The sequence below is a fragment of the Pseudomonas sp. UBA5706 genome (assembly GCF_002419965.1).
GTDB lineage: Bacteria > Pseudomonadota > Gammaproteobacteria > Pseudomonadales > Pseudomonadaceae > Aquipseudomonas.
On record NZ_DIHC01000041.1, the window covers coordinates 421 to 56,979 of the forward strand.

The 56,559-nt window shown below is 57.3% G+C and carries 54 protein-coding genes, 1 tRNA gene and 2 pseudogenes; 22 read left to right on the forward strand and 35 right to left on the reverse strand.

The window, feature by feature from the left end:
- Positions 1-141 precede the first annotated feature (141 nt).
- From B3I26_RS19535 to yrfG, 4 genes are all read right to left on the reverse strand, one after another.
- On the reverse strand, positions 142-2,472 hold the full coding sequence (locus B3I26_RS19535) for an FdhF/YdeP family oxidoreductase (protein ID WP_296260229.1): 2,331 nt from the start codon (positions 2,470-2,472) through the stop codon (positions 142-144).
- Positions 2,473-2,480: 8 nt separating this feature from the next.
- Positions 2,481-3,314 (reverse strand): formate dehydrogenase accessory sulfurtransferase FdhD, encoded by an 834-nt coding sequence (gene fdhD / locus B3I26_RS19540; protein WP_296260054.1) that lies wholly within the window; start codon positions 3,312-3,314, stop codon positions 2,481-2,483.
- Between the two features lie 95 nt (positions 3,315-3,409).
- Positions 3,410-4,297, reverse strand: a complete 888-nt coding sequence (locus B3I26_RS19545; RefSeq protein ID WP_296260055.1) for a LysR family transcriptional regulator — start codon at positions 4,295-4,297, stop codon at positions 3,410-3,412.
- Between the two features lie 175 nt (positions 4,298-4,472).
- Positions 4,473-5,135, reverse strand: a complete 663-nt coding sequence (yrfG, locus tag B3I26_RS19550; protein ID WP_296260057.1) for a GMP/IMP nucleotidase — start codon at positions 5,133-5,135, stop codon at positions 4,473-4,475.
- Positions 5,136-5,233: 98 nt separating this feature from the next.
- On the opposite strand from yrfG, the gene nudE reads away from it, so the two are divergent.
- Both nudE and cysQ read left to right on the forward strand, forming a co-directional pair.
- Positions 5,234-5,800 (forward strand): ADP compounds hydrolase NudE, encoded by a 567-nt coding sequence (nudE, locus tag B3I26_RS19555; RefSeq protein WP_296260059.1) that lies wholly within the window; start codon positions 5,234-5,236, stop codon positions 5,798-5,800.
- Complete coding sequence (cysQ, locus tag B3I26_RS19560) at positions 5,797-6,639, forward strand: 3'(2'),5'-bisphosphate nucleotidase CysQ (protein WP_296260060.1); 843 nt, start codon at positions 5,797-5,799, stop codon at positions 6,637-6,639. The genes nudE and cysQ overlap by 4 nt, the downstream gene beginning before the upstream one ends.
- A 190-nt stretch (positions 6,640-6,829) precedes the next feature.
- On the opposite strand, the gene B3I26_RS19565 is transcribed toward cysQ, so the two are convergent.
- From B3I26_RS19565 to rfbB, 7 genes are read right to left on the reverse strand one after another with little or no spacing between them, the layout of a single operon-like run.
- A complete protein-coding gene (locus tag B3I26_RS19565; protein WP_296260062.1) occupies positions 6,830-7,300 on the reverse strand; it encodes a YiiD C-terminal domain-containing protein in 471 nt (156 codons plus the stop codon).
- A complete protein-coding gene (locus tag B3I26_RS19570; RefSeq protein ID WP_296260064.1) occupies positions 7,287-8,666 on the reverse strand; it encodes a sigma-54-dependent transcriptional regulator in 1,380 nt (459 codons plus the stop codon). Before B3I26_RS19570 ends, B3I26_RS19565 begins: the two co-directional genes overlap by 14 nt.
- The gene (locus tag B3I26_RS19575; RefSeq protein ID WP_296260066.1) at positions 8,663-10,474 is read right to left on the reverse strand and encodes a sensor histidine kinase; all 1,812 of its coding nucleotides are present in this window, start codon (positions 10,472-10,474) and stop codon (positions 8,663-8,665) included. The genes B3I26_RS19570 and B3I26_RS19575 overlap by 4 nt, the downstream gene beginning before the upstream one ends.
- Before the next feature lie 45 nt (positions 10,475-10,519).
- Positions 10,520-11,401 (reverse strand): dTDP-4-dehydrorhamnose reductase, encoded by an 882-nt coding sequence (gene rfbD, locus B3I26_RS19580; protein WP_296260068.1) that lies wholly within the window; start codon positions 11,399-11,401, stop codon positions 10,520-10,522.
- Positions 11,398-11,943 (reverse strand): dTDP-4-dehydrorhamnose 3,5-epimerase, encoded by a 546-nt coding sequence (rfbC, locus tag B3I26_RS19585; RefSeq protein WP_296260070.1) that lies wholly within the window; start codon positions 11,941-11,943, stop codon positions 11,398-11,400. The genes rfbD and rfbC overlap by 4 nt, the downstream gene beginning before the upstream one ends.
- On the reverse strand, positions 11,940-12,815 hold the full coding sequence (gene rfbA / locus B3I26_RS19590) for a glucose-1-phosphate thymidylyltransferase RfbA (protein ID WP_296260072.1): 876 nt from the start codon (positions 12,813-12,815) through the stop codon (positions 11,940-11,942). The genes rfbC and rfbA overlap by 4 nt, the downstream gene beginning before the upstream one ends.
- Positions 12,812-13,891: a dTDP-glucose 4,6-dehydratase gene (gene rfbB / locus B3I26_RS19595; RefSeq protein WP_296260074.1), complete on the reverse strand. Its 1,080-nt coding sequence runs from the start codon at positions 13,889-13,891 to the stop codon at positions 12,812-12,814. Before rfbB ends, rfbA begins: the two co-directional genes overlap by 4 nt.
- Before the next feature lie 278 nt (positions 13,892-14,169).
- Between rfbB and B3I26_RS19600 the strand changes: the two genes are divergently transcribed.
- The 7 genes from B3I26_RS19600 to B3I26_RS19630 all read left to right on the forward strand — a co-directional run bounded on the left by B3I26_RS19600 (position 14,170) and on the right by B3I26_RS19630 (position 22,663).
- On the forward strand, positions 14,170-17,088 hold the full coding sequence (locus B3I26_RS19600; RefSeq protein ID WP_296260075.1) for an aminotransferase: 2,919 nt from the start codon (positions 14,170-14,172) through the stop codon (positions 17,086-17,088).
- A gap of 200 nt (positions 17,089-17,288) precedes the next feature.
- Positions 17,289-18,395, forward strand: a complete 1,107-nt coding sequence (gene aguA / locus B3I26_RS19605) for an agmatine deiminase (protein WP_296260077.1) — start codon at positions 17,289-17,291, stop codon at positions 18,393-18,395.
- Between the two features lie 177 nt (positions 18,396-18,572).
- Entirely contained in the window at positions 18,573-18,776 is a 204-nt protein-coding gene (locus B3I26_RS19610) for a hypothetical protein (RefSeq protein WP_296260079.1), read from the forward strand.
- A gap of 253 nt (positions 18,777-19,029) precedes the next feature.
- Positions 19,030-20,301, forward strand: a complete 1,272-nt coding sequence (locus tag B3I26_RS19615; RefSeq protein WP_296260081.1) for an OprD family porin — start codon at positions 19,030-19,032, stop codon at positions 20,299-20,301.
- Between the two features lie 213 nt (positions 20,302-20,514).
- On the forward strand, positions 20,515-21,291 hold the full coding sequence (locus tag B3I26_RS19620; RefSeq protein WP_296260083.1) for an AraC family transcriptional regulator: 777 nt from the start codon (positions 20,515-20,517) through the stop codon (positions 21,289-21,291).
- A gap of 199 nt (positions 21,292-21,490) precedes the next feature.
- Entirely contained in the window at positions 21,491-21,664 is a 174-nt protein-coding gene (locus B3I26_RS19625; protein ID WP_296260084.1) for a DUF1427 family protein, read from the forward strand.
- Positions 21,665-21,703: 39 nt separating this feature from the next.
- On the forward strand, positions 21,704-22,663 hold the full coding sequence (locus tag B3I26_RS19630) for a quinone oxidoreductase family protein (RefSeq protein WP_296260086.1): 960 nt from the start codon (positions 21,704-21,706) through the stop codon (positions 22,661-22,663).
- A gap of 78 nt (positions 22,664-22,741) precedes the next feature.
- Here B3I26_RS19630 and B3I26_RS19635 read toward each other — a convergent pair whose 3' ends face one another.
- Together B3I26_RS19635 and B3I26_RS19640 are read right to left on the reverse strand one after the other, a co-directional pair.
- The gene (locus B3I26_RS19635) at positions 22,742-23,062 is read right to left on the reverse strand and encodes a hypothetical protein (protein ID WP_296260087.1); all 321 of its coding nucleotides are present in this window, start codon (positions 23,060-23,062) and stop codon (positions 22,742-22,744) included.
- A 302-nt stretch (positions 23,063-23,364) separates the two neighbouring features.
- Positions 23,365-23,673, reverse strand: a complete 309-nt coding sequence (locus B3I26_RS19640; protein ID WP_296260088.1) for a hypothetical protein — start codon at positions 23,671-23,673, stop codon at positions 23,365-23,367.
- A gap of 175 nt (positions 23,674-23,848) precedes the next feature.
- On the opposite strand from B3I26_RS19640, the gene B3I26_RS19645 reads away from it, so the two are divergent.
- The 6 genes and pseudogenes from B3I26_RS19645 to B3I26_RS19670 all read left to right on the forward strand — a co-directional run.
- Entirely contained in the window at positions 23,849-24,184 is a 336-nt protein-coding gene (locus B3I26_RS19645) for a helix-turn-helix domain-containing protein (protein ID WP_296260090.1), read from the forward strand.
- A gap of 132 nt (positions 24,185-24,316) precedes the next feature.
- Positions 24,317-25,228: a LysR family transcriptional regulator gene (locus tag B3I26_RS19650; RefSeq protein WP_296260092.1), complete on the forward strand. Its 912-nt coding sequence runs from the start codon at positions 24,317-24,319 to the stop codon at positions 25,226-25,228.
- A gap of 105 nt (positions 25,229-25,333) precedes the next feature.
- Complete coding sequence (locus tag B3I26_RS19655) at positions 25,334-26,527, forward strand: CaiB/BaiF CoA transferase family protein (protein ID WP_296260094.1); 1,194 nt, start codon at positions 25,334-25,336, stop codon at positions 26,525-26,527.
- On the forward strand, positions 26,524-27,462 hold the full coding sequence (locus B3I26_RS19660; RefSeq protein ID WP_296260096.1) for a hydroxymethylglutaryl-CoA lyase: 939 nt from the start codon (positions 26,524-26,526) through the stop codon (positions 27,460-27,462). The genes B3I26_RS19655 and B3I26_RS19660 overlap by 4 nt, the downstream gene beginning before the upstream one ends.
- A gap of 188 nt (positions 27,463-27,650) precedes the next feature.
- A complete protein-coding gene (locus tag B3I26_RS19665) occupies positions 27,651-28,988 on the forward strand; it encodes an MFS transporter (RefSeq protein WP_296260098.1) in 1,338 nt (445 codons plus the stop codon).
- A gap of 142 nt (positions 28,989-29,130) precedes the next feature.
- A pseudogene (locus tag B3I26_RS19670) lies at positions 29,131-29,630 on the forward strand (DUF2625 family protein); the annotation flags it as partial.
- A 165-nt stretch (positions 29,631-29,795) separates the two neighbouring features.
- Here B3I26_RS19670 and B3I26_RS28940 read toward each other — a convergent pair.
- The 5 genes and pseudogenes from B3I26_RS28940 to B3I26_RS19690 form a co-directional block, all read right to left on the reverse strand.
- Positions 29,796-30,659, reverse strand: coding sequence for a methyl-accepting chemotaxis protein (locus B3I26_RS28940; protein WP_409521948.1), 864 nt, complete (start codon positions 30,657-30,659; stop codon positions 29,796-29,798).
- A pseudogene (locus B3I26_RS28945) lies at positions 30,654-31,493 on the reverse strand (MCP four helix bundle domain-containing protein); the annotation flags it as partial. The pseudogene B3I26_RS28945 and the gene B3I26_RS28940, both read right to left, overlap by 6 nt.
- 132 nt (positions 31,494-31,625) lie before the next feature.
- On the reverse strand, positions 31,626-32,642 hold the full coding sequence (locus B3I26_RS19680; RefSeq protein ID WP_296260100.1) for a TIGR04086 family membrane protein: 1,017 nt from the start codon (positions 32,640-32,642) through the stop codon (positions 31,626-31,628).
- Between the two features lie 97 nt (positions 32,643-32,739).
- Positions 32,740-33,144, reverse strand: a complete 405-nt coding sequence (locus B3I26_RS19685; RefSeq protein ID WP_296260101.1) for a DUF3597 family protein — start codon at positions 33,142-33,144, stop codon at positions 32,740-32,742.
- 515 nt (positions 33,145-33,659) lie between these two features.
- Positions 33,660-33,959, reverse strand: coding sequence for a DUF6124 family protein (locus B3I26_RS19690; protein WP_296260103.1), 300 nt, complete (start codon positions 33,957-33,959; stop codon positions 33,660-33,662).
- Between the two features lie 472 nt (positions 33,960-34,431).
- Between B3I26_RS19690 and B3I26_RS19695 the strand changes: the two genes are divergently transcribed.
- From B3I26_RS19695 to B3I26_RS19705, 3 genes are all read left to right on the forward strand, one after another.
- The gene (locus tag B3I26_RS19695) at positions 34,432-34,620 is read left to right on the forward strand and encodes a hypothetical protein (protein ID WP_296260105.1); all 189 of its coding nucleotides are present in this window, start codon (positions 34,432-34,434) and stop codon (positions 34,618-34,620) included.
- 105 nt (positions 34,621-34,725) lie between these two features.
- Positions 34,726-35,145, forward strand: coding sequence for a YybH family protein (locus tag B3I26_RS19700; protein WP_296260106.1), 420 nt, complete (start codon positions 34,726-34,728; stop codon positions 35,143-35,145).
- A gap of 51 nt (positions 35,146-35,196) precedes the next feature.
- Positions 35,197-35,703 (forward strand): AAA family ATPase, encoded by a 507-nt coding sequence (locus tag B3I26_RS19705; protein ID WP_296260108.1) that lies wholly within the window; start codon positions 35,197-35,199, stop codon positions 35,701-35,703.
- Positions 35,704-35,761: 58 nt separating this feature from the next.
- Here the strand turns inward: B3I26_RS19705 and B3I26_RS19710 are convergent, their stop codons facing one another.
- From B3I26_RS19710 to B3I26_RS19740, 7 genes are all read right to left on the reverse strand, one after another.
- Positions 35,762-36,199 carry a GNAT family N-acetyltransferase gene (locus B3I26_RS19710; RefSeq protein ID WP_296260111.1) on the reverse strand — a complete coding sequence of 146 codons (438 nt, stop codon included), beginning with the start codon at positions 36,197-36,199 and terminating at the stop codon, positions 35,762-35,764.
- Positions 36,200-36,330: 131 nt separating this feature from the next.
- On the reverse strand, positions 36,331-37,218 hold the full coding sequence (locus tag B3I26_RS19715; protein WP_296260112.1) for a DMT family transporter: 888 nt from the start codon (positions 37,216-37,218) through the stop codon (positions 36,331-36,333).
- A complete protein-coding gene (locus B3I26_RS19720; protein ID WP_296260114.1) occupies positions 37,218-37,400 on the reverse strand; it encodes a hypothetical protein in 183 nt (60 codons plus the stop codon). Before B3I26_RS19720 ends, B3I26_RS19715 begins: the two co-directional genes overlap by 1 nt.
- A gap of 778 nt (positions 37,401-38,178) precedes the next feature.
- On the reverse strand, positions 38,179-38,781 hold the full coding sequence (locus tag B3I26_RS19725; RefSeq protein WP_296260115.1) for a hypothetical protein: 603 nt from the start codon (positions 38,779-38,781) through the stop codon (positions 38,179-38,181).
- An 8-nt stretch (positions 38,782-38,789) separates the two neighbouring features.
- Positions 38,790-39,152, reverse strand: a complete 363-nt coding sequence (locus B3I26_RS19730) for a mCpol domain-containing protein (protein ID WP_296260116.1) — start codon at positions 39,150-39,152, stop codon at positions 38,790-38,792.
- A 218-nt stretch (positions 39,153-39,370) separates the two neighbouring features.
- Complete coding sequence (locus B3I26_RS19735) at positions 39,371-40,324, reverse strand: patatin-like phospholipase family protein (RefSeq protein WP_296260118.1); 954 nt, start codon at positions 40,322-40,324, stop codon at positions 39,371-39,373.
- A 30-nt stretch (positions 40,325-40,354) separates the two neighbouring features.
- A complete protein-coding gene (locus B3I26_RS19740) occupies positions 40,355-41,482 on the reverse strand; it encodes a hypothetical protein (protein ID WP_296260119.1) in 1,128 nt (375 codons plus the stop codon).
- Between the two features lie 1,024 nt (positions 41,483-42,506).
- On the opposite strand from B3I26_RS19740, the gene B3I26_RS19745 reads away from it, so the two are divergent.
- The 3 genes from B3I26_RS19745 (at position 42,507) to B3I26_RS19755 (ending at position 45,414) form a co-directional block, all read left to right on the forward strand.
- The gene (locus B3I26_RS19745; protein WP_296260120.1) at positions 42,507-44,144 is read left to right on the forward strand and encodes an SIR2 family protein; all 1,638 of its coding nucleotides are present in this window, start codon (positions 42,507-42,509) and stop codon (positions 44,142-44,144) included.
- Positions 44,137-44,646 carry a nucleoside 2-deoxyribosyltransferase gene (locus B3I26_RS19750; RefSeq protein ID WP_296260122.1) on the forward strand — a complete coding sequence of 170 codons (510 nt, stop codon included), beginning with the start codon at positions 44,137-44,139 and terminating at the stop codon, positions 44,644-44,646. The genes B3I26_RS19745 and B3I26_RS19750 overlap by 8 nt, the downstream gene beginning before the upstream one ends.
- Before the next feature lie 504 nt (positions 44,647-45,150).
- Entirely contained in the window at positions 45,151-45,414 is a 264-nt protein-coding gene (locus B3I26_RS19755; protein ID WP_296260124.1) for a hypothetical protein, read from the forward strand.
- A gap of 207 nt (positions 45,415-45,621) precedes the next feature.
- Here B3I26_RS19755 and B3I26_RS19760 read toward each other — a convergent pair whose 3' ends face one another.
- The 10 genes from B3I26_RS19760 to B3I26_RS19805 all read right to left on the reverse strand — a co-directional run bounded on the left by B3I26_RS19760 (position 45,622) and on the right by B3I26_RS19805 (position 54,487).
- A complete protein-coding gene (locus B3I26_RS19760) occupies positions 45,622-45,906 on the reverse strand; it encodes a DUF3892 domain-containing protein (RefSeq protein WP_296260127.1) in 285 nt (94 codons plus the stop codon).
- Between the two features lie 163 nt (positions 45,907-46,069).
- Positions 46,070-46,354, reverse strand: a complete 285-nt coding sequence (locus B3I26_RS19765) for a hypothetical protein (RefSeq protein WP_296260128.1) — start codon at positions 46,352-46,354, stop codon at positions 46,070-46,072.
- The gene (locus tag B3I26_RS19770; RefSeq protein WP_296260130.1) at positions 46,351-47,331 is read right to left on the reverse strand and encodes an integrase domain-containing protein; all 981 of its coding nucleotides are present in this window, start codon (positions 47,329-47,331) and stop codon (positions 46,351-46,353) included. Before B3I26_RS19770 ends, B3I26_RS19765 begins: the two co-directional genes overlap by 4 nt.
- Positions 47,332-48,260: 929 nt before the next feature.
- A complete protein-coding gene (locus B3I26_RS19775) occupies positions 48,261-49,580 on the reverse strand; it encodes a tyrosine-type recombinase/integrase (protein WP_296260132.1) in 1,320 nt (439 codons plus the stop codon).
- 173 nt (positions 49,581-49,753) lie between these two features.
- Positions 49,754-49,829, reverse strand: a tRNA-Thr gene (locus tag B3I26_RS19780).
- Between the two features lie 266 nt (positions 49,830-50,095).
- Positions 50,096-51,331, reverse strand: coding sequence for a methyltransferase (locus tag B3I26_RS19785; protein WP_296260133.1), 1,236 nt, complete (start codon positions 51,329-51,331; stop codon positions 50,096-50,098).
- Positions 51,332-51,499: 168 nt separating this feature from the next.
- A complete protein-coding gene (locus B3I26_RS19790; protein WP_296260135.1) occupies positions 51,500-52,189 on the reverse strand; it encodes an ABC transporter permease in 690 nt (229 codons plus the stop codon).
- Positions 52,186-52,881 (reverse strand): ABC transporter permease, encoded by a 696-nt coding sequence (locus B3I26_RS19795; protein WP_296260137.1) that lies wholly within the window; start codon positions 52,879-52,881, stop codon positions 52,186-52,188. The genes B3I26_RS19790 and B3I26_RS19795 overlap by 4 nt, the downstream gene beginning before the upstream one ends.
- A 54-nt stretch (positions 52,882-52,935) precedes the next feature.
- Entirely contained in the window at positions 52,936-53,700 is a 765-nt protein-coding gene (locus tag B3I26_RS19800) for an ABC transporter substrate-binding protein (protein ID WP_296260139.1), read from the reverse strand.
- Positions 53,701-53,713: 13 nt separating this feature from the next.
- Positions 53,714-54,487, reverse strand: a complete 774-nt coding sequence (locus tag B3I26_RS19805) for an ABC transporter ATP-binding protein (protein WP_296260141.1) — start codon at positions 54,485-54,487, stop codon at positions 53,714-53,716.
- A 420-nt stretch (positions 54,488-54,907) separates the two neighbouring features.
- On the opposite strand from B3I26_RS19805, the gene gabP reads away from it, so the two are divergent.
- A complete protein-coding gene (gene gabP, locus B3I26_RS19810) occupies positions 54,908-56,299 on the forward strand; it encodes a GABA permease (RefSeq protein ID WP_296260142.1) in 1,392 nt (463 codons plus the stop codon).
- Positions 56,300-56,559: the final 260 nt, after the last annotated feature.

A 56,559-nucleotide genomic window follows, 5' to 3' on the forward strand; every position in this document is an offset into this window, starting at 1 on the left:
ATCGCGAGCAAGCTGCGCTGCTACGGCCTTCGGCCAGAATCAAAAGCCAGCGTCTACGGATTTTGCGTTTGCCCGGAGGGCGCTGGCCTTACGGTCTCTGGCCAGAATCAGAGGCCAGAGACCCTATCGGGCTACCGCGTTTCAGATGATTCGCGCGACTTCGCTGTGTCGCTCAAGTTTGATGGCTACGAACTTTGAAGTGGGCGTGTGGCTGCCGTCGCCGAAGCTATCCAATGGCACCAGCGGGTTGACCTCGGGATAGTATGCGGCTGCTTGGCCGGCAGGGATATCGAACGGCAGGAGGGTAAAGCCCTTGACCCGACGCACGATGTCATCGCCCCAGATCGAGACGATGTCGGCCTTCTGACCCGGGACGAAGCCCAGGCGCACGATGTCCGCCTCGTTGAGGAACATCACGTCGCGTTGCCCCTTCACGCCGCGATAACGGTCGTCCAGGCCATAGATGGTGGTGTTGTACTGATCGTGGGAGCGCATCGATTGCATGATCAGGTCCGGCACGATACCTGTCCCGCGGACGCTCTCATGAACCAGATCCTTAGGCAGCAGGTTCGATTTGAAGGTGGCGCGTGCGCTAGGCGTGTTCCACTTGCGCGAACCGGCGGTGCTGCCCAGATAGAAGCCACCCGGATTCTTGATCTTCTCGTTGAAGTCCTTGAACGCCGGAATGGTATCGGCGATCAGGTCGCGAATGCGGCTGTAATCTTCTACCAGCCACAGCCAGTCCACGGGCTGCTTGCCGAGGGTAGCGTTGGCGATGCCCGCCAGGATCGCAGGTTCGGAACGCATGTGGCGCGACAGCGGCTTGAGCTGGCCGTTGGAGGCGTGAACCATGCTGAACGAGTCTTCCACGGTTACGGCTTGCGCGCCTTCGGCCTGGATGTCGATGTCGGTGCGACCAAAGCACGGCAGAATCAGTGCTTCCTTGCCGTGGGTCAGGTGACTGCGGTTGAGCTTGGTGCTGATCTGCACGGTCAGGTCGCAGCTGCGCAGCGCTTCGAAGGTGCGCGGGCTGTCCGGTGTCGCTTGAGCGAAGTTGCCGCCCAAGCCGATGAAGACCTTCGAGCGACCTTCAAGCATGGCGTGAATCGCTTCGACCACGTTGTGGCCGTTCTCGCGCGGCACTTTAAACTGGAAACGTTTTTCCAGCGCATCGAGGAAGAACGCCGGGGGACGCTCATTGATGCCCATGGTGCGGTCGCCCTGCACGTTACTGTGGCCGCGCACCGGACACAGACCGGCGCCTGGCTTACCGATGTTGCCGCGCAGCAGCATCAGGTTGGCGACTTCCTGGATGGTCGGCACCGAATGGCGATGTTGAGTGATGCCCATCGCCCAGCACATGATCACGTTCTTGCCCTTGGCGTACATCCGCGCAGCGCGTTCGATGTCGATCAGCGGCAAGCCTGATTGCTCAACAATGAACTCCCAGGTGGTGTCATCCACAACGGCCAGGTAATCCAGCACGCCGTGGGTGTGTTCGTTGAGAAACGCATGGTCGAACACTGCCGGTTCGCCTTTGGCCTGGGCCTCGCGCTCCCACTGCAGCAGAAACTTGGCCATGCCGCGCAGCAGCGCCATGTCGCCGCCCAGTGCGGGACGGAAGTAGGCAGTGTTGGTCGGCTCGGAACCGTTGCTGAGCATTTCGATCGGATGCTGCGGGTGCTGAAAGCGTTCCAGGCCGCGCTCCTTGAGCGGGTTGACGCACACCACCTGAGCGCCGCGCTTGACGGCCTCACGCAGCGGTTCGAGCATGCGCGGGTGGTTGGTGCCAGGGTTCTGACCCAGCACGAAAATCGCGTCGGCGTGCTCGAAGTCGTCGAAGGTTACGGTGCCTTTACCGACACCCACGCTTTGCGACAGTGCAACGCCACTGGCTTCGTGGCACATGTTCGAGCAATCGGGGAAATTGTTGGTGCCGTAAGCGCGAACGAACAGTTGATACAGGTACGCTGCTTCGTTGCTGGCTCGGCCCGAGGTGTAGAACTCGGCCATATTCGGGCTTGGCAGGTTATTCAGGTGCCTGGCGATCAGAGCGAAGGCGTCGTCCCAGGCGATCGGCTTATAACGATCGGATTGGGCGTCGTAGACCATCGGCTCGGTCAGACGGCCCTGATATTCGAGCCAGTAGTCACTCTGTTCTAGCAGCGAACTGACGCTGTAGCGGGCGAAGAACGAGGGATCGACGCGGCGCTTGGTAGCCTCCCAGTTGACCGCCTTGGCGCCGTTTTCGCAGAACTTGACCATGCCGCTTTCCGGCGAGTCGCCCCAGGCGCAGCCCGGGCAGTCGAAGCCGCCGTTCTGGTTGGTCTTGAGCATGGTGCGAATGTTTTTCAGCGCGTTGTCGCTGGTCAGCCAGAAATGGGCAACGCTGATCAGCGCACCCCACCCGCCGGCTGGACCTTTGTAGGGCTTATAGCGAGGGGTTGAGACCTTGTCGGCTTCTTTATGCATGCTCACGCTTAATTCTCCAACGCAGGACTGTAAACCCGCGGCGCACTGTGTTTTGGCAGATGAATGAGATTGAGGTTGTGTCGACGCGCCCATTGCAGCGCCAGGCCGGTAGGCGAGGACAGGCTGACAAGGGTCTGAATCCCGGCACGCAGGACTTTCTGAATCAATTCGAGGCTGCAGCGACTGGTCACGACCGCCAGACCGCCGGCAGTCGGAATGCGCTGACGAATCAGCGCACCGATCAGCTTGTCGAGCGCGTTGTGGCGGCCGATGTCCTCCCGACCCAGCAGCAATTGGCCCTGGTCGTTCATGAACATCGCCGCGTGCACAGCGCCGCAGTGTTGGCCCAGTGGCTGGAACTCCTCCAGACGCCCGCGAAGGCCTTTGAGCCATTCGGCTGGCGGCAGCGGGGCGCCGGGTAGTACGTTCAGTTCGGGGAGCGCCTGTTCCACTGCCTCAACACCGCACAGCCCGCACCCACTGGTGCCTGCCAGTTGCCGACGTTGAGTCTTGAGGTTCCAGAACGCACGACTGGCAATCTCGACGTCGGCCGCTTGCGCCGAGCCGCAACCGGCGAGCTTGATGTCATAGATTTCGTCCGGGGACGCGATGATGCCGCTGCCAATGCTGAAACCGACGATAAAGTCTTCCAGATCGGTAGGCGTCACCAGCATCACAGCCTGGCTGATGCCGTTATAGGCAATGGCCAATGCGACCTCTTCGGCCAGTACATTGGGCTCGCAGGTGTCATGCTCGAGGTTCGAGTAGCTGTAGGACTGACTTGCGGCAGGCGCGGGCAGTTGTTTTGCGGGCGCCGTGCTCTGCGTGAGCTTGGCATGCATCGGGACGTACCGGCAGCGTAGTAAGGTTCTAAGCCTAGGCTCCCGCTTGAGTAACGTCTAATCGCTAGTACTGATGTTCCGATAGATGACGTCGATCAAGGTGTCGTGATCATTTTCTGGTAAAGGCCGAAGCAGGCTTCAGCCAATGCCGAGCGGGGTGCCGAGCGACGCATGATCAGCCCCAGGCGGGCAAGGGTCTGTGCATGCTCGATAGGTTGCAGGCGCAGGTGCTCGGTCAGCGATTCCAGCCCGCCGTCCAGCGGCATGATCGCGCAGCAAAAACCGCCGTGAACCGCTTGTAGCAGTTGATGCACGGCATCAGTCTGGATCAGTGGCTGCGGTTGCAGGCCGCGACTGTGAAAGTTGTGATCGATGGATTGTCGAAAGTGCATGCCGTTGGTCAGCATCCCCAGTGGCAGTTCGATCAGGCTTTCCCAGCTCAGCGGTTCATCGGCGAAGCTGAAATGACGCTGATCGTACATCAGGCCCATACGCGTTTCGGCCAGCTCCAGTGAGTCGAAACGGTCGCTGTCCAGTCGTTCCAGGTACGACACGCCCAGGTCCAGCCGGTTGCTTGCCAATTGGTCGAGGATCTGTTCGGAGCTGAGGGAAGACAGCTCGAAGCGCATGTTCGGATGCACGCTGTGCAGGCGCTGCAAAAGCGGCAGTGGATCAAAGTTCGACAGCGGCACCACACCCAGGCGCAATGTGCCGACCAAATGCCCGCGGCACGCGGCGGCCTCTGCCTGCAAACCGTCATAGGCGGCCAGCACCGTACGCGCCCAAGCCAAAACACGTTCGCCCGGAGCCGTAAAGCCTTCAAAGCGCTGGCCGCGATTGACCAATGGCAGGTCCAGCTCTTCTTCCAGGTTGCGCAGGCGCATGGACAGGGTTGGCTGAGTGATATGGCAACGCGCTGCTGCCTGCCCGAAGTGACGTGTTTCGTCGAGGGCAATCAGGAATTTCAGCTGTTTGATGTCCATCTTCACTCCTTAAGGCGCTGGGCAGGCCCGGGAATTCTAACGCGGCAGGATGTCGCATGGGCGGATGATTGGCGCTGGGGCCGGTGCGTGAGCGTTGTAGCACGGCCTGCCCACGGTAACGATTCACGGGCGCCAGCGCCGACAAACCGGACCGCTGCAGGTGTTGCGGCGTAGCTTACAGACCCTTGATCAGCTCGCGATAATCCCCAACTGCCGCGAACTCTTCGGTGTCCTTTGGGCCTTTGCGGCTGTCCGGCTCGCGCACGGCCAGCAAATGCTTCACGCCATACTGCCCGGCGCTGCGCAGGATCGGCAATGTGTCGTCGATGAACACACTGCGGCCCGGATCGAAGCCAATATCGGCATGCAGCGCGTCCCAGAACTGAGCGTTCTCCTTGGGGTAGCCATAATCGTGGGAGCTGATCAGTCGTTCGAAGTACGGCGCCAGTTGCAGCCGCTCCATCTTCAACGACAGCGAATCGCGGTGGGCGTTGGTGATCATGATCACGCGTTTGCCCGCCTGTCTGATCGCGGCCAGAAAGGTTTCGGCATCGGGACGCAGCGCAATCAGATGGGCGACTTCAAGCTTCAGGTCGCTCACCGGCAGGTTCAGTTCCCTGCTCCAGAAATCGGTGCAGTACCAATTCAGCGTACCTGCGTTCTGTTCGAACAGCGGCGTCAGCTCCATCTGCGCCATCGCCAGGCTCACGCCGTGCAATTGGGCGTAGCGTCTTGGCAGATGCGTCAGCCAGAAGTGGTTGTCGAAGTGCAGATCGAGCAACGTTCCGTCCATGTCCAACAGAACGGTGTCGATGTCGCGCCAGGGTAAAGAAGGCATGTAAATCTCTCGGCGTTGAATGAGTCGCTGTGGTTTTTCAGGCACAGACAATCAGAAAAGCCACGGTATAGTAGCCCGTCTACGCCAAGGAGCTTGTCATGCGCCAGAAACCCACCGTACTTGCTCGTGAAATCGTCGCGAGCAGCCGTCTGTTCCGAGTCGAGCAAGTGCAGCTTCGCTTCTCCAATGGTGTGGAGCGCGTTTATGAGCGTCTGGTCGGGCGCGGCAGCGGGCACGGAGCGGTGATGATCGTGGCAATGTTCGACGCCGAGCACGCGGTGTTGGTGGAAGAGTATTGCGGGGGAACCGACGAATACGAGTTGTCCTTGCCCAAGGGCTTGATCGAGCCAGGCGAAGACGTGCTGGCCGCTGCCAATCGTGAGCTTAAGGAAGAGGCCGGTTTCGGCGCCCGCCATCTTGAACATCTGACCGAGCTGTCGCTGTCGCCGGGCTACATGAGCCAGAAAATCCAAGTGGTACTGGCCACCGATCTGTATGAAGAGCGCCTTGAGGGCGACGAACCGGAGCCAATGGGCGTGGATAAGATTAGCCTTCGCGAGTTGGCAAGCCTGGCGCAACACCCACAGTTCTCCGAAGGCCGCGCGCTGGCCGCGCTGTATCTGGCCCGCGATCTGCTGACCCAGCGTGGGGTGTTTCAGCCATGACCGATGCACTCGGCGCTTTGCCGCACCCTTTGCTTGCACCGGTGATCGACCTGTGCCGTCGAGCAGGCCACGCCATCCTGCCGTTCTGGCGCTCCGGTGTTGAGGTGACGGCCAAGTCCGATAATTCGCCGGTCACCGCGGCTGATCTGGCCGCTCATGAATTGTTGGTAGCGGGCCTGAAGGCGCTGGATCCGAGTATTCACATTCTTTCGGAAGAAGACGCCGATATCCCGCTGAGCGAGCGCAGCCAGTGGCAGCGCTGGTGGCTGGTCGATCCGCTGGACGGCACCAAGGAATTCATTTGCGGCAGCGAAGAATTCACGGTCAATGTCGCGCTGATCGAGAACGGGCGTGTGGTGTTTGGCGTGGTCTCTATTCCGACGAGTGATCGTTGCTATTTCGGGGGCGCGGGCCTGGGCGCGTGGCGCAGTGACAATGCCGATCACCTCGAGCCGATCACTGTGCGTCGCCAGCCCGCGCAGGGGAAGGCGTTTACCGTGGTTGCCAGCCGCTGTCACTCGAGCCCGGAACAGGAGAAACTGTTGGCTGGCTTATCGAAGGTGGTCGGCGAGTTGGAGTTGACCAATATCGGCAGCTCGCTGAAGTTTTGTCTGTTGGCGGAAGGTTCAGCTGATTGCTATCCGCGTTTGGCGCCGACCTCGCAGTGGGACACCGCTGCTGCCCAGGGCGTGCTGGAAGGCGCGGGCGGCGTGGTGCTGAATCTGGCGGGCGATACGTTTGATTACCCGCCAAGAGAGTCGTTGCTCAATACGTTCTTTCTAGCACTGCCAGCGCAGGCGTCTTGGCGCGAGGCGTTGATTGAGTTAGCGAAGGGTTGACCTTCATTAGCGCTTGATTCTGCCCGGAGGGCGCGGGAGCCCTGTTTGCAGGCGACCCGGTGCGAGGCGGCGGCACGACCAGAGGCCTGCGTCATAACACAATGCTGCATCTAACGGTTTTGCTGCCGCTTGGCCTCAGATCGCAGGCAAGCCAGCTCCCACGCCCTCTCGGGCAGAACCGAGCGAGCATTCAACGATGCAGCACGTACTGCCCGACAAACTCCACCGCCGACTCTTCCGAACCCTCGGCCACGATTTGCGTGTTCAATGCCAATCGCGCACGCCCACGCCGTTGATACATCTTCACGAACTTGTCCCAGATAGCGTCGTCCGGCGCCACGCAGATCGCTACACCGTCGCGTTTGACCGGTAGCGGATAGCTGATCTGGCCCTCTTGAATCACGATGTGCCCATCGGTGATCCCGACTTCTTTGAGCCGCAGATACAGCCATCCCCAACCGGCCAGCACTGCGCCGCAGTACAGACTGCCGCCAAACAGCGTGCTCGTGTGGTTGATGTTCTGCGCCAAGGGAAGGTGCAGGCGCAACTGGTGGTTTTGCCAGCTGATCACTTGCATGCCCATGTCGCGCGTCAACGGGATGTCCTGGTGCAGGACATCCTCCAGCTGTCTGGCTTTCGAATCCGGATCAATCGTTGTCATCAGAACCGCCACCGCTGAAATTCAGGCCATGTTTGCGCAGCTTGTCGTGCAAGGTTTTACGGGGAATACCGAGTGCCTCGGCCAGACTGCGCACCGAGCTGTGGGGGCGTGCAAGTTCGCCTGCGATCAGGGCTCGCTCGAAGGCTTCGACCTGTTCGCTCAGGCCGCTTGTGGACGCGGGCATATCCGGTTGCGCGGTGCCTTCGAGCTCAAGCTCCAGGCCCAATGCGAAACGTTCGGCGGCGTTCTGCAGTTCTCGCACATTACCCGGCCAGTTGTGGCGCAAAAGCAGCGCCCGATGCCCCGGCTGAAGTTCGTGTCGTGGCAAGCCATGGCGCAGACTGGCGGCATCGGCAAAATGCTGGAACAGCACCAGCGCATCTTCGCCTCGCTCGCGCAATGGCGGTATACGCAACGGTGCGACGTTCAACCGGTAATACAAGTCAGCGCGGAAACGGCCTTGGTCGGCAGCCTGGCGCAAATCCTCCTTGGTCGCAGCGATGACTCGAATATCCAGCGGTATCTGCTGATTACCGCCCAGTCGCTCGACGACCCGCTCTTGCAACAGCCGTAGCAACTTAACCTGCACGTCCATGCTCATGCTCTCGATCTCGTCGAGAAACAGAGTGCCGCCATTGGCGAATTCGAACTTGCCGATACGCCGCTTTTGCGCCCCGGTGAAGGCACCGGGCTCATGGCCGAACAGCTCGCTTTCGACGACCGACTCGGCCAGTGCTCCTGCGTTGATGGCGACGAACGGGCCGTTGCGGCGGCTGGACAGGTCATGCAGCGCACGGGCCACGACCTCTTTGCCGGCACCGGTTTCGCCCAGAATCAACACATCGGCTTTGGTCGCAGCCAGTGCGCCGATCTGATCACGCAGGCGCTGGATCGGTGCAGACAGCCCGACCAGTCTGGCGCTCAGCTGCTGACGGTCGCTCAGTTCCAGGCGCAGGCTGCGGTTGTCCAGCACCAACCGGCGCAGGGCCAAGGCACGGCGCACGCTGTCGAGCAGCGCGTCGCTGGCGAAAGGTTTTTCCAAAAAGTCGTAGGCGCCCGCGCGCATGGCCTGCACGGCAAGCGGCACATCGCCGTGACCGGTGATCAGCAACACCGGCAAGTCCGGGTCCTGAGCGTGAAGCTGGTTTAACAGCTCAAGACCGTCGATGCCTGGCATGCGGATATCGCTGACGATCACGCCTGGCCAGTCGCGACCCAGGCGCGCCTGAAGGCCGGTGGCATCGCTCAGCGGCAGGATTTTCAGGCCGGCCAGGTCCAGGGTTTGGTTCAAGGCTTGGCGCAGATGTGGGTCGTCGTCGATCAGCACCACCTGAATGCGGCTGTCGATGGCGGTGTCCGTGGTCATGCAGAAAGATCCTCCGGCGTTTGAAGGCTGACCCCTGAAGCCCCGGCGCGCATGCGCAGCGTCAGCAAGGCGCCGCCCTCGGGATGGTTGGCGAACAGCAACTCGCCGCCCAGGGCGCGCATCAGGGTATCGCAGATCGCAAGGCCCAGTCCCAAGCCCTGAGTGCGGGTCTTGGTGGTGAAAAACGGCTCGCGTGCGTGTTCAAGCGCCTCGCGGGAAAACCCCGGGCCGTTATCGCGAATGTAGAGGTTGACGCCCTCGCTACTGTGCTCGGCACTGATCCACAGTTTGCGCGGTTGGCCTTTTTCGGTCAGCGCGTCCAGAGCATTGGCCAACAGATTTCCCAACACCTGACGCAGGCGCGTTTCCCCGGCCTGCACCCACAACGTGGCATCCGGCAGGTCGCGGATTAGCTCGACATCCATTGCCCGACGGCGTTTGGCAAGCAGCGCCAACGCATCGTCGAGGGCCGGTTGCAGGGCAACGCTTTCCGGTGCGTGTCGGTCGCGGCGAGCGAAGGCGCGCAAATGGGCGATGATCGAAGCCATGCGTCCCGTCAGTTCGCTGATCAGCCTGAGATTACCGCGAGCCTCATCGGTGCGTTGATGGTCGAGCAGCACTTCGGCGTTTTCCGCGTAACTGCGGATTGCCGCCAACGGTTGATTGAGTTCGTGGCTGATACTCGCCGACATGGTCCCCAGCGCCGACAACTTGCCGGCCTGAACCAATTCGTCCTGCGCGCGGAATAGCTCCTGCTGCGCCTGCTCGCGCTCCAGCACTTCCTGACGCAGACGTCTGTTCAGGCCTTCCAGATCGCTGGTCCGTTCGCCTACCCGCACTTCCAGTTCACGCCGCGCCTTGCCCTCGAAGTTGATGCGATCCAGGTAGTGACGACGTCGCTGCATCATGATCCCCAGCAGCAACATCAGCACCAGCAGCGCCGCTCCGCCAATGCCCACGACCGTGCGCACCGGGCGCGAAACCAGCATTTTGGGCGCCAGGATGTTAACGCTCCAGCCGGTTTCGTCGATTTGCCGGGTCTGGGTCAGCCAGCCGTTTTCGTCCAGTTGCAGCGGGCGCGGATCGCGGGTCGGGTAGGGCTGGATGGCGATGATCGCCTGTTTCTCCTCCTCGCTGAGCGGGCGCGTTGCGCGAAAGCGCCAGGCGGGGTTAGAGGTCAGGATCACCACCCCGTTGTGGTCGGTGACCAGCAATTGCTCAGGGGTTTTGCCCCAGAGTGTTTCGGTCAGGTCCAGATCGACCTTGACCACCAGCACGCCGATCACGGTATTGCCGTTGCGCACAGCGGCGGCGAAGAAATATCCGCGTTTTGCCGAGGTGGTGCCCAGGCCGAAAAAGCGCCCGAGATTGCCCGCCATGGCGTTACTGAAATACGGACGAAACGCAAAATTGCGACCCACAAAACTGTCGTGTTTATCCCAGTTCGACGCGGCGAGGGTGTCGCCGTTGGGGGCCATCAGGTAAATGACTTCGGCGCCGGTCTGTCGGGCAGTGTTCATCAGCAGCAGGTTGGCCTGCTGCTGGGTGGGTTTGTCTTGCGGGTTGGCCAGCATGGCGCGCAAGCCTGGCAAGTCGCCGAGGATTTGCGGTAGCACTTCGTACCGGTGCAACGTGCCGAGCAGGTTGGCGACGTAGAGATCCAGCGTCTGGCGATTCTGGCTCAGCAACTCGGTGCGGTAGTAATGTTCGGCCAGGCGTTCGAGCGGCCACAGCAACGGCGCCAGAATCAGGGCCAGCAGCGCCAGGCTGCGCCAGCGAGGGCGACGTGGGAGAGAAGTGGAAGTCATCGGGTGGCGTACGCCGGTTGCTGTCGGATGTACGCCACATTATGCCTACCGCTGCTGCGCTAAGCACTCCAGCATTGCGGCGTGCCAGTGCGGTTGGCTCACGCCCCATTGCTGCTGCAAACGGCTGCAGTCCAGCCGCGAGTTGAGCGGGCGGGTCGCTGGCGTGGGATAAGCGCTCGAAGGGATCGGCTCAAGGGCCGCGCAGGGCTTGCCGGCCTTTATCAATTCTTGCCCGATGGCCTGGGCAAAACCAAACCATGAGGTCTCGCCGCTGGCCGTCAGATGATAAACGCCCCAAGCGCCAGGCGCGCCCTCGCGCCAGCGTTCGATCAACTCCCGAGTGCTTTGCGCAATGGTGCCGGACCAGGTTGGCGCGCCGATCTGGTCGGCAACGATGGTGAGCTTGTCACGCTCCTGCAGCAGGCGTTGCATGGTCAGCAGGAAGTTACGCCCGGTCAGGGAGTAAACCCAACTGGTGCGCAGAATCAGGTATTGGCCACCGACCGCTTCGATCGCCTGTTCGCCTGCCAGTTTGCTGCTGCCATACACACCGAGCGGGTTCGGTTTGTCAGCCTCGTTCCACGGTCCATTCTTGCTTCCATCGAACACGTAGTCGGTGGAGTAATGAATGAACGGGATTCCCAGCGCCGCGGCTTCTTCGGCAAAAACGCCAGGCGCTGTGGCGTTGATTGCAAAGGCCAGCTCAGGCTCATTTTCAGCCTGATCCACCGCCGTGTGCGCAGCGGCGTTGACGATCAGGTCCGGTTTCAAGCTACGGACCACCTCACGAATCGAAGCCGGCTGGCTCAGATCCAGTCGATCGCGCCCTAGCACGATCAGTTCGCCCAGGTCCTTGAGGCTCTGCTGAAGCGCCTGCGATACCTGGCCGTGTTGCCCGCTGATCAGGATCCGCAGCGGCGCGCTCATTCGAACAGTTCCGCTTCTTTGAGGGCTTTGCCGACCTGATCCTTGGCCGACAGCTTGGGCGCCTCGCTTAAGCCCCAGTCGATGGCCAATTCTTCATCATCCCAGCGAATGCAGCGCTCGGCGGAGGGCGTGTAGTAGTCGGTGGTCTTGTACAGAAACTCGGCGTCGTCGCTGAGTACTACAAAACCGTGGGCGAAACCCGGTGGAATCCAAAGCTGCTTCGCGTTTTCGGCGGACAGCTCAAGGCCGAACCATTTGCCGAAATGCGCAGAGCTGCGTCGGATGTCCACCGCGATGTCCAGCACCTTGCCGGCCGTCACGCGCACCAGCTTGCCTTGAGGGTTTTGGATCTGATAGTGCATGCCACGCAGCACGCCCTTTTGCGAGCGTGAATGGTTGTCCTGCACGAACTGCACGTCCAGCCCGGTGGCGTCGGCGAAGGCCTTGGCGTTGAAGCTCTCGTAAAAGAATCCACGCTCATCGCCGAACACTTTCGGCTCGATGACGAGCACTTCAGGCAATTCGCTCTCGGTGACTTTCACTGACTTTCCCCTGCGATCTTGAACAGGTACTGACCGTAACCGGTCTTGCCGAAATAGTCAGCCCGGTTCAACAGGTGGGCGCGGTCGATCCAGCCGTTCTGGTAGGCGATCTCTTCGAGGCAGGCCACTTTAAGGCCCTGGCGATGCTCAATGGTCTGCACGTATTGCGAGGCGTCGAGCAGACTGTCGTGAGTGCCGGTGTCGAGCCAGGCAAAGCCGCGCCCGAAGCGTTCTACACGCAAGTCGCCGCGCTTGAGATACGCATTGTTCACGTCAGTGATTTCCAGCTCGCCACGGGGCGACGGCTGCACGTCCTTGGCGATCTGGATGACTTCGTTGTCGTAGAAGTACAGCCCGGTCACCGCGTAGCTGGATTTCGGTGCCTTGGGTTTTTCTTCGATGGACAGCGCATGGCCAGCCTCGTCGAAGTCGATCACGCCGAAACGTTCTGGGTCCTTGACCCAGTAACCGAACACCGTGGCGCCGGAGGTATTGTCGGCGGCGCGCTTGAGCTGATCGCTGAAGTGCTGACCATGGAAGATGTTGTCACCCAGAATCAGGCACACCGAATCATCGCCAATGAACTGCTCGCCGATGAGAAACGCTTGCGCCAGGCCGTCCGGTTTGGGTTGCTCGGCGTAATGGAAGTGAACCCCGAACTGGCCGCCGTCGCCGAGCAGCGCCCGGTACTGTGGCAGGTCCAGCGGCGTGGAAATGATGAGGATTTCCTTGATGCCAGCCAGCATCAGCACCGAGATCGGGTAGTAAATCATCGGTTTGTCATAGATGGGCAGCAGTTGCTTGGAGACCCCGAGCGTGATCGGGTGAAGACGCGTGCCCGAGCCGCCCGCCAGTACGATTCCTTTAGTCATGCGATCAGATCCTTAACGTGGGTGCCCAAGCGTTCACCCTGATAGCTGCCGTCCTGTACGTTGCGGCACCACTCCAGGTTGTCCAGATACCACTGCACCGTTTTGCGCAGCCCGGATTCAAAGGTTTCTTCCGGTGTCCAGCCGAGCTCGCGCTCGATCTTGCTGGCGTCGATGGCGTAGCGCATATCGTGCCCTGGGCGATCGGTGACATAGGTGATCAGGTCGGCGTAATTGGCCACGCCTTTGCGTTGCTCCGGCGCCAGCTCTTCGAGCAGCGCGCAAATGCCACGCACCACGTCGATATTCTTCTGTTCGTTGTGGCCGCCGATGTTGTAGGTCTGGCCGACCTTGCCTTCGGTCACCACCTTGAGCAGCGCACGGGCGTGATCTTCGACGAACAACCAGTCGCGCACTTGCAGGCCGTTGCCGTATACCGGCAGCGGTTTGCCTGCCAAGGCATTGAGGATTACCAGCGGGATGAGTTTTTCCGGAAAGTGAAACGGCCCATAGTTATTCGAGCAGTTGGTCACTACCACCGGCAGGCCGTAAGTGCGCTGCCATGCCCGGACCAGGTGATCGGATGCCGCCTTGCTGGCCGAGTAGGGCGAGCTTGGCGCGTAGGGTGTGGTTTCGGTGAACAGGTCATCGACGCCATGCAGGTCGCCGTACACTTCATCTGTGGAAATATGGTGGAAGCGAAACGCTGCACGCTCGGCCTCGGGCAAGGCCTGCCAATAGCCGCGGGTCGCTTCCAGCAGGCTATAGGTGCCGACGATGTTGGTCTGGATAAATTCCGACGGACCGTCGATGGAACGGTCTACGTGGGACTCGGCCGCCAGATGCATGATCGCCTCGGGCTTGAAGCGTGCCAGTACCTTGCTGACTTCGGCCTGATCGACGATGTCCTGCTGCACGAACTCATACCGGGTATTGGTTACGATGCTCTGTAGCGATTCAAGGTTGCCTGCATACGTCAGTTTGTCGAAATTCAGTACGTCATGGTCGGTATTGTTGATCAGATGGCGGATCAGCGCCGAACCGATAAACCCGGCGCCACCGGTGACAAGTATTCGCATAGCCAGACCTTTTCCCTGGATGTACATCAAGATAAGAAGCATAGCTTGTGGGCGTGGGATGCCAGGCGCAAGGCGCAAACAGCCTGAAGGCCATGAAATTAATTGATTGCCCGGCGCCCATAGCGTCATAAAACTGCCGCAAGTGTTTCATCGATGTAACGGCTACGCTATCTACTGGTCAGGTAAATGATTTCTTAAAGTGTCATCGCCCCAGGGTTGCCAATCTTGAGAGCAACTGGCGATATTGCCTGTTCATCCTTACTTTCGGGGCTTTGTACATGCCGCTTGCCACTCTGATTCGCCGCTCCAGCCTGCCTTGCCCGGACATCTCTGCCGAACAGGCTGCTGAACTGCTATCGACCTGGTATTCGCTGGCGGGCACCTTGAAAGAGCTGGGCAGTCATCAGGATCGCAACTTCCTGCTGGAGGATGGTGAAGGCCGGCGCTTGGTATTGAAGGTCTGCCATGGCGACTACTCGACCACCGAGCTGGCCGCGCAGCATGCGGCGTTGCGGCATCTGGGCGCGCACTCCGATGTGCGGGTGCCTGGGGTAATGCAGGCTACCAACGGGCAAGACCTGCTGTCCGTGAACGTCGGCGGCCACGCTGTGCATGTACGGGTGCTGGAGTTCATCGATGGCCAGTCGCTGGCGCATGTTGGGCATCTGAGCCGGCAGGTGGTGATCGGTCTGGCCGAGCTCTGCGCCCGGGTTGATGTGGCGCTGGCAGGCTTCGAACATCCTGGGCTGGAACGCATTCTGCAATGGGACCCGCGCCATGCCGGCGCACTGATCAAGCATCTGCTTCCCGTCATCGAGCGCGCAGACGAGCGGGCCTGCATCGCCGAGGCCGCGGAACAGGCCCACGCGCGTTTACTGCCGCTGATCGCAGAACTGCCAGTGCAGGCGATCCACATGGACATCACCGAATACAACGTGGTGTGGCAGCGCGATGCGCATCACCTGTGGCAGCTGCAAGGCCTGATCGATTTCGGTGATCTGGTGCGCACCTGGCGCGTTAGCGATCTTTCCGTGACCTGTGCTGCGCTGCTGCATCATGCCGAAGGCGATCCTCTGTACATCCTGCCGGCCATCGAGGCCTACCACCGCATCAACCCCCTGCAGGTCGCAGAATTGAAAGCGCTGTGGCCCTTGATCGTGGCACGCGCGGCGGTGCTGGTGTTGAGCAGCGAACAGCAAGCGAGTATCGAGCCGGATAACGCTTATATCCAGGCCAACCTCGACAGCGAGTGGAACATTTTCGACGTGGCGACTTCAGTGCCAATGTCGCTGATGGAGGCTGCGATCCTCGATGCTGTGCAGCAGCCTGATCCGCGGCGGGGCGCTGAAACGTTCTCGCCCTTGCTACCGGGTTTGAGTGCTCAAACGTTCACCCCCGTGGATCTGGGCGTACTCAGTGAACACTTCGACGCCGGTAACTGGGAGCAAAGCGGCATCGACGAGTTACTGCTCAAAGAAACAGGGCACGCTCGTGGTCTGGCAGCCAGTCGCTACGGCGAATACCGATTGTCGAGGACGCTGCCCGACAGTGCACACGAACCTGACACCTTTGCACTGCACGTCGAGTTGATCATCCCTGACGGCACGGCAGTGCACGCGCCGTTCCACGGCACTGTGCGTCATACCGCCGATGGTGCGTTGCTGCTGGTCGGTGCGCGCTCGAACCTGCGCTTATGGGGCGTGCGTTCGGATTTCGATTCCGGGGTCGAATTCGGCGCCGGTGATGTGATCGGGCAGGGCGGCGGTTCGCTGATCGTTCAACTGTGCACCGAACGCGGTGTGAGCCCGCCATTGTTCACCACACCTTCACGAGCGGCCGCCTGGCGGGTGCTGTGCCCCTCGCCCAGGGCGCTGCTGGGGTTTGACTGCGATGCGCCGCAGCGGGATGACTGTGCGCGGTTGCTGGCGCGGCGTGAAGCCAGCTTCGCGCGCTCGCAAAAACACTACTACCTGCAACCGCCGCAGATCGAGCGCGGCTGGCGCAATCATCTGATCGACATGCAGGGTCGGTCGTATCTGGACATGCTTAATAACGTTGCCGTGCTAGGTCACGGGCACCCGCGCATGGCCAAAGTGGCTGGGCGGCAGTGGTCGCTGCTCAATACCAATTCACGCTTTCATTACGCCTGCATCGCTGAGTTTTCCGAGCGGCTGCTCAAACTCGCGCCCAAAGGGATGGACCGGGTATTTCTCGTTAACAGCGGCACCGAGGCAAACGATCTGGCGATTCGTCTGGCATGGGCCTACAGCGGTGGGCGGGACGTTTTGAGTGTGCTTGAGGCGTATCACGGTTGGTCGGTCGCCACCGACGCGATCTCGACCTCGATCGCCGATAACCCTCAAGCGCTGAACACGCGCCCTGACTGGGTGCATCCGGTGGCGGCGCCCAATACCTATCGGGGCGCGGCGCGGGGCGCGGACAGCACACCGTTCTACCTGCAGAGCGTCGACGCGCATCTCGCCCGGCTGAGCGAACACGGACGCCAGTTGGCGGGTTTCATCTGCGAGCCGGTGTATGGCAACGCGGGTGGCATCTCGCTGCCGCCGGGTTACCTGCGAGAGGTCTATCAAAAGGTGCGCGCGCAAGGGGGCGTGTGCATCGCCGATGAGATTCAGGTCGGCTATGGGCGACTGGGACATTATTTCTGGGGATTCGAGGAGCAGGGCGTGGTCCCGGACATCATCACCATGGCCAAAGGCATGGGCAACGGTCATCCCTTGGGCGCAGTCATTACACGCCGGGAAATCGCCGAGGCGCTGGAGGCCCAGGGCTACTTCTTTTCGTCGGCGGGAGGCAGTCCCGTCAGTTGCCAGATTGGCATGGCGGTGCTGGATGTCATGGAAGAAGAACAGCTTCGGGAAAATGCCCAGGTCGTAGGCGGTTATTTCAAGGAGCGGCTACTGGCGCTGATCGATAAACATCCTTTGGTGGGCGCGGCCCATGGTTCAGGTTTTTATCTGGGGCTGGAACTGGTGCGAGACCGCCAGACGCTGGAGCCTGCAACCGAGGAAACAACCTATCTGTGCGACCGCTTGCGCGAGCTGGGTATCTTCATGCAGCCCACCGGAGATTACCTGAACATTCTCAAGATCAAACCGCCCATGGTCACCACGCGCCAGAGTGTCGATTTCTTCGTCGAGAGCGTTTCCAGGGTCTTGAGTGAACTTGAGGGCTGAAATCCTTTCTTTATGGGACCCAAGCAGGGTTCAACGTTATTGCGGATTAATATCGGCCTAAACGCACATAAATCTATGAGTCGTGACAGAGTTCGCTTTTAACGTGGATATTTATCGGCTATAACGTTGACCCCTATCATCGGTTGTGGACCTGCACGGCCTTCTCAAAACACTCGTTGGCTCACTGGAGTCCTGATTAGATGACCACCCTCAACAGCACACCACGCGCCGATGGCTTCTACATGCCCGCCGAATGGGCACCGCAGACCCAAACCTGGATGGTCTGGCCTGAGCGCCCGGACAACTGGCGCCTGGGTGGCAAGCCCGTACAGACGGCCCATGTGACCGTCGCCAAGGCAATCGCCCGGTTCGAACCGGTGACCGTGGCCGTGTCCGCCGCGCAGTACGACAACGCTCGTGCGCGGTTGGACGTGCCCAACATCCGCGTGGTCGAAATCAGTAACGACGATGCCTGGGTGCGCGACACCGGCCCGACATTCGTCATCAACGACGAAGGCGAAGTGCGCGGCGTGGATTGGGGCTTCAACGCGTGGGGCGGTTTCGACGGCGGCCTGTATGCGCCATGGAACCTGGACGAACAGCTGGCCAGCAAAGTGCTGGAAATCGAGCGCTGTCCGCGCTATGTCACCCAAGGCTTCGTGCTCGAAGGCGGTTCGATCCATGTCGATGGCGAAGGCACGCTGATCACCACCGAAGAATGCCTGCTCAATCGCAACCGCAACCCCCACTTGGCGCGCGAGGAGATCGAAGCGGTGCTGCGCGATCATCTGTCGGTGGACAAAATCATCTGGTTGCCGGACGGCTTGTACAACGACGAAACCGACGGCCATGTGGATAACTTCTGCTGTTACGTGCGTCCTGGCGAAGTGCTGTTGGCCTGGACCGACGATCCGAAAGACCCCAACTTCCCGCGTTGCCAGGCCGCCATGGGCATTCTGGAAAATGCCCGCGATGCGAAGGGCCGTCCGTTCATCGTGCACAAAATGCCGATCCCGGGCCCGCTGTTTGCGACTGAGGAAGAATGCGCGGGCGTTGATCAGGTGCATGGCAGCCAGGAGCGCAATCCGTCGGTGCGCCTTGCCGGGTCGTACGTCAACTTCCTGATCGTCAACGGCGGCATCATTGCCCCCAGCTTCGACGATCCGCTGGACGAGCAGGCACGCACGATTCTTCAGGGACTGTTTCCCGAGCACGAAGTCGTTATGGTGCCGGGCCGCGAGTTGCTGTTGGGCGGTGGCAACATCCATTGCTTGACCCAACAACAACCGGCGCCTCATCGGCGCTGAGTTGGTTCGGTTATTGCTGTAGAGAAGCCCATCGGAAGATGGGCTTTTTTGTGGGTAGCGTCTTCTCGTTCATCTGCTGCAACGGTGGGCGAGGTTACCTAAACGGTTACCGCCTTCGTCCGTCTGTAACAAAAGGTCCGTAGATTTTCGCAGTCCAGACGCAAAGAGGTGATCCCTATGAACGCAGGCCATAAGTGGCGTGGGGCGCAAGGTTTGTCTGCCAGCAGCGAAGCCCGGCAGATGATGGCGGACTGGTTACGGATAACCCAGGGTCCAAGAAAGCAAGCGCCTGACTACCGGGCCATGCTCATTCAGCGCTACCCGCGCGGACTGATCGACGACGCCGAAATCGACGCATTACTCGACATATTGCACGGCTGAGGCGTTCGCCTTCGCAAGCTTTGCGCAGGTGAACGCCCTGCTCGTTTCGGTGTTCATCAAATTGACACTCATCTAAGCCGGCGATAGCATCCTCTGCTCAACCGCCTGTGGCCAAGCGCCATGTACGTGCATCAGTAGTCCACTGCGATGATTTCGTGCGGGCTTGCGGGGCTGTCATTCAGCCACGGGAGACCTAATTACCTGTTCAGGTATTGCCACAGCGCGCGATTAATCTGCCAACAAGGATGACAAGATGAAACAGCGTATTGGCATGCTCGCCCTGGGCATATTGGCCTCCACACACGCCATGGCTGACGGGCAGGCGGACTCCAAGGGTTTTGTCGAAGACAGCAGCCTTAAGGTCAACCTGCGCAACGCCTACATCAATCGCGATTACAAACACGACGGCCCCCAGGACCGCGCCGAATGGGGCCAGGCGTTCATGGCCAACTATTCGTCCGGTTACACCCAGGGCGTCGTCGGTGTCGGTGTGGACGCGTTCGGTCTGTACGCTGTGCGTCTGGACGGCGGCAAGGGCAAAAGCGGCGCGGGCGGTATCGATTTCTTCAAGCAGGGCGACAGCGGCAACGCGGCTGACGACCTGCAGCGCTTTGGCGGTGCGGTCAAATTCCGCGTCTCCAACACGGAGCTCAAATACGGCGACATGATGCCGCAGCTGCCGGTCCTGAGCTACGACAGCTCGCGCCTGCTGCCTGAAACCTACACCGGCACCATGATCACCTCCAAAGAGATCAAGGACCTGCAACTGGTGGCCGGTCGTTTCACAGCCCAGACGCGCAAGAGCGCCGAAGGTCGCGACAGTGGCGATCTGAAAAGCATCAACGTGTACGGCGCCAGCTACAAGTTCAGCGACGCGTTCAGCGCGGCTTTCTACGCCTCCGACGACCAAGACGTGCTGAAAAAGCAGTACCTGAACCTGAACTATGTCTGGGCAATGCCGAAAGACCAGTCGCTGACTTTCGACTTCAACGGCTACAAGACCAAGCTGGACAAGGACTTTGCTGTCGACGACGCGCGTGACAACAAGATCTGGAGCCTGGCCGCGATCTGGGCCGTGGGCATCCACTCCTTCACCCTCGCGCATCAGCGCAGCACCGGTGAAACCGGTTACGTCTACGGCGGTTACCGCAACAACGGCGGCACCAGCGATGGCGGCAATTCCATCTACCTGGCCAACTCCTACTGGTCGGACTTCAACGGCAAGGACGAGCGTTCCTGGCAACTGGGCTATGACGTGAACCTGGCTACCGTGGTTACGCCAGGCCTGAGCTACAAGATTGCGTACGTGCGCGGCGACAACATCGATGACGGCTCCGACCGTGGCCGCGGCGAAGAGCGCGAGTGGTTCAGCCAAATGACCTACGTCGTGCAGAGCGGCCCGGCCAAAGACCTGTCCGTGCGCCTGCGCAACTCGTTCCTGCGCGTCTCCAACGATGCGGATAACTACAACGTTGGCGGTAACGAAACCCGTATCTTCGTCGACTACCCGATCAACGTTTTCTAACGCTGAACGGCGGTTAAGCTGAAGTTACAAAAAAACGCCCTGGTCGAAAGATCCGGGCGTTTGTGTTTGCGCGACTTTTTATGACTGCACGCTGCCCGAGAGCCATCGATGCCCTGCACGGCCTCGTCCGGCGCTTGTACCGAGGTTGAATCGCTAGCGAAGGCATCCGACCTCCCGCTAACATTGCTCGTCCTTACCTCGCCGACCCAAGCCATGGCCCTCGCAGCCCCTCCCGACCTCTCCAGCTCCGCTACCCCCGTGCAGCGCGTATCGCGGACCTATCCGCGTGGTTTGTACATCGAACCGCACGAGCATGACTGGGGGCAGGTGCTGTACGCGATGTCGGGGGTAATGTGGGTCGAAACGCCTCATCAAGCGCTTATCGTTCCCCCGCAACGTGCGGTGTGGTTGCCCCCGGGGGTGACTCATGGGATCCGCGTGGTGTCGGATCTGGAGATGCGCAATATCTACCTGCGCCCGGCGCTCGCGCAGACCCTGGAGCCTACCGTGCAGGTCTTCGAGGTGGCGCGGCTGCTGCGCGAGCTGATCGTCAATCTGGTCGCCGAAGAGGACAAGGAGTCAGAGTACTTCGGCGCGCTGGTGAGCCTGGCGTTGCTGGAGCTCAAGCGGGCCAGACGGTCGCTGCTCACGGTGCCGATGCCCGATGCCAGCGACCGCCGTCTGATGAACATTTGCCAGGCCGTAATGATAGAACCTTCAATCGGTGTGCCCTTCGAGCAGCATGCCGAGAAGGCCGGCGCCAGCGTCAGAACCCTTTCGCGCCTGTTCCAGAGCGAGCTCGGGATGGGGTTTGCCCAATGGCGCAGGCAAGTGCAACTGGCGACCGCAGTGGCCGAGATCATTCAGGGTGTGCCGATCAGCACCATCGCCCGTTCCATGGGGTATTCGCCCAGCAGTTTCAGCGATATGTTCCGCCGCGAGCTGGGAATGGCGCCGTCTCAATATCCGCTCGGTGAACAGGCCAACTGAAATTCACTGCAGCGGGCCGGCTTGCCAGTGGCGAGGGTGTCGAGGATGTGCTGGTCGTCACGCAGCGCTTTGCCAGCCTGTCCGAAATTCAGAAGTACTTGGCCGGTAGACGTTTAGGCCCGCGCCTAAACTCCGGTCATGGCCAACCACCGTCGTGCTGCGATCAAGCCGCACGACGTTCAGGCTTGTGGAGTTCAGCATGAGCTACCTCATCTCACTCGCAATCGGCATCGCTGTCGGGGCGTTTTACGGCGCACTCGACTTCCGCTCGCCCGCGCCACCCCTGGTCGCGCTGGTAGGCCTGCTCGGCATGCAGGCGGGGGAGAAACTCTGGCCTCTGGGCCGTCAGCTGTTCGCCAGTCTGATTTCCTGAATCAACGATTTTTGCTTCTTAACTCTGGATATGCACACCATGAAAGCACTGCAATTCTCTCGAACCGGCGATCTTTGCGCGCTGGAATTCGTTGAACTGCCAATGCCGGTACCCGCGCCTGGCGAAGTTTTAGTTCAGATCAAGGCTGCAGGCCTGAATCCCAGCGATGTGAAGAATGTCCTCGGGCGCTTTCCCTACACCACGTTGCCACGGGTGCCGGGGCGCGATTTCGCAGGCATCGTGATCGACGGCCCGCAAGCGCTCTTGGGCCAGGAAGTCTGGGGCACGGGCAACCAGATCGGTTTCTCGCGCAACGGTTCTCACGCGGGCTACATCACCCTGTCAGCCAAAGGCGTGGCGCTCAAGCCCAAATCCCTGAGTTTTGTCCAGGCCGCCAGTCTGGGTGTGCCCTACACCACGGCCTGGGATGCGCTGGAGCGCGGTCTGGTGCAGGCCAATACTCGCCTGCTGGTCATTGGTGCCAACGGCGCGGTCGGTAATGCGGCTATTGCCTTGTCCAAGGTGCGCGGCGCGCAGGTACTGGCGGCGGCGCGTCGCCCCGAACAGGTCCAGGCGCTACAGGACCAAGGCTACAGCGCCATTCTGCTGGGCCAGCCGGAGGAGCTTTCAGCGCAAGTAAACGCTGTATTTCCGGGCGGTGCGGATGTGATTTTCGACACCACCGGGTTCTGGCTACCGGCCTCGGTTCAGGCCTTGGCGCCGTTTGGCCGCATCGCCATTATCGCCGCGCCGGTGGACGGTCATGTGCAACTGCCAGCCTTGGCGCTGTATCGCAAAGGCGGCTCGGTGGTGGGTATCAACTCGCTGCTGTACGGCGTCGAAGCCTGTGCACGGATGTTGGAGCAGTTCGGCAGATTGTTCGATGAAGCAAGCTTGCCATTGCCGCGTGGCCTGCTGGAATCGCCCCTGGAGCAAGGGCCGGCGCGCTATGGCGAAGTGAATCAGGGCAGCGCGGACAAAGTGATTCTGTTGCCTTGAACCCGCGGCCTGCGTGCCATTGTGCAAGCAACACAGGGGCCGCTTGAGCCCCTAAACCCGGATCATCGACGCGCTGAATCAGGTCTTGTTGTGCTCGTTGGTGTAGCGACCGCTCAACTGCCAGCCATCCTTAATCAGCGTGTCGAGCCAGTCCTCGTACGAGTCGTCGACATCCAGCAGGTTCATGAACTGATCTTCGATGTGGCAGCGAAACGTCTGTTCTTCGACATTCCATTCCACTTCGCGGAGTTTCCAGGCCCGCTGCATGGGCAGCTGGATATTCAGGCCGGGAAACGGCACGAACGGCAACTCGACCTCATACAGAAGCTTCGACCATTCTGAGGAAATCTCGGGGGTCTGATGAGTCCAGACGTATTTGATCAAGCGGACTTTGTGCACGGTTGGGCCTTCTCTCGTATATCGATGCGCGGGTCGCTCCCGCCTGGTGCAAAGGCGACGGCTCTCGGGAATGCCTATACGTTACTAGATGGGCGCGCAATCGGGGAGGGGGCGGGCGAGATCGGAAGGTCCAGGCCGGTCGCCGATTGGAGCGGCTGCCGACCGAAGGCGCTGCGCAATGCAGGGACGCCGGGTGTTTGCGCGCTATGACAGGGCGAGCGCAAAGCAAACCGCAGATGACCGTCCGGCAGAATTAACCCGATGGGGTCAATCAAAGCACCTGCGATTGACCATACGTGGTATCACAGAGACAGCCTCACATCGTCAATCGCCCGATCCAGTCTCTCGCGTAACGGGTCGAGCAAACACCAGACCTGATCCGCATCGAGTTTCTCGGTGTGTGCAGCCTCGATCAGTCGGGTTGTCAGGGCGAATGCCATATTCACATCCGACACGCGCTGCAATGCGGCCGTCAGCTCATTGAGCCGTCCCTTCATCTCATTCAGCTCGCCCAGCCACCGCTCGATCACTTCGACCGAGGCAGGCGTCTGGTTTTGCACGCTTGAGCTGAGGGCAGATTGAAGACGGCAGAAGCGTGCTTCGATAGTCATTCAGACACTCTCCTGGCTCTTATGATTGCCACGGAAAGTGCGGCCAGAGCCATGTTGCGTATACCGCAAACGGCTCTTTATGAAGTTCAGAGCGGGTTAATGCTGGATCCTAAGTATCTCTTAGTATGTGGTCAACCTAATTCTAAGAGTCTCTTAGCCTTTTAGCGGCTGATAAATGAGCGTTTTTAGCAAAAGATTGAAGCAGGCCCGCACAGTAGCGGGGCTGTCTCAGGAGCGTTTGGGCATCGAATCAGGGATTGATCCAGCCTCCGCCAGTGCGCGGATGAATCAATACGAAACCGGTAAACACACCCCTAACTCCTTGACCATTATCCAGATTGCAGCAGCATTGGATATTTCACCTGCATATTTTTATAGCATCGACGACGAGGAAGCCAGAATGCTATTGCTGTTCCACGGGCTGGATTCGCCAGGCAAGAAGCAGATACTGACATTGGCAGTGGAATTACACGGCGCTAATAACGCATATAAAACCCAACGTATTCAATAAGTTCAGCGTCATTTACCGATCAAACATTATTCACATTAAGTGATGTTTTAGCCTGATTGCAGATCAGGGCCCGACGTAATGATTAATGGTTTGCATGTATTCTTGCCCTCGTCCGGTCTCGAGAGCCTGTCCATGCTGCACAAAAACCTCATGCGTCGCCTTGATCTGATCACGCTCAAGCTTTTCGTCGCGGTGTACGAAGAAGGCACGCTGACCCGTGCGGCGGCGCGTGAGGCCATCGCCGTGTCGGCGGCAAGCAAGCGATTGATGGAGCTTGAAGAAGTGCTGGGCATCGGGCTGTTCGTGCGCAACGCCAAAGGCATGGTCCTTACGGCGGCGGGCGAAACGCTGCTGCATCACGCCCGGCGCATGTTGTTCGACCTGGAGAAGATGGGCCTTGAGCTGGACGAGCATCTGCAAGGCATGCGCGGTTATGTGCGCATGCTGGCCAATCTCTCGGCAATCATTCAATTCCTCCCCGAAGATCTGCACGCCTTCACCACCAGCCACGAACGGGTCAAGGTCGATCTGGAAGAACGGCCCAGCAATGGCGTGGTGCAAGGGCTGATCGATGGCGTTGCCGACATCGGCATCTGCTCTGAAGACACCGACGTTCAAGGCCTGTACAGCGTTCCCTATCGGCAGGACGAACTGGTGGTCGTCACGCGTCCTGACCATCCCCTTGCCAGCCTGAACGTGGTGATGTTCGAGGACACCCTGGGGAGCGATTACATCGGCCTGCACGCCGCCAGCTCTATCAACATGCGTACGCAGACCGCCGCTCGGTCGCAAGGCAAACTCTTGCGCGTGCGCATTCATGTGCCGGGTTTCGACGCCATGTGCCGAATGGTCCAGGCCAACATGGGCATCGGCGTGTTGCCCCGCAAGGCGTTCGACTTGCTGGGCACGCCGCTGGGGCTCACGGCCATCTCGTTGAGTGATACGTGGGCGCAGCGCACGCTGATTCTGGTGGTGCGCGATACCGCTGCGTTATCACCCGTCAGCCTGCTGCTGTTCGATCACTTGAAACAGCCGCTGCCCTAGCGTTCGCGTTTCGCGAACGCCTCTTGCCAACTTACGGTTGGATTTGCCGAACACCGGTCCTCTAGTCTTGGCGACAAATTCCAAGAAATACTTGAGGTATCCGCTATGACAGGTCCCCTGAACGGTGTGCGCGTAATTGAAATCGGCACACTGATCGCAGCACCTTTCGCCGCTCGGCTGATGGGCGAATTCGGCGCCGAGGTGATCAAGATCGAATCAATGGGGCAGGGTGACCCACTTCGTAAATGGCGAAAGCTGCACGAAGGCACTTCGCTGTGGTGGTACTTGCAATCGCGCAATAAGAAGTCCCTGTCGCTGAACCTCAAATCCCCCGAAGGCATCGAGATCGTCAAGCGCCTGGCTGAGAACGCCGATGTGCTGATCGAAAACCTGCGCCCCGGCGCGCTGGAAAAGCTCGGCCTGGGCTGGGATGTCCTGCATGCGCTGAACCCCAAACTGACGCTGGTGCGTATCTCCGGCTACGGCCAGTCCGGGCCGTACAAGGATCGTCCCGGCTTCGGTGCCATTGGCGAGGCCATGGGCGGCATCCGTTACACCACCGGCACGCCCGGTTCTCCGCCCGCCCGCGTGGGCGTCAGCCTCGGCGATTCGCTGGCCTCGATGCACGCGGTAATGGGCGCGCTGATGTCGTTGCTGCGGGTAAAGACCGGGCAAGGCGATGGTCAGGTCGTCGATGTCTCTCTGGCTGAAAGCGTGTTCAACGTGATGGAAAGCCTGGTGCCCGAATACGACATGCTCGGCCATGTTCGCGAGCGCAGCGGGGGTGCCCTGCCGGGTATCGCGCCTTCCAATACCTATCCGACCGCTGATGGCGCATACGTGGTGATCGCCGGTAACAGCGACCCGATTTTCAAGCGCCTGATGACCACCATCGGTCGCCCTGATCTGGCCGAAGCACCGCAGTTCGCGCACAACGATGGTCGCGCCGCGCAGAGCGAAATGCTCGACGCCACGATCAGCGCGTGGTCGTCCAGTCTGCCGATCGAAGCGGTGCTGCAGGCGCTTGAACAGGCCGAAGTGCCGGCGGGGCGCATCTACAACGTCGCGGACATCGTGGCCGACCCGCACTATCAGGCGCGCGGGATGATTCTCGACGCGCAACTGCCCGGCGGCGCCCACGTGAAAATGCCGGGCATCGTGCCCAAGCTTTCTGAAACACCGGGTTCGGTGAATTGGCAGGGCCCCTCGCTCGGCCAGCACACCGACAGCGTGCTCGGCACTCTGGGGCTGAGCGCTGACGATATCGCCCAACTCAAAACCGACGGGGTGGTGCAATGATTACCGATTTCTCCGAGCGCCTGATCGTTCAGGAAGTCTCACCACGTGATGGCCTGCAGATCGAGCCGACCTGGGTTGAAACCGCAGACAAGATCGACCTGATCAACCAGCTTTCTCTGGCCGGCTTCAGCCGCATCGAAGCCGGTTCTTTTGTTTCGCCCAAGGCCATTCCAGCACTGCGCGATGGCGATGAAGTGTTCCGTGGCATCCAGTGTCATCCAGGGGTGATCTATGTGGCGTTGATCCCGAACCTCAAAGGCGCCCAGCGCGCAATGCAGGCGGGCGCCGATGAGCTGAATCTGGTGATGTCCGCCAGCCAGACCCACAACCTGGCGAACATGCGCATGCGGTGCGAGCAATCGCTGAGCGGCTTCGGTGAGATCGTCTCGCTGGTCTCGGGCGCCTCGCTCAGCCTCAACGGCACCATCGCCACCACCTTTGGCTGCCCGTTCGAAGGCCGGATCGACGAAGACCGCGTGCTGCAGATTGTCGACGCCTATCTGGAGTTGGGCATGCAAGGCATCACCCTGGCCGACACCACCGGCATGGCCAACCCGCGCCAGGTGCACGGCCTGGTGCAACGTGTTCTGGCGCGTATTCCGGCCAGCGCGCTGACGCTGCATTTCCACAACACGCGGGGCTTGGGCCTGAGCAACGTGCTGGCAGCGTATGAAGCCGGAGCGCGGCGTTTCGATGCCTCGCTTGGCGGCCTGGGCGGCTGCCCGTTCGCCCCCGGCGCTTCGGGAAACATCTGCACCGAGGACCTGGTGAACCTGTGCGACGAGATGGGCATCGAGACCGGCATCGACTTGCCACACCTGCTCAAGCTGTCACGCCGACTGCCTGCTTTGCTCGGTCATGAAATGCCGGGCCAGCTCGCTAAGGCCGGGCGCAACTGTGACCTGCACCCTGCGCCAGAGCATTTGCCGGGTTAACCCCCCTGTAGCAGCAGGGCTTGGCGGTGGTGGCGTGCGCAAGACCGCTGCCGCCGGCAAGCGCTGCGCGACATGGCCTGTGCGTGAATTGATGAGCGTTAAACCCGAACGAGCACGCCCCGCTGCGTGTTCGTCCAGACAACAAAAACAATAGGGCGCCCCTTGGACGTCCCACTGGAGTGACCGTAATGACTATTTCTGTTCTAAACCCGAACAGCAGCCTGGCCGAGGTGGCAAGTGCTGAAAAGGCGCTGATCCGCAAAGTCGCCTGGCGCCTGATGCCGCTGATCATGGTCTGCTACCTGTTCGCCTTTTTCGACCGCATCAACATCAGCTTTGCCAAGTTCCAGCTGCAAACCGACCTGGGCCTGAGCGACACCGCCTATGGCCTGGGCGCGAGCCTGTTCGTCATCGGCTACGTGCTGTTCGAAGTGCCGAGCAACATCATGCTGTACAAGGTCGGCGCTCGCCGCTGGATCGCCCGCATCATGATTTCCTGGGGCATCGCGACGTCGTTGATGGTGTTCGTCAACGCCGAATGGCAGTTTTACGTGCTGCGCTTCATCATCGGCGCAATGGAAGCCGGTTTCGCACCGGGCGTGCTGTTTTACCTGACCCTCTGGTTCCCGCAAACCTACCGCGGCCGTATCACCTCGATCCTGTTCCTGGCCTCCGCATTCGCCGGGCTGCTCGGCGCGCCGTTCTCCGGGCTGGTGCTGGGCCTCATGGACGGCGTCATGCAGATGCGCGGCTGGCATTGGCTGTTCCTGCTGGGCGGCCTGCCTTGCATCGCGCTGGGCATCGCAGTGTTGAAAGTGCTCAAGGATCGCGTTGCCGACGCTCACTGGCTGACCGACGCCGAGAAGAACTACCTTTCCAGCCGTATTGCCCAGCACGAGCCGAACACGCATGGCTCGCTGCTGACAGCCCTGAAGATGCCCGGCTTCCTCATGCTCGGTTTTATCTACTTCCTGATCCAGGTCGCGTCCTATGGCCTGAACTTCTGGGCGCCGCAGCTGATTCGCAGCGCCGGTGTCGAAAGCCCGGTGATCATCGGCCTGCTTACCGCCATTCCTTACATCTGCGGGGCAGTGAGCATGGTCGTTGTCGGTCGTCTTTCGGATGCCAGCGGCGAGCGCCGCAAATTCGTTTGCGGCTTGGTGGTACTGGGCGCGGTTGGGTTCTTCTGCGCAGGCATTTTCGCGCAACACACCAGCATGCTCGTGCTGTCATTGGCCATGCTCGGCGGCGGTATCGTCGCATCCATTCCGGCCTTCTGGACCCTGCCACCCAAGCTGCTGGCCGGTGCGGGCGCCGGTGCAGCGGGCGGGATCGCCTTGATCAACACCCTCGGCCAGTTCGGCGGCATCGTCAGCCCGATCATGGTCGGCCGGATCAAGGACCTGACAGGCAGCACCACACCAGCGCTCTACGTCATCGGCATAACCAGCGTGATCGCTGCGGGGCTGCTGCTGTGGGGGCTACCGGCGAAATTGCGCACGCTGGATAAAAGTAGCGGTGAGTGAAGGCAGCACCTCCTAGCCGTGGCAGCGTGCCTGTACTTCGCTTACAGTCTCGCTGCCCGAGCGGCTGCCTACGCTGGACAAAACCCTACAAGGGCCGGATATGAAGTGTCTTGAACAACTGCTGGAGCCAAATGACCCTGCGATGCCGCTTGTTAAAGCGCTGCGTGAACACGCACAGCGTCCTTGCGAATTACTTGAACCCTCGGACGACCGCGCCAGAGTGTTACTGGGGCTACAGATCACTACTCGCTCAATGCTGGGGGCCATCGCCTATGAAACGGGCGGCATGTTGATCGACAACGGGTGGCTGCGGATTCTGGGTTCGGGCCATGCGCGGCTGGCGCGCAATATTCTGGATTGGAATCAGCAACGATCTGAAGGCCATATGTTGGTGGCGGACGATGCTGCAGGCGGGTTTTTCTCGATCAATGGCGGCGGCTTGGGCGACGACATCGGATCAATGTACTACTGGGCACCGGATACCCTCATCTGGGAGCCAATGGAAATCGGTTATACCGACTTTTAGGCTGGGCAATGAGTGACAGGATCGAGACGTTTTATGACGGGTTACGCTGGCAAACATGGCAGCAGGGTATGAGCGCTGTCAGTACTGATCAGTGCGTCAGTTTCTATCCGTTTCTGTGGACCGAAGAGGGGTCAGTCCACACAAGCAGCCGCCGCGTCATAGATATCGCTGAACACTACGACCTGAATATTGGCTGCTCTCTACGGTCGAGCAGTCATCACGTTTGACATGGGCAGATCAGGAGGCCGCGTGGATGCGCAGCCTCACTGGCCCTTGCTCGTTCACAACCGGAAACGGCCTACCAGATCATTAAAAGACAGCGCCAAACGGGACAGATCCTGCGTCGAAGCGGTGGTCTGATTCGCGCCCGTGGCGCTTTGTGTCGACAGATCCTGAATATTGACCAGGTTGCGATCCACTTCACGCGCCACATGAGCCTGCTCTTCACACGCGCTGGCGATTACCAGGTTGCGATCGTTGATCTGGCCGATGCCCTCGGCGATCAGCTCCAGCGCGTCGCCGGTCGCTTGGGCCAGCGTTTGAGTGTTGGTGACCAAAGACTGGCTCTTCTCCATCGCGACCACTGCCTGATCGGCCCGGGACTGCACCGCGCCGATCATGCTCTCTATCTCACCGGTTGAAGACTGAGTGCGCGCTGCCAAGGCCCTGACCTCGTCAGCGACAACGGCAAAGCCACGGCCCTGTTCGCCCGCCCGAGCGGCCTCGATGGCCGCGTTCAGTGCCAGTAGGTTGGTCTGCTCGGCAATGCCACGGATCACGTCCAGAACCTTGCCGATGTCCCTGACCTGAACTGCCAGGTCCTCCACGATAGTGGTGGATGCCTGGATTTCGGTGGTCGCGCTGTTGACCGCAGTCACCGCATTGCGGGCTTGGCCAAGCCCACTGCTGGCCTGCGAGCTTGCCGCCTTCGAGGCCTCGGAAGTCGAGATTGCATTACGCGCAACCTCCTCCACGGCCGACGTCATTTCGGTAACCGCAGTGGCGGCCTGCTGGATTTCATCGTTCTGGCGAAGCAGCCCGCGGCTCCCATTTTCGGTCACCGCATTCAGCTCCTCAGCGGCTGAGGCCAATTGGTGAGCGGCTTCGGCAATCTGGCGAATCGTGCCTTTCAGGCTCTCCTGCATATCGCCCAGCGCGCTCAACAGTTGTCCGGTTTCATCGCGTGCCGCGCTGCCTACCGTGTGTGTCAAGTCGCCTTTGGCAATCAGCTGCGCGCTGGCCACCGCTACCGCGATGGGCCGACTGATCAGCCTGCTGATGAAAAACCCCAGCGCCATTGCCGCAATGAAGGCCAGCGCGATGCCGATGTAAAGCGTTGTGGTCGCAGCGCGCTCTTGCGCGACCGCATCGTTGCCACCCTCGACAATCTGCCGATTGTTGGACGCCACCATAACCGACAACTCATCCAATACAGTGCGATACGCCTGTTGAACATCGCCCGACATATGCGCCCTTGCAGCTGGAATATCCCCTGCCTGCAACGCCGCAAGCACGGTTTGAATCTGAGCCTGATAGGCCGGCCAATCGCGTTCCATTTTGTCGCCGGCTGCGCGCTCGTCGTCGGCCAACGGCGTCTGCCTGTAGACTGCAAATGCCTTTTCGCTGTCAGCACGGTTGGCATCCATGCTTTGCAAAATCTGATCCTTGGTACTTTGCGGCGCGTTCGCAATATGAGCCCCGATCAACGAATACAGATCCCGTTGCTGAGCAATCGCGTTACTTTTGGCCTCTGCGGTTTTGGATACTGAAACCAGATTATTGGTGAACACCGATTTCAGGCTGTCCGACAGTTGGGTAATGCCCCTGGCACCCAACAGCCCCACTGCCAGGGTGATCAGTGCGCAAAGCACGAAAGCGGTGATTAACTTCGTCGATAATTTCGCGTCGCGCAGCCAAGTCATAATTCGAATCCCGATAGGTTTGCCTTGAAAAGTGACAAGTCGCTGGACACTTCGCATGGATAGGCGGATATACCGTTGTATCGGCTCACGGCGCACAAGCTGAATCACCGCCCGTCAGACCTTGCGCGGTTTTTTCCGGGCAAAAAAAACGTCCCGCAAAGCCGGGACGTTTTGTGTTCGCAGTTACCGTTACACCGTAGTGGCAACCTTTGTAACCGGTTGAGTCCGACGACCCAATACACCTGCACCCGCCGCCACAAGGCCCGAGATGATCAGCGTGATCAGCAACAACCAAGCGCCTTGAGACACACGTTTGGCAGCAACGTCGGCTGCTTCGCGTGCTTTACGCTCTGCATCGGCCTTCAGCTCTTGATACTTGGCGTAAGCCTGTTGATACGCCTGCTGAGCCTGATCGACCATTTGGTTGGCCTCGGCATCGGTTTTACCGGTGCGTGCCTTGATCAGGTTAACGAACGCTTCACGGTCAGCCGCATCCCAAGCTTTGTCGCCTTTTGCCTTGATGCGATCCAGCAAACCGCTGAGTTGGGTATCGGTCGCCTGAGGGTTCTGCGCACTGCGCTGGGCAGTGTTCTTGGCATCCTGCCCAGTGGCCTTGGCTTCTTGCTTCACCGTGTCCGGGTTCAGCTCGGGTTTGCCAGTCTGGCGCATCGCGGTTTCGAGCTCGCCCTGAATATCATCCAGATTGAAATCGATACCCTGTTTACGCAGTTGATCTTGAACCGTATCGCCCAGGCGAGGCGCGACCTGCGAAATGCCGCTGCCGACAGCCGACAAACCGCTGCCTGCCAGATTAAGGCCGCTGCTGACAATACCTGTCACCGCGCTCGAGACCAGATACAAGGTGACCAGCGAGGTGGTCGCCCACACCAACAGGCCATGCATCGCGCCTTCGCGCTGGGCAAGACGTCCTGCCACCCAGCCACCGACGAACAACGAAATGATCCCGCTGGCCACGACCCAAATGGCGGTGCCTTTGCCCAGGCCGTCGAGCGGGTTGCCTTCCTGCAACGGGTCGATACTGGCAGAGCCAATCGCCGTACCCAGCAGGTTCAAAATGACGGACACCACCATCGCAAGCGCTACGCCGGCGAAAATAGCGCTCCAGGAAATTCGTTTAAGCAGTGGGGCCGAAGTGACATGCGTCTCTGGGTACACCACTGTGTTAGTGCGGTCATCGGTGATCATGGTGATGCTCCTTGGTCAAGCTCCCTGATTTAGCGTGCTGCGCCTGAGGTCAGGCGCAGCTCCTTGGAATATTGCGATGGGGGTCACGCAGCCGTCATTAGACGCTGCCGTTGCCCGAGGCAGCCTTTGTCAGCACTTTACCGTGCAGTTCAATGTTCTGATCCGCAGTGCCCGTGTAATCACCGCTCATGCCAACTTCGCCGGCCAGTTGCTTACGGCTGGCAAGATCATTTGGCAGGTTCAACGCCTTCAGGAGGTCCACGATGGACTCTTTAGGGTTCAGTGTTGGATGGTCTTTTGCCAGCGAGTCGAGTTTGGCGTCGACCTGTTCCTTAGTGGCGGGCGCTGCTGCCGCGGCAGAAGTTGCACCTGTGGGCGCTGTACCGGCAGGAGCAGCCGTGCCCCCGGTGGCCGGAGCGGCGGAAGGGTCAGATGACGCTTGCGTGCTCGCCTCAGCGTGGCCAATACCCAGTGCGGACAGGATTTTGTTGAAAAAGCTCATCGTTATTTCCTTTTACAAGTGATCATCTATCCAGTGCAAATCAGGCCGATAAGATCGACTTGAAGTTCACACCAGAGTGCGTGATGGCAAAATGGCTACTTCACAGCGGCAAATAGCGTTCGATACAGTTTTTATCGCGATTAGAAGACAGTTAATTCAAGCATCGTCTTCTAAGCGTCAACTGTGGCAACCAAACCTCAATGCCTGCCGCTATTAACTGGAGTTGTTCGCTCGCATTTCGGTTCCAACTAATGTTGGGCGTCGATTTTTATCGGACGAATGGTAGGGGTGCGCGGTAGTTGGCCGGCGGCGTATCTAAGGTCGCTCTAACGCGCCCGAGCTGTATCAATCGGCAAATAATAGAGCGGCTGAGAAAGGGGTTGTGGGTGATGGCATAAGACAGGCACCACCCATCTTTCCTTAGCATTTGCGCGGGTGTGGGCAGTACGGGTGAGTTGGAGGTGAGGGAGGTTTCTGGCCAGAGCCGCCGCAGTAGAGACGGCCCGGTTGAGTGTTTAGCGCTCGGCTTCGATACGAACGGCCAAGCCAGCGATCGAGGCTTCGACCAACGCTTTGGCGGCTTCGATGTGATGCACGACCGATCTGGCTAGGGGCCGAAATTCCGGCGAGGTGTTGTCCGCTGCTTCATAAGCGGTGGCGACCGCACAGTTCAGGTACTCATATACAAGGGTGAGGGCGTCGTCGACTCGAATGCCCGGTTGGACGCTGAACAGGCATTGATTGCCGACGTCGGCCCCGAAGGGAGTGGATTGGGTGACCGGGATTTCGGGGGGATGAGGGGTGGATCTGATCATGATTCAAGCTCCTGACGTGGTGGAGCCATCACGCTTCGCGACTAAACGAAAGGGCGGTGGCTGTACTCGGGTTAGTCGACCGGGACGTCAGGCACCCGGCGCACACGAATGTGCCCCTCGTACAGCCACCATAAAAACGCGCACCACTGTCTATAGGCAGTGGCGCGATTCATGAGGGCGTTACGCACCTGACGCTATTCGGGCGACTAAACCCGGTCGTTGGTTACAACGACGGGCGAAAGGTAGTCATAGTGCCAGGCGCGTTCAAGCGGATCGGCAGGATAGCGGCAAATTTCAGAAGCGTCCTACAACTCTGCATCGTTTTTGTTCGCGAATGTGTTTTTTTTAAACAACGCGACTAAACATTTTGTTCGGTTCACAACCACGCGTTTGCGCATTAGAGTCTGCTATCACACACACCGGGGGAACTGATATCGAGCGTTACAGCAATCTCAGTGGAGATTCGGGGGTCGTGGCTTTCCGATTGGAGGAAGGGTCGATCCTGGTGGAATTCGCCGACCAATCCCGCTATCTCTACAACACCATCAAGCCAGGCCCCGCAGCCGTTGCCGAACTGCAAAAACTCGCTCGCGCAGGGCAAGGATTGAACAGCTACATAAACCGGATCATTCGTAAAAACTACTTCGAGAAGCTCAGCTGATATCGGTCTCACCGCAACGAGAGGGCGAGTCAGGAGTGAATCCAACGCTTCGCCTCGGCAGCGGAACCTTCGTTGCCGCTCCCCACGCCATTAAGGAAGACAGCCATGGACGCACTCACCCAAACGCTCAAGCAAACCATCGAATCCGCCGACCGCGCCATCACGGCGCAAGACTACGACGCGCTCATGCAATTCTATGCAGACGATGCCAGCCTCGTCGTCAAACCCGGCCTGACCGTCACCGGCAAGGCCAGCATCCGCCGAGCGTTCATCGCCATCGCCGAGCACTTCAACAACAGCATGGTCGTCACACAAGGAAACATGCAGGTCATACCGGGCGGCGATGTGGCCCTTGTGATCATGGAAACGCTGCTGCACGCCACTGACCAAACGGGCACAGAAACCAACATCACGCGCCGGGCCACGTACGTCTTTAAAGAAGTGGCGGGGAAGTGGTTGTGCGTGGTGGATAACTCGTATGGCACAGCGCTGCTGGATTTTACTGACGACGCAGCGAGCGAGTGAGCTCGGCCTGTTGCCGCTCCGCGGGCTAACCCCCTGATCGAAGGACACCCCATGCTTATCGTATTCAGTGGCCTTCCCGGCACCGGGAAAACCACCATCGCCAAGGACCTCGCCGTCGCGTTAGGCGCCGTCTACCTGCGGATCGACACGATCGAGCAAGCGATTCAAAACGCCGGCGCGCTAGCACAAGGCGTGGGACGAAGCGGTTACCTGGTCGCCAATGCGCTTGCGCTCGACAATCTCCGCACAGGGCACGCGGTCGTCGCGGATTGCGTAAATCCGGTCACCGAAAGCCGTGCAGCGTGGAACGAAGTCGCCTCCAAGGCCGGCGTACGCCTGGTCAATATTCACGTGATTTGCTCGGACAAACATGAACATCAACGGCGGGTAGAAACAAGGCTGAGCGACGTTCCAGGGCTGACGCCACCCACCTGGCAAGCGGTGCTGGACCATGAATACGAAACGTGGGACGAACCCCCGTTTCGCATCGACACCGCCCAGGTTTCGCCGACGCAAGCGGTGTTGATGATCACCAGTCAATTCTGCCCTGTGAGGTGAATCGGCTGGGTGCCAGGTGAAAACTGCATGCCCCCGCGCTTATAAGTGAATGATTTTTCTACAGCAGCGATTTCTTCAGAAAAAATCGAGACCGTCCTTTCGGGAATTCTGGAAGCTCGCCGAACACTACATACCCTTGGCTTCGATAAAGCTTCAGCGCGTAAGGATTGAAGGTATCCAGCCAAGCAGCATGGCAGCCACGAAGGCGCGCCTGCGCCTCGGCATCCGCTAGAAGCCTCGCCGCAAGACCCCGCCCACGAAGCGTCTCCGGCAGCCACAGGTTTTCAATGAACAACCACCCCCAAGCCGTGTAGCCGCTTAAACCTCCCACCACCTCATCACCAAACTCGGCATGACGCACAAGGATCGCCAATGGCAGCTCGTTGGAGGGCCCAACCTCGCTTGCATTGAAGTTCATCAGCCCCTTTAGAATCAGGTCGTGGTCCGCTTCGCTGGGCGAGCACGATATTTCGAATGATATGGGGTCGTTTGTCATCGGGGCATATCTCTCAAGACTGGTTTGAGGTTTTCGGCGGCAATTCAGGCGTTATCACAGCGTAGTCTGCAAGACCGCGCTGTGTGACTTCAAAAAGTCACGCCGGTAACGGCCCCCAAGCCTAATGACGGTTAATTTCTCAACTTCATAGCGCGACTACGCCATTTTTTTATCGCGTCAGCTTCAAACTCTGTAACTACCATTCCCGCAACTATCAGGCATGCACCCGCGAGATTGACCAGCGCTAGCCTGTCACCGCCTAAAAAGTACCCAAAGATCCCCCCAAATACGGGTTCCAGCACCAAAATCAAAGCAATCCTTGCAGGCGACGAAGTTACCTGCGCCTTGGTTTGAACAAAATAAGCTGCGGCCGTTCCTAGGACGCCAATGATGATCACGGCAGACGTCGCCGAATAAGTTGTCGAAAGTTGAAAGCCGCCATCGAAGAAAGCCCATAGTAGTGACAACCCACCCACGACAGTGATTTGGACAAAAGCCAACACCGCTGCATCCACTCTCTTACTCACGTCGGACAATACAATGATATGCAGCGCCGTAAAGATTGCGCACACCAGCACCAAAAGATCGCCGTAATGGATAGCCAAACCTCGAAGCGTCAACAGCGCCAGCCCTACTGTGGCGATAGCGCCACCTAGGGCTTGGTTGTAGGTTGGCTTGGCTTTCAAGATCAGGAAAGCGAATAGCGGTGTAAAAACAATAGCAAGCCCGGTAATAAAACTGGCATTGGAAGCAGTCGTATATTTAATACCGCTTGTTTGAAACGCGAATGCAAAAAATAACGCAACCCCCGCCGCCCCCGCTTGCAAATAATGAGAGACCGATAGATGTGCCAGGCGGTTATACACGAAAGGAATCATGACCAACGCGCCGATGAGGAACCTCAGCGCATTGAAAGACGGCGCGTTCACCTCCTGCAAAGCAAGATGGATAGCCACAAATGACCAACCCCAAAGTGCCGTTATGAGCACAAGTGCCAAAGCCCAGTATTTCCCACTCATCAGGCAATCTCCCCTGTATTTAGCAGGAAAAGACCGGATATGGAAAACAAGATATCCAAAGCTTTGTAAGACGAAGGGGCTGGCTTGGAAAAACAATACGAGTATTTCAGCGCAATGGTGCCGCGCACTTCGACCGCAGTAGACAGGGTTATCATCAAACAAGGTATAGGTGTAGCAATCATGACCGCTCCTAGCCCCATGCTTATACCGAGCATGAGGAGAGGTTGTTTGTAGCGGTACCTGCGACCAAAGCTAGTCAATTAATCAAAAAACGGCAACGTTGGATGCTGGATTTATATAGAACTTTTAGTTATATAAAGCGCAGTGCAAGGCCCTTTATATCAGAGTAAGTCACGCTCGTTCGACGGAACACATCGCACGCAAATTCAGAAACGTCTGCCTGCAACGTGAGTGCGTGACAATTCAGAAGTCTTGAGTTCGTTGGACCAATCCGTGGAGAATCCTTCAACCATTCCAGGGTGTTACCTCGTACGAAACTCCGCCCATTTCGTTGCTTGTTACGTGAAGCGTAACAACATAAAGACCCGCATCTCTGCGAGCCCTTGTTTTGTATGGTGCGGCACCAGGAGTCGAAACAGTTTTTAACTATCTGATCTACCAATCTTTTACTTATATGTGATGGTCCGTCTATCCCTAAAACTATCCCGGCACCCGGGCTCGCTAAGCATTGATCGAGAGGGGAAAGCCAGAGTGGGACCGATTGCCCTCAATGCGTGGCTGCCTCTCATGCTTTCCTGAATCTGGGGGCGCGTTCTCCAACTACGATAAGCGACAGCTCACGATGAAAGGCTACCGTTGTTAGACGGCCGCTATCGGCCACGAGCGGACGGTCGCCGCTCCGAAATTGAGGGGTACTCGCGAGCTGCGCGCCCTCTATTCGTCCATTCTATCTACTATTTAGAGGTGCCATTGGCATATGCCAGAAACGCTTGTCAGGCGTCAATAATAAGAAACGTCAGCATTGACATCAGTAGATACACGTTTAATTGACACTCTGCCAACTGACTTCCTATCAGTGTAATATTTTCCTGAAAGCATAAGCGCTGAGCCATCCTCAATAACGTCAAAAATTGTCGAGCCTACATAATCTCCCCAGGAGGGATTCTTTGGCGTAGATCGGTAAACATAATAGAGCTTTTTTTTATTTAACTCTACCGTTGGCGTCGTTTCGAGCGTTACAGATTTAACTGTTTCGCCATGCATATCTATTTCAGTGACTAGAAGGGCTTGCCTTATAATAGCTCTTACCTCAAAACTCTTCAGGTCTTCTGTAATTACTTGGCCAAGCCAGACACCATTTAAATCCGGATAAAGGTCCTTTTTGAAAACTCTGGCTATAAACCAGATTTTCCGAGAAATGAATGGCGATAACAACATAAACATCACCAGCGTGGATGCGGCAGTCGAGATCGTTGTGAGCTTAAAGATGCTTATGTCGGCATTAGTTAGATTTTGTACAAGAATGTATACTGCAACGGCAATGGAAATGGATGTCAGAACTACGGCTTTTAACAGCAAATCAAATCTAACTACCCTAAACATTTTTTGACCTATTTAAGCGCATTGAAGTCCGAAAGTTTATTCTTTCCATTGCTTTTTGAGTTTAACAAAGCAATATATGCTTCTCTCAAGCTAGAGCCAACACCTGCTGAAAAAGTGATTCCATGTGTGGTGCATGAATTTATCCTGATGAACAGCTCTTCAAAATTGCAGTCAGTGTTTGTTCTCGCAACAACGCCATCAGCAGCTCTAAAAATCACATAAAACCCATTTAATTCTAACAGAGTCGCAATTTTTAAAGTAGACTCCTCTATTTGCTTGCTGATTAAATTTAGCTTATTTTCATCATTCCAAAGATAGCAAGATGTTATTTTGTTTCCTATGTCGTCGCCATCAATAGATATATATTTCAAAGTAGTAGCTCGCTCTGCTCAGGCACTAGATCAGTGATCATATCATGGTTTTTAGCGTTGATCCGAGACTCTGAAATCGACGCCAATGGGCAGCGAAGGAAACCAACAGCATTGGGGCATTTTGGCGCCCCAATTACCGTAACCATGGCCATGGTATCGCCATGAAATGGGATCACAAATACTTTATAGTAATTCGGCAACCGAGTAGTCCAAGGAGTCTAGGATTCTGTTAGATACGACCTAAGGATTTTTTCACGCTGCGAGAAGGAGTCTCGGCCGCGTTGAAATAGTATGTCAAGCTTATCGAGATTATGCTCCAACAAATCAGTTGCCATATGAGGCTCAGTAAACGAGTCGCTAATTCTTACTGTTTCAATATCGTCAAATAGTATGCTTCTTAACTGATCCATAGACTGGGTGTTAATTTCTAATGTCTTCTGGAGCAGGCGAACGCTAACTAGGCGACTGATAAGTCTTTCAACAATTGAGCCTTTGGGTTTCGGATAAAATCCAACCCCGACACTTACAACTCGAATGTCAGATTTTGATTTATTCAGACTTTTAACTGCGTCAGCGATGGCGTACAAGGTCGGGTTGTTTGCGCAAAAACCGCCATCTATCAGTTGAATCTTCTCTCCGAGGCTTGTGTGAACGGTGGTGGGTTCAAAAAAAGGAAAGGCGGAGCAAGATGCTCTGATTGCATCTTTGATTGGCACACCGAAGCCTGGAACAAAGCTGGCCTGCCGTCCGTGAGCCTGTTTCGGGTCACTTTTAAAAATCATTGGGCGTTCTTGAATCCAACGAGAGGCAACAACCCCGAGGCCTGTTTGAACATCATGAAATGTTGCGTCCCCAAATACCTCCTCAGCCAATTTTGAAAGTGATGCAGTTCGGCCGGAGCGCGAGTTGTGCTTCATGACCTTCGGAACATGCTCACGATACAACTCTAAAATATAATCAACCTCATATCCAAGTGCAATTAAAGAGGCAATGATCGAACCGGTGCTTGTCCCAAATACTAAATCAAAGGTCTGATGAAGTTTCTTGCCAGTCAGAGATTCGATTTCCTTAAGCACTCCTAGGCTATAAAAACCTTTAGCGCCCCCTCCATCTAAAGAGAGGATCCTGAATGGCCGCTTTGTTAAATCCTGCCTCTCGTTGTCAGTCATCATGAATGATATTACCTTGTGAGTCGCATCCAATTAATCAAATACCGTATCCGCGACAATGCGGTGTTCAAGAATGCTAGTATCGATAACGGCATTCCAAGGCTCGATCTCTTTGGCGACGGAGAGCGAAAGTTCTTGAAGCTCTTGTCTTAACAAAATTAAAGCCGGTAACCTTGCTGGAGTATCGAAGATTTTCCGAGTGCCATTCGGGACTGTGAGCGAGTTTCGATATTCGGGGGCTCCGATCAAAAACGTGAAGAAAGCCTCGACTCTTAGGACCAAAGCAACACGCTGATAAACTGGTACATTAAGGCGTTCACCCATATGGTAAGCTAACGCAGTCAAGTCGTAGCTAGATAAACCTTTCGCAACCTTCTTGTCGGCCTCTTCCATATCTGAAACCAGGGTCTTAAGTAGCCGGATTACACACTTAACATTTCCTGAATAGCGAGAATCCTTTAGATTCACCTCTTCAATGTGCTTAAATGGGAAATTTGTTATGAACCCATCGTCAGACTTACTATAAATTTTGATTCCGCGATCAGCTTGGTTTCTTGTACGCTGGTAACCAACACTATCAAACCAAACGGCAGGGACTATATCTACTGGAACTCGTAGACTTCCTCCTTCCATGGCAATAGATTTGTCATTACTTTTGACATCTACAGCAGGGAAATTCTCAGGAAGAATTATTTCAGATTTTTTACGGATATCTTTTATTATCTGCAAAAGAGACCGAGAGTCGCTAGCGGCCACATACGCAGTTGAACTAACGCGGGGACTTTCTACGAACAACGTCTCACGCTCGACGATGAGCATATCAACGTCAGAGGCACCTTTAATATGTATGTTTAACGCCACTGATCCTTGGAGTACCCCAGTTACTCTCTCGCCCCGAGCCTCAAGAGATTTTATTAGACTGTCGGCGACTCGCTGGCCCTCGCCTTTAGAAATTTCTGTACCACGCTTAGACACTGGCGCCATCGCGCCGACCACATATCTTATACCTGTCGACTCCTTCAGACCTTCATAACTTTCGAATGACTCGTTGAGAGACTTTGAAAGTGATCCGGTGACTGAGTCAAGAGTAACTCCACTACTAGCTAAGTCATTGAAAGCTCGGCGCTGTCTGAGTGAGTTGAGTCTGCGATTAAAGTCCATTTATTTCTCAGTAATAATTAATATATTGTTTAAGTCGTCGAAGCAATCCTCTCAGGAGCTGTCGCTTTGCTTCAAGAGTAGGAGTCGAAACTCACGACTTCTCTGGTCGTTTCTGCGTACCTCTTGGGTTGACTTCTGCTCTCCTTGACGCTCTGTGCTAGGCATCCGGCTTTCGAAAAATTGTGTGCCTAAGCTGGTCTGATCAGCGAGCGTTTCAGAATCTCACGACGTTTGCGTATGAGCAATAGGCCAGTACGCTCGTTAATGCTACCGCCCCCCGTTCTCACCACTTTCAGTACCGAAACACATAGCGTATCGGCGTTCGCACACGTGACATCGGCAGTTTTTCACGCAGTGCAGGGGTTAACGCCTCATCGGGTTTGATAGGGTTCCTGACATGTTTCGCCCTCATCCATCTTTACCCCTTGTCTCCTGTAGCACGCATATCTGTAGGGCACATATTGTCTTGCGTCACCATGTGCAGATCGCCGATGAGCATCCTGTGTTTTAAGCCGACACACGCCGGCTGAATATGACCGTTGACTCAGGACCAACTGCCCTGAGCGAACGGCAGCTATGGGTCGAGAGCCGCCAGCGGGTTGCATACAAAGAAAATTGCTACATGAACGCTACGCGAATGGTCCCGGCGACGGGCCCCCTGCGCGTGGGATGGGTTGATTGGCTGGTGGTCATCACTCTCACCCTCCGCTGGATTGAATCCGTTGCGTAACCTAGGAGTCGCGCGACATACTCCGGGTTAGATTCCGAGTCTGCGGGGAATTAGGCGCAGCCAGCTGCTCGTCCAGATTTCCCACGCTAGAGCGATCAGCCGATCCCTGAGGAGAGTAGCCTGCAATAGATCCATCCAGGCAAAGATGATCATCGCGACATCGGTTTAAGCTTCGACTTATCAAAAAAATCGAATACAATTGGCGTATGTATGGCGGCAATTCGTTGGTTGCGCGGATCACAGCAAGCATTCAGTAATGCGTGGCGAAACTTTTGATATTTAGGGGTTGCACTAATGTTAGCACCGGAATCAAGATTTCAATCTGATGCAGTTATATCAGCGTGGAAGTATATTTGTCAGCTTCGAGTACAGTTACAGAAAAACAAGGCTAGCTTAGTGTTAGGCGCTGGCATTAGCTGGGATCTAAAGCTTCCCTTATGGGGAAGTCTAATTGATAGGATAAAGGCCGCGATGCAACCGAATGCAGCTGAAGCGATGTTGGTTTCGGATGCGCCAGGCAAAGCAGCTTTAGTTTTGTTTGAGATTTTTTGCTCTTATAAGAAAGCAGAGATTGAAAGTGGGGGATTATATGCTGACTCGAATTTGGTTGAGCGTAAGATTCTATCCGACTGGCGTGAATTGATACATGCGGCATTATATAGCGAGACGAAGGATGGTGGCCGTCGAAAAACCATTAGCGATCACCCTTATTTTGGTGAAATGATAGCTTTTATTAAGCAGTCGGAGCTGACTGTTAACTATAATTTTGACGATTATATTGAGTTTGGGTTGTCATGCGCGGATCTTAATCCGACTAGTAATGAGCGCCCGTATCAAACGATCTGGTCACATCATGCTCAGTTCACGAAGGACAAATGCGTAATTTATCATCCTAACGGTTTTTTGCCATTTGATAAGAAAAAGTTTCAAAGCGAGAATCTGATATTTTCGGATGGTGCTTTTGCTGATCAGCTACTTGACGGGATTGGTGGAGGTCTTTCAACACTGCTACATGTTTTGACCAAAAAAACTAGCATCTTGCTAGGGCATTCACTTACGGATTCGACTTTATTGCACCTGTTGCGCAAGGCTGCAACTATAAGCCCAGGGAACTATAACTACTTCATCAGATACATGAGGGATGATGAAATACTTGACAACCAATCAAAGGCGGCCATTTTTGAGGCCAACTTCAACAACTATAATTTGATCACTTTGTTTTTTAAGAATTCAGAAATTAAAGAATTTTTGAACGCCATAACTCTCCCACAAGACGAGTTCCTGTTGGAGTCTGATGTACTTGGTCTGCCGACAAAATATTGTTACTACATGGTCGGTTCAATCGGCATTGGAAAGTCGACAGTTTTGAGCCAATTTGGGAATCTGATTACCCTCGATGAGTGGTTTGACGAACGCCCTACTGAGATGGCGAATGCCCCTGATCACCTGTCCACCCATAAAACCATGACAATTGACTCATGGACAAACCAGCAGTTTGGCAAGAAAAATAACTACTTGGCTACCAAAGCAGTGGGTATATTTATTATTGACCGCTCACCTATAGATCCGCTGACGTTTGTTGTAGACGTAACTGTCGAGGAAAGGGCCCGTTCGATGCTGAGTCAGGGGATTAGACCTGGTAAGTCATCTAGAACGATCCAAAGCGGGGAAGTGATCCACATGGTTGGAGATCCTAACGAAATCTGGTCGAGATTAATCACTAAGAGAAAGGAAACCAGTTGGCCTCCCGAGAAAATAGAAAAGCTTCAATGTAAGAGCTTAGAACTATACGAGCCTTTGAAGCCCAGAATTATTCATTCTACCAGTCGAAAGGAAGTAGATATTATACGTGACGTCGCTAAAATAATTTTTTCTTCTGCGTATTCTCCAGCGGATTTGGACTCTGAGATGAGGAAGATTGCCAATGCATAAAAAAATGAGTTTGTACCTTGCCGCTCCACTTTTTAATGACATGGAGCTAAACTATAACGCTAATCTAAGAGATGCTTTATCACCATTTTTTAATGTTTTTTTACCTCAGGAAGATGGCCTGTTATTACGGGAGATTGTGGATGCCGGTGTCCACGAGGAGGTTGCGTCGAGAATGGTTTTCGACGCTGATATCCAAGCAATGGCAGAGGCCGATATAATATTGGCCGTGCTCCATGGGGCGCATATAGATGAAGGTGTGGCCTTCGAATTGGGTTATGGCTTTGCCCATGGAAAGCGTTGTATTGCATTGCAAGAGGACATTCGGCAAGCGCTGCCCACTGGAAACAATCCAATGATCAGCCAAAGCTGTGAAAGAGTATTTAATTATAAGCAAGACCTTCTTGCATGGCTTGGAAGTAATTTTTCAGCCAACTTTGTCTCAGTAAGAAATGAGTCGCAACCGGTTGAAAATTTAATGTGCCTGACAAACACAAACTTGTAGCGCCGGGTAGTAGTGCTGCTTAGTTGCAAGGCGACGTTGACAATTGTCTGACTAGCCCGGTCAAACGTCAAGCTGGTCGTTAGGCGTTCTTTTGTATCGATTACCAATACCCTTCTGGATTGGTCGAATATACAGCTGTTTTTGATTCATCGAGGACGATGGCGAGCTGAGTGGAAGAAAAAATACGCTCCTAGTTTGGATTGGCTCGCTCGGATGTTATGTATGGCACGTTTTCGCCCAGCTTGGACCATATGCAGACAGTCAGCGTTGGGGGCAGGAGTTGGCCAGGAGCGGTCAGTTAGGTTCGCTTAAGAATTTGGCTTGTAGAGGCTTAGCCTTAGGCGGTAGAAGCCTGAAGGCGAAAGCTAAGGGAGCCGGTTACCCCTCAAACCGATGATCACTGTAATAGTGGCAAAAATTTTGGAAATACTGATGCTCGGCGTGCAATCTGAATGCATAGGCAATTAGGTCGTCACATCAGTATCTGCCCGCTCAGGAGATTTTATGGCTAGGTTACTCTTGCAACTGACATACGACTGCAATACCGATTTACCTCAAAAATTCTGGCTAACGCGTTCACACTTAAAAACTCTTTTGGAGATGCTGGAGAAAGGCAAACCAAGCAGGCGAAAAATTGACACTAACTACTTTCAATACAATGGTTTTTCCTTGGGATTCAACTCATCTAAAGAGAATGCCGGTAAATACGGATTTGAAGAAAACCCTGCTGAAATCAAGCAAAAAATAAAAGGGCTATTGCTAATCTAGCTCGGTCACGCTAACAAAGTATATTTTGCCGTTCGAGTGACCGCTTCTGACCATTCTAATTGCTGTCGCTGCTAGGAGCTATGGGTGAAAAGTCGCACTCCATGGCAGGCAGCTTTTGGCCGATATCTGCCATTAGCAATCGGTGGCATTCGATCAAAAGCGGTCAATCAAATATATCTAAAGAACAAGTGGCAACTCAGTGCCTGATCAGATGGGGCACTGATTAAGCGACAGCAGGTTATTATTCCATTGCTTATCTGCATAAGTACGCAAATACGGAGCACGACCAGATTCGCGTACGACACCAATATCTGCACGGGCACCACTTACCGGATCGATCACGTAGAAAGTATTTGTACCAGCATCAATACTGGCAATCACTTGCTCGCGAGTCCAGCGCCATTTATTTGCTGGATTGCCTAGGTGAGTTATGTGTTCATGGGAACTATTTACATTGGGTTTGTTAATGCACGTTACTTGAGCGTCGGCCATTTTGATTTCCTTTTCACGGTTGTGCTTTATAAAAAACTGACTGCCACTCATTTGTACCGGCCCAATGACACCTTAGTCAATACTCCTTTGGTCCGCCGTTAGTTTCACGGACAAACGGATTGTCTGCTCTTGGCCATTGCAGCCGGTCATGATTATCAGGATCTCATCCCCCTCCGAGCTTGAAAACCCAAGACTTTTCTAGACGTAGCGCTAGCAGGCGGACCGTCAGCACGTAGTAGTACTGCGTTGCCCGACTGTGTTCGCTCAAGCAATTCTCAAGAAACCACACCACATGCTTCCTGTGCCAATTCCAAGGGTTTTCCCGGTGCCAGCGCTCCGCGATTGCAACCTGAATGATTTTTGCCTGGCGCACATGACGTTGTCGCGTTGCTTGCGAACCAACCAGCACGCCAGCCAGGAACAGCTCTATATCGAATGACTTACTCACGTCCGTCCTCCGATGTAGGCAGCGACCACATCGATCCGACCGTGCCCTAGCTCATAGTTGACTTGCTTCCGCGCTTCATGATCGAGGCGCGGATTCAGCTGGCAACATTTACCACCGTTGATAGGTGCGCGATGTTGTGTAATTTGCTTGTAGCGCTCACACGCATACGCGGCTCGTAGCTCATGGAAGCCTTTGAGTTTGTGTGCATGAATGGTGTCGCGCGCAGGACGGACGATTTCCTGAAGAATGCTCAAGTAGCTTTCGTTCGAAGCAATGAGGTTCCGGCTACCAGCAGGCGACGCCTGCTTCGCAAACTCAAGCGCGCCACGAATATGGTCGTCCACCGCAATCCAGCGATGTGCTGATGCACCGGCGCGGCCGCCTTTGGTGCCGTCCTGAATGTTGATCTTGGCTAAGCTTTCAGCCTCTCGGCTCAACCGTGGCAGGTCAGCCAAGATGGCTTCACGCAAACGCATACCGGTGGCTCGTGTCAGCTGCACGATCGCGGCGGCCCTTAGCTGTTGGCGGCTGCAAAGTGCCTCGACTATTCGCTGTATGTGTTCGCGATCTTGGCCCTGCGGCACCGATTGACGGACCCCGGTACGCTGCATACCCAACGCCTTGCTCGGACTTGGCACTTTCACATACTGATCACCGCGAAGCGCCGCCATGGTCCTGTTAACACTGGATAGCCGGTTTTGTGCAGTGCTGATGGCTAGGTCGCCGTGCTCAACCAGGCCGCGAACGTACGCGGCATAGTTCGACAACACCTCGCGGTCAATCTGCCGCGCATCGTTGACGCCGGGCCCCGCTTCAGACCGGCACCACTTTACGAATGCCCGCCACCGATCACTGTGCGCCTTGACCGTGCCGTAGTGGCCGCTGCCAAACATGTCTTTGAGCGCCTGCGGCCCCGCGTAGCTCAATTGTCTGCCGTAGCCGAAATTGCGACCATCGCGTCTACCCACTAATGCCATGCCGCACACCTCCTACCCGTTTCTCCAGTTCTGCCCCACGTCATCCCGCCAAGAATGTTGAGTGTTATCAGGGATCAAGGCCCCTGCGGCCTGTGGGGATGTCCACTAACGCTGGACTTACGGCTCCTTACGACCGGGAGCTTGGGCATCTCATGATCTGGCCTCCTGAGCACCGATACCGGTGGGCGGGTGGAGGCTGCATTGGCTGACGAAACCAGCGCCGCGAGATCCTGAGTCGGGTGAAGGCAGCCATGCGGTGACCGGGGCATGCCTAGCTGTCAGCCAGGTGCAGTCCAATCCATGGCCTGCGGCACCATCATCTACATCGCTGTTGCTGGTGACTTCGGTGTTTGTCACGCCGATTGTCACGAGGAGGATTGCGCCAAAGCCCCGTTCTATCTGGGCTGCAGCAGTGGTCTGAGCGCCCGTCTCTTTCCTGGAGAAAGAGACGGGCAAAGGGTTGGCGCACACGAAATGGCCAAGCGGGTAAGTTGCTGCTGGGCAGAAGGGTAGGGTGGTTGCCGTAGTGGCAACGATGTTGAGTAGGCATCCATCACATGGGTAGTGACCGTACGAGCTACCGGACGCGAATCGTACTTGGGATGAACCGCCTCACGAGGGGCGTGACCTTTCAGGTTTCTGGCCACATTTTGCTGTCTCGGCAGCGCTTGCAATTTCTGGTTTACGCCTGTGGACAAAAGTCGTCAAGCGGCCTGAATTCAGATAATTAGCGCCTGTGGATAAAACTATCCCCCGGTGGACAATGTTGGTTTTCCACAGAAGCTAAGCTGTGCCAGCTGTTTTTCTCTACGGTTCGGTCCTTTTAAACGGGGCGGCTTTGCAGCCCCGTTTAAAAGGACCCGCGGGGAGGAGCTTCATGCGGCGCGGCGTGTAACTTCACAGCGGGTTTGTAGCGGTGGGGCGGCGGGCTACTCGGCCCACCTGGCACTGCGAATGCGCGTAACGTTCTCACCCGCCTGCTTGGCAAATTCATGCGGCGTCACATGATCCTCGCGGTTTGCCTCCAGAAACCGGCTCCACCAAGTCATGATCATCCGGCGCTCCTCAAGGAACTCGGCCTTGTGGATATACGCGGCGCGCACGTTGTTGCGTTCCTTGTGGCTCATCTGCCGCTCGATGGCCGTCTCCGACCACAACCCGGACTCTATCAGTGCGCTACACGCCATGGCGCGAAAGCCGTGGCCGCAGATGTCCACCTTGGTGTCGTAGCCCATCGTCCTCAAAGCGGCGTTCACCGTGTTCTCGGACATCGGTTTCCACGGCTTGGCGTCGCCGGCAAAAACCAGGTCGAATTTGCCGGTGATCGTGTGGATCTGTTCAAGCAGTGCCACGGCTTGCGGCGACAAGGGTACAAGGTGGATGTCCCCGGCCATCTTCGTCCCCCTCGTTGAAAAGGGTACTCCGTCCAACGCTGGACGAGTGTCAGGTATTTCCCAGGTGCCGCGCTTGAGGTCGAACTCGCTCCAGCGTGCGAAACGCAGCTCGCTGGATCGTACAAACACATGCAGCGACAGCATCACCGTCAGACGGGTAAGTGCCCGGCCTTTATAGGTGGCGATCCGCTCTTGCAGTTCCGGCAGTCGCGATAAGGGTAGAGCGTGGCGATGTACCAACCGCGGGGCTTTGATCGAGCCTTCGAGATCGTAAGCAGGGTTTATGGTGATAAGCCGGAGGCGCTTTGCCTCGCGCATGATGCTCTGTAGGTAGTTTTGTACCCTTAAAGCAACGTCGATCGTTCCGCGCTTCTTGATCGCTTCCAAGGGCTGCATAAGGTCATGGGTGTCGAGATCAACAATGGCGCTTGCGCCGATCAGCGGGAATACGTGGGTTTTGAGGCGGCTCATCACTGTCTTGGAATGGCCTGGTGCCCACTTGGCCGACATTTCCGTATGCCAGTCGAGCGCAACGCTTTCAAAGGTTCTGCCTTTGATTACGGCTTCCGCCTTGGCTTGGTGCTTGGTCTCTATAGGGTCAACGCCATCCGCCAGCATTCGCTTAACTTCCAAGTATTTGCGGCGCGCATCGGCTAGGCCACTGACGGGGTAGTTGCCGAACGAGGTCAGTCTTTCCCGTCCATCAGGTTTGACGTAACGGAGCCGCCAGCCTTTGCGACCATTGGGTTGGACTAGAAGGTAGAGGCCGTCGCCGTCGAAAAGCTTGTAGGCGCGGTCGGTGGGCTTGGCTGAGCGGCAAGCCGAATCAGAGAGTGGAGCAGTGGTGCGCGACATAAAGGTACTCCCTTTTATCGAAGTGACCTTTACCCCAAACTCTACCCTTAAACCGGTTGGAATCCACTAGGACTCACCGGAATCCGAGGGAACGCAAAAACGAAAAAACCCGCCAGAAGGCGGGTTTTTTGATGGGTTCCTGAGATTTTTAAAGCCTTCTCTGGAACCTTGTATGGTGCCGGCACCAGGAGTCGAACCCGGGACCTACTGATTACAAGTCAGTTGCTCTACCAACTGAGCTATACCGGCGTTGTGGGCGCTGATTATAGGGATTTGATCGGTCGAGTAAAGCCCTAATTTCAGTTTTTTTACGCTGCTTATGCCGCAATGCAATTAGCGTTATTCACAACAGCGACAAATGCGAGGCGCGCAGGGGCGGGTTTGTGGAAGTGTTCTCATTCGTTCGCAAGCTACTGTTTTTTCGAAAATTTAAAGCCTGTGCAAAAAATGATCAGTTGCCTGTCCGCTGCCCGAAGCAGGTTTTCTGTACGCCCTTGGGAATTTCGTCAACAGAGTTATCCACAGGTTGGGATGCTTTGGGTGGGGCATTTGCGCTCGGCGAGTATGAGCAGATTTCTCGGTGTGATGTGGCTGTCGCAGAAAGTGCCGATGCGGACGTCGTAATCGTTGTGCTGAAGATAAAGCGCGCGGTCGAGGATGAGCCAGAGTTCGAGCGGTCGGCGGAAGAGGTTGCGCAGCAGTTCCAGGTTTCGTACTTCTGCCAGGCGTTGCCAGCCGGCTGCTTCGAGGGCGTGCCAGTTTTGCTGAAGGGGCACAGTTAGTTGTTTGAGTTCGGCGAGGTCGCGGCAGTAGTCGGCAAAGGGTTTGTCGAGCCAGGCGCTGGGCAGGGAGGGGGTTGGCAGGTAGTCGTCGATGCTACGCAGCTGGCGTTGCAGCAGGTCGAACGCCAGGCGGCGCGCCATGGAGGTGTCGCGTTGACGACGCACGCGGGCGCCCGCGGTGACGGTTTCGCTGAGCGGCAGGCCGAGGTCGTCGAGGGACAGTGTGAGCGTCGAGGCTTGGCCTTCGGCTGAAAGCGCTTGGTAGTGATCGCTGGCGATGCGGTTGTAGCAGCATGGGGCAATGGCCATTTGCGGGCAGTAAGCCTCGCTGGCCAGTTGCATGAGGCGCACGTGAAGGTCGCCGCAGGCGTGCAGGGCGACGGGAGTGTGGTGCGGCCCCAGTCGGCGTGCAACGCCTGCGGCCATGACGTCTTGCTGCAGATGAGTCGCTTGAATGCCCAGTTTGGTGCTGAGTTGATGACCTGCATCGACCAGCTGCTTATCGTGTTCCAGGCAGGTCAGGGCTTGGCCGTCGTGAGCCAGGCGTCTGCCGAGGTGGCCTTTGCCCGAGCACCAGTCCAGCCAGTGGGTGGGCGGGGCGCGAAAGCTCAAGCTGCGGGCGAACGCTTCGATCTGTTGCCATTTGCGCCCTGGCACATCGACGCTCATGCGCGCTGAGGTGGCATTGAGGGCGCGGGTGGGCAGGGCGTCTATTGCGCTCAGCGCCTTCGACTGCCTGGCGATGTCGGCGAACGGTTCCGGGGCGTCGAGCCGTTCGGGATGGTTATGGGCCGCTTCGGCCTGTTCCAGTGAGCGCTGGCGCAGCCATGTGGACAGCTCTGGGTGTTGTGCTTCCCATGGCAGTTGGCGATGGGTGAAGGGTTTGGGCCGCCAGAAGTGCTGATGCGCGCAGAGGAAGGCGTCGAGCGCGAAAAAGCGGGCGTGGATGTCGTCGGTGTGCAGGGGCATCGGGTCGTTTCGACAGTCGAGGGGTGCAGTGCAGCATACGGCCAATCGCGGGCAAGCTCACGCCTGCAGGCGCTACGCCGTTATCTGTAGCGTGGCAGCTCGCGGGCGGTGGCGCCTTTAGAGTCGCTACCGCTGCGAGCAATGCCGCTACGGTTTCTCCCCGATCTTTTAGCGGCCTTGACTGGCATCCACCCGCAGATACCGCTCCAGCAGTTTGAAGCCCTGAACCAGCACGAAGGACATCAGCAGGTAGAGGATGCCGGCGATGAAGAACGTCTGCTCTGGCATGTAGGTACGGGCGTTGATGGTGCGAGCCATTCCGGTGATGTCGAGCAGGGTGACGGTGCTGGCCAGGGCGCTGGCCTTGAGCATCAGGATGACTTCGTTGCTGTAGGCGGGCAGGCCAATGCGGGCGGCGCGTGGCAGGATGATGTAGACCAGCGCCTTGGCCCTGGACATGCCCAGTGCGCGAGCGGCTTCGACTTCTCCCACGGGTACGGCTTGAATCGCGCCGCGCAGGATTTCGGCGATGTACGCGGTGGTGTGCAGGGTCATGGTCAGTGCCGCGCAGAAGAACGGGTCGCGCAGGTAAGGCCATAGCGCGCTATGCGTGACGGCGTCGAACTGCGCCAGCCCGTAATAGACCAGAAACAGCTGCACCAGCAGCGGCGTGCCACGGAAGAAGAAAATGTAGGCGTAGGGCAGGGCGCGCACGCAGGGGTTGCGTGATGCACGAGCGATGCCCATGGGCACCGCCAGAATCAGCCCGGCTACGACGGCGATGGCTACCAGCTCCAGCGTCAGGGTGGCGCCCTGCAGCAGTTTTGGCAGCCATTTGAGGACGAATTCCCAACTCACGACGCACTCCTTACGAACCCGACCGATGCACGCCGCTCCAGCCACGCCAGGCCGACCATCGACAGCGCGGTCATCGCCAGATACATGAACGCAGCGACCATATAGAAGGTGAACGGCTGCTTGGTGGTCGTAACGGCGATTTGCGCGTGGCGCATGACCTCTTCAAGGCCGATCACCGACACCAGGGCAGTGTCTTTCATCAGGATCATGAACAGGTTGCCCAACCCCGGCAGCGCAATGCGCCACATCTGCGGCAGTACCAGCTTGACGAAGATGCGCGAGCGCGACAGGCCCAGCGCCAGGCCCGCTTCGCGGTGGCCTTTGGGGATCGAGAGCATGGCGCCGCGAAACACTTCCGTGGCATAGGCACCGAAGCACAGGCCCAGCGCAATCACGCCCGCCGCAAACGCGCTGAGCGACAGGTTGGGGATGCCTAAAAAATGCCCGATGGCGCGCATCGAACTGACGGTGCCGAAGTAAATCAGCAGCACCCAGAGTAATTCAGGAATGCCGCGCACCAGTGTCGAGTAGCTGCCGCCGAGCCAATTCAGGGCGCGGCTCGGTGAGGTCTTGGCAAGCGCGCCGAGCAGGCCCAGGACCAGCCCGAGACACAGAGCAGACAGCGCGAGTTGGAGGGTCATCAGCATGCCGGCGGCCAGGGCCGGGCCGAATCCTTGGAGGTCGAGGTTCATGGCTTTGCTTGGTAGGGGGCAGACGCCGCCCGCATGAGCAGGCGGCGTTGGCGGTCAGAGAATGCTGAACGGGAAATACTTGTCATTGATCTTCTTGTAGGTGCCGTCTTCGATGATCTCTTTGAGCGCGGTGTTCAGCTTCTCGCGCAGTGGATCGTCCTTGCGCACGGCAATGCCGATCTTGTCGTCGCCAAACAGTGGCTCGCCCTTGAACTCGAAATTCTGGCCAGCATCGCTTTTCAGCCACTCGTACGCGGCGTATTTGTCGCCGAGCAGCGCGTCGACGCGACCGGAGGTGAGGTCCAGGAAGGCGTTCTCCTGCGAGTCGTACAGCTTGAGGGTAACGTCGTCGCCCCAGTTGTCTTCCAGCCAGGTACCAGAGAGAGTCGCACGCTGAGCGCCAATGGTTTTGCCGTTCAGGGCTTGCTTGATGGCTGCTGCGTCGCCGGTCAGATTGGTCGACTTCGGCGCGATGAATTGCAGCTTGTTGGAGTAGTACGGGTTGGTGAAATCCACGGCCTGCTGGCGCTCTTCTGTAATCGACATCGAGGAGATGATGAAGTCGAACTTTTGCGCATTGAGGGCGGGGATGATGCCGTCCCAATCGGAGGTAACCACTTCGCAGGTGACTTTCATCTTGGCGCACAGAGCGTTGCCGATTTCAACGTCAAAGCCCACGACCTGTCCGCTGGCGTCTTTATTATTAAACGGCGGGTAAGCCCCCTCGATGCCCATCTTCAGGGTCTCGTCGGCAAAAGCGGTGGAGGCCATGACCAGAGTGGCGGCAGCGGCCAACAGAATGTTTTTCAGGGTCTGCATCGATGTTGCTCCGTTAGCGATTGCTGGACATGAATTGTTTGCAGCGCGCCGACCGCGGGTCGTCGAAGACCTGCTGTGGCGAGCCTTGTTCCTCTACCAGCCCTTGATGCAGGAAAACCACTTCCGTGGAGACCTGTCGGGCGAACTTCATTTCGTGGGTCACCATCAGCATGGTCCGGCCTTCTTCGGCCAGGCCCCGAATCACGTTAAGCACTTCCTGCACCATTTCGGGGTCCAGCGCAGAGGTCGGCTCGTCAAACAGGATCACTTTAGGCCGCATCGCCAGCGTGCGGGCAATGGCTGCTCGCTGTTGCTGACCACCGGACAGCTGCGCCGGGTACACATGGCGTTTATCGGCAATCCCGACCTTGGCCAGCAGCGCTTCCGCCACTTCGATGGCCTCGGCCTTGCTCTGGCCCAGGACGCGCCGTGGTGCTTCGATGATGTTATCGAGCACGCTCATATGAGGCCATAGGTTGAAATTCTGAAAGACGAAACCGATTTCGCTGCGCAGGCGATTGATCTGACGATGATCGGCAGCGATCAGTTCACCTTTGCGATTAGCTTTGAGTCTAAGCGCCTCGCCGGCAACGAGGATTTCACCCTCATGGGGATTTTCCAGCAGGTTGATACAACGCAGCAGCGTTGACTTGCCGGAGCCGGAGGAGCCCAGAATCGAAATCACATCGCCGTCCCGTGCGCTCAGCGAAATGCCTTTGAGCACCTCAAGCTGACCGTAGCGCTTATGCAAATTGCGGATTTCCAGGGCAGGCGTCGCCTCGGCCATGTCGGACCTCATCTCTTCGCTACTAATGTCGTATGGCAGTCGGGGCTGCCTATGCGCAAAAAGGGCGCGATGGTGCCAGCTTTAAACGCCGCGTGGAAGGGTGTTTCGGCCACCCGGCTGATGAGAGGTCAGTTTTATGCGCTCATTTGGTGCTGTATTTCGATTTATGTGTATTTTCGGTGCGACTAAACGTCTCTATCCTGTAGCGCTCGGTAACACCCCCTACAGAAATGGCGAAACGCTATTTCGCTCAGGCACTTACTGAAGGCTTGCGTAACGGGCATATCCACGCACGACGTCGCTTGTGAAACATTCTGGCGTAGTTTTTGCGTAAAAAATAAATAACAGGGCTGTTGCGTTCTCTTTACGAATATTCGCAAAACGTCCTGATCCGTATAAAAATCCTTAAAGGTTGCTTACATGAGCAGTACCCCAAACTCTTCAAACCTCGATCAAGGGCTCAAATCGCGGCACATCACCATGCTTTCCATCGCAGGTGTGATTGGCGCAGGCCTTTTCGTCGGTTCCGGCCACGCCATTGCCGAAGCGGGCCCAGCGGTTCTGCTGGCTTACGCTGCAGCCGGCACGCTGGTCGTCCTTGTAATGCGCATGTTGGCCGAGATGGCGGTCGCATCGCCTGATACCGGCTCTTTCTCGACTTACGCGGATCGCGCGATCGGTCACTGGGCAGGTTTTACCATTGGCTGGCTGTACTGGTGGTTCTGGGTGCTGGTGATTCCGCTGGAAGCCAACGCCGCTGCGACCATCCTCAATGCGTGGTTCCCGAATATCGCCATCTGGGCGTTCACTCTGGTCATCACGCTGCTGCTGACTGCTACCAACCTGTTTAGCGTGAAGAACTATGGTGAATTCGAGTTCTGGTTCGCGTTGATCAAGGTCCTGGCAATCATCGGTTTCGTGGTGCTGGCGGTTGCTGCCGTGTTCGGCCTGCTGCCAACCAGCGAGGTCAGCGGAATCAGCCACTTGTACGACACTCAGGGTTTTCTGCCCAATGGCATGGGCGCGGTGCTGGCAGCGATGCTGACCACCATGTTTTCGTTCATGGGTACCGAGATCGTCACCATCGCGGCGGCTGAATCAAAGAATCCGGGCCAGCAGATCAGCAAGGCGACCAACTCGGTGATCTGGCGCATCTGCCTGTTCTACCTCGTGTCGATCTTCCTGATCGTGGCGCTGGTGCCCTGGAATGACAGTCGTCTGGCTGAAGTCGGTTCGTACCAGACCGTGCTCGATCTGATGGGTATCCCCAACGCCAAGCTGATCGTCGACCTGGTCGTGCTGGTTGCCGTTACCAGTTGCCTGAACTCTGCCCTGTACACCGCCTCGCGCATGCTGTTTTCTCTGGGCAAGCGTGGCGATGCCCCCGCTGTTTCTCAACGCACCAGCAAAGCCGGCACCCCTTACTGGGCCGTGCTGCTGTCGACGACAGCCGCGTTCGCTGCCGTATTTGCCAACTATGTTGCGCCCGCAGCGGTGTTCGACTTCCTGCTCGCCAGCTCCGGCGCCATCGCGCTGCTGGTGTACCTGGTGATCGCTATCTCGCAACTGCGCATGCGCCGCAAGCGCGAAGCCGAAGGCCAGTCCATCGACTTCCGCATGTGGCTGTTCCCGGGCCTGACCTGGGCGGTGATTGTGTTCATCGTCGCCGTGCTGACCATCATGCTGTTCCAGGAAGGCCACCGCATGGAAATCATCGCCACGGGCCTGCTGAGCATTTTGGTCGTCGCTGCGGGCTTGATCGTGTCGAGCCGCCGCAAGGCGTCGAAAGCGGGGAAGGTCGTGCTCAATTGATGAATTGAGTCGGCTTCGCCGGTGAGAAAAGGCGGCTGCCATCAGCAATGATGGCGGCCGTTTTTTTGTTTGATAATCGCTCCAGTACTGCCATTCGCAACTTCCCCGGCGCTGCGCGGTTTGCTCGCGAGACAACGTGTGTGCGCTTCCGGGTTCTGCACTGCGTTGCGACGGTAAGCGGTGCGGCCCAGGCCCCCGCCCACGTGGCGAGGCATGACGGTCAGCCCGGCACCGTCTTCTGTAATGTCAGGCGTTTGATC

What these genes read in the sequence shown, in the direction of transcription:
- B3I26_RS19535 (WP_296260229.1), bottom strand. Translation starts at nt 2,472, where the DNA reads ATGCATAAAGAAGCCGACAAGGTCTCAACCCCTCGCTATAAGCCCTAC.
- fdhD (WP_296260054.1), bottom strand. Translation starts at nt 3,314, where the DNA reads ATGCATGCCAAGCTCACGCAGAGCACGGCGCCCGCAAAACAACTGCCC.
- B3I26_RS19545 (WP_296260055.1), bottom strand. Translation starts at nt 4,297, where the DNA reads ATGGACATCAAACAGCTGAAATTCCTGATTGCCCTCGACGAAACACGT.
- yrfG (WP_296260057.1), bottom strand. Translation starts at nt 5,135, where the DNA reads ATGCCTTCTTTACCCTGGCGCGACATCGACACCGTTCTGTTGGACATG.
- nudE (WP_296260059.1), top strand. Translation starts at nt 5,234, where the DNA reads ATGCGCCAGAAACCCACCGTACTTGCTCGTGAAATCGTCGCGAGCAGC.
- cysQ (WP_296260060.1), top strand. Translation starts at nt 5,797, where the DNA reads ATGACCGATGCACTCGGCGCTTTGCCGCACCCTTTGCTTGCACCGGTG.
- B3I26_RS19565 (WP_296260062.1), bottom strand. Translation starts at nt 7,300, where the DNA reads ATGACAACGATTGATCCGGATTCGAAAGCCAGACAGCTGGAGGATGTC.
- B3I26_RS19570 (WP_296260064.1), bottom strand. Translation starts at nt 8,666, where the DNA reads ATGACCACGGACACCGCCATCGACAGCCGCATTCAGGTGGTGCTGATC.
- B3I26_RS19575 (WP_296260066.1), bottom strand. Translation starts at nt 10,474, where the DNA reads ATGACTTCCACTTCTCTCCCACGTCGCCCTCGCTGGCGCAGCCTGGCG.
- rfbD (WP_296260068.1), bottom strand. Translation starts at nt 11,401, where the DNA reads ATGAGCGCGCCGCTGCGGATCCTGATCAGCGGGCAACACGGCCAGGTA.
- rfbA (WP_296260072.1), bottom strand. Translation starts at nt 12,815, where the DNA reads ATGACTAAAGGAATCGTACTGGCGGGCGGCTCGGGCACGCGTCTTCAC.
- rfbB (WP_296260074.1), bottom strand. Translation starts at nt 13,891, where the DNA reads ATGCGAATACTTGTCACCGGTGGCGCCGGGTTTATCGGTTCGGCGCTG.
- B3I26_RS19600 (WP_296260075.1), top strand. Translation starts at nt 14,170, where the DNA reads ATGCCGCTTGCCACTCTGATTCGCCGCTCCAGCCTGCCTTGCCCGGAC.
- aguA (WP_296260077.1), top strand. Translation starts at nt 17,289, where the DNA reads ATGACCACCCTCAACAGCACACCACGCGCCGATGGCTTCTACATGCCC.
- B3I26_RS19610 (WP_296260079.1), top strand. Translation starts at nt 18,573, where the DNA reads ATGAACGCAGGCCATAAGTGGCGTGGGGCGCAAGGTTTGTCTGCCAGC.
- B3I26_RS19615 (WP_296260081.1), top strand. Translation starts at nt 19,030, where the DNA reads ATGAAACAGCGTATTGGCATGCTCGCCCTGGGCATATTGGCCTCCACA.
- B3I26_RS19620 (WP_296260083.1), top strand. Translation starts at nt 20,515, where the DNA reads ATGGCCCTCGCAGCCCCTCCCGACCTCTCCAGCTCCGCTACCCCCGTG.
- B3I26_RS19625 (WP_296260084.1), top strand. Translation starts at nt 21,491, where the DNA reads ATGAGCTACCTCATCTCACTCGCAATCGGCATCGCTGTCGGGGCGTTT.
- B3I26_RS19630 (WP_296260086.1), top strand. Translation starts at nt 21,704, where the DNA reads ATGAAAGCACTGCAATTCTCTCGAACCGGCGATCTTTGCGCGCTGGAA.
- B3I26_RS19640 (WP_296260088.1), bottom strand. Translation starts at nt 23,673, where the DNA reads ATGACTATCGAAGCACGCTTCTGCCGTCTTCAATCTGCCCTCAGCTCA.
- B3I26_RS19645 (WP_296260090.1), top strand. Translation starts at nt 23,849, where the DNA reads ATGAGCGTTTTTAGCAAAAGATTGAAGCAGGCCCGCACAGTAGCGGGG.
- B3I26_RS19650 (WP_296260092.1), top strand. Translation starts at nt 24,317, where the DNA reads ATGCTGCACAAAAACCTCATGCGTCGCCTTGATCTGATCACGCTCAAG.
- B3I26_RS19655 (WP_296260094.1), top strand. Translation starts at nt 25,334, where the DNA reads ATGACAGGTCCCCTGAACGGTGTGCGCGTAATTGAAATCGGCACACTG.
- B3I26_RS19660 (WP_296260096.1), top strand. Translation starts at nt 26,524, where the DNA reads ATGATTACCGATTTCTCCGAGCGCCTGATCGTTCAGGAAGTCTCACCA.
- B3I26_RS19665 (WP_296260098.1), top strand. Translation starts at nt 27,651, where the DNA reads ATGACTATTTCTGTTCTAAACCCGAACAGCAGCCTGGCCGAGGTGGCA.
- B3I26_RS28940 (WP_409521948.1), bottom strand. Translation starts at nt 30,659, where the DNA reads ATGCAGGAGAGCCTGAAAGGCACGATTCGCCAGATTGCCGAAGCCGCT.
- B3I26_RS19680 (WP_296260100.1), bottom strand. Translation starts at nt 32,642, where the DNA reads ATGATCACCGATGACCGCACTAACACAGTGGTGTACCCAGAGACGCAT.
- B3I26_RS19685 (WP_296260101.1), bottom strand. Translation starts at nt 33,144, where the DNA reads ATGAGCTTTTTCAACAAAATCCTGTCCGCACTGGGTATTGGCCACGCT.
- B3I26_RS19690 (WP_296260103.1), bottom strand. Translation starts at nt 33,959, where the DNA reads ATGATCAGATCCACCCCTCATCCCCCCGAAATCCCGGTCACCCAATCC.
- B3I26_RS19700 (WP_296260106.1), top strand. Translation starts at nt 34,726, where the DNA reads ATGGACGCACTCACCCAAACGCTCAAGCAAACCATCGAATCCGCCGAC.
- B3I26_RS19705 (WP_296260108.1), top strand. Translation starts at nt 35,197, where the DNA reads ATGCTTATCGTATTCAGTGGCCTTCCCGGCACCGGGAAAACCACCATC.
- B3I26_RS19710 (WP_296260111.1), bottom strand. Translation starts at nt 36,199, where the DNA reads ATGACAAACGACCCCATATCATTCGAAATATCGTGCTCGCCCAGCGAA.
- B3I26_RS19715 (WP_296260112.1), bottom strand. Translation starts at nt 37,218, where the DNA reads ATGAGTGGGAAATACTGGGCTTTGGCACTTGTGCTCATAACGGCACTT.
- B3I26_RS19720 (WP_296260114.1), bottom strand. Translation starts at nt 37,400, where the DNA reads ATGATTGCTACACCTATACCTTGTTTGATGATAACCCTGTCTACTGCG.
- B3I26_RS19725 (WP_296260115.1), bottom strand. Translation starts at nt 38,781, where the DNA reads ATGTTTAGGGTAGTTAGATTTGATTTGCTGTTAAAAGCCGTAGTTCTG.
- B3I26_RS19735 (WP_296260118.1), bottom strand. Translation starts at nt 40,324, where the DNA reads ATGATGACTGACAACGAGAGGCAGGATTTAACAAAGCGGCCATTCAGG.
- B3I26_RS19740 (WP_296260119.1), bottom strand. Translation starts at nt 41,482, where the DNA reads ATGGACTTTAATCGCAGACTCAACTCACTCAGACAGCGCCGAGCTTTC.
- B3I26_RS19745 (WP_296260120.1), top strand. Translation starts at nt 42,507, where the DNA reads ATGTTAGCACCGGAATCAAGATTTCAATCTGATGCAGTTATATCAGCG.
- B3I26_RS19750 (WP_296260122.1), top strand. Translation starts at nt 44,137, where the DNA reads ATGCATAAAAAAATGAGTTTGTACCTTGCCGCTCCACTTTTTAATGAC.
- B3I26_RS19755 (WP_296260124.1), top strand. Translation starts at nt 45,151, where the DNA reads ATGGCTAGGTTACTCTTGCAACTGACATACGACTGCAATACCGATTTA.
- B3I26_RS19760 (WP_296260127.1), bottom strand. Translation starts at nt 45,906, where the DNA reads ATGGCCGACGCTCAAGTAACGTGCATTAACAAACCCAATGTAAATAGT.
- B3I26_RS19770 (WP_296260130.1), bottom strand. Translation starts at nt 47,331, where the DNA reads ATGGCATTAGTGGGTAGACGCGATGGTCGCAATTTCGGCTACGGCAGA.
- B3I26_RS19775 (WP_296260132.1), bottom strand. Translation starts at nt 49,580, where the DNA reads ATGTCGCGCACCACTGCTCCACTCTCTGATTCGGCTTGCCGCTCAGCC.
- B3I26_RS19785 (WP_296260133.1), bottom strand. Translation starts at nt 51,331, where the DNA reads ATGCCCCTGCACACCGACGACATCCACGCCCGCTTTTTCGCGCTCGAC.
- B3I26_RS19795 (WP_296260137.1), bottom strand. Translation starts at nt 52,881, where the DNA reads ATGAACCTCGACCTCCAAGGATTCGGCCCGGCCCTGGCCGCCGGCATG.
- B3I26_RS19800 (WP_296260139.1), bottom strand. Translation starts at nt 53,700, where the DNA reads ATGCAGACCCTGAAAAACATTCTGTTGGCCGCTGCCGCCACTCTGGTC.
- B3I26_RS19805 (WP_296260141.1), bottom strand. Translation starts at nt 54,487, where the DNA reads ATGGCCGAGGCGACGCCTGCCCTGGAAATCCGCAATTTGCATAAGCGC.
- gabP (WP_296260142.1), top strand. Translation starts at nt 54,908, where the DNA reads ATGAGCAGTACCCCAAACTCTTCAAACCTCGATCAAGGGCTCAAATCG.